Genomic DNA, 55,055 nt, shown 5'->3' on the forward strand with positions numbered 1-55,055 from the left:
ACGATGAGTAGCCACTTCCTCACCCGCAACCCTGATAACGACCCGGTCTGCTCCTGCGGGTTCCGGCCCTCCATCCTTGAGGAGGCCGCCCCGGCCGGTAGGCAGTGGAAGGCCCGGACCGACGTCCTGAACCACGCCGACGCCCTCAACGAGGTGGAGCGGGTCAATGCCCCGTTCCTTGTCAAGGACGCCCGCTACCCGCGGGCCGGTGTCCGGCAGACCGACGACGGCCGCTGGCTCCTCACTTGCTGGGACGCTGACCGGATCGTCCACGTCATCGAAGAACCGATCTTCGACGACCGGGTGACCGCCTTCGACTTCGGCTGGCTGACCATCGGTGCTTGCCGCCAGAACGGGACCAACTTGAACGGGTGGGCCGCCGCGTGAGCACCAAGGCGCAGAACGACCAGCCCGCCCAGCTCGAACGCTGCGGCTCATGCAATGGCGTCATCAATCAGCAGACCGGCGAATGCCGCTGCTCCTGACAGGAAGGCAAGGAACATGGTTGAAATCAAATGGGAAGAACCGCCTCGGCGCGGTATCGGTCCTGGTGCCCGCGGGATCTATCACGACATCATTGACCAGCTCAAAGAGAACCCCGGACGGTGGGCGAAAGTCATTGCTGACTGGCCCAGCAACAAGCCGCCGAACGTCTTCCGGCAGAACAAGTGCGAGATCGTCGTCCGCCGGAACGAGGACAAGACGACCTGGTCGATCTACTCACGGTACGACGACCCTGCCGCCGCAGCGGCTGAGGCGGCCAAGGAAGCGGCGAAGCAGAAGGTCACCGCTGCGGTCTCAACGGGCACGGCGCTGAAGCCCCCGCCCCCGCCGCTCCCGCGCAAGGGAGCGCCAGCTCCGGCCAACGACATGGGGATGAGTAAGTTCCTCGCCGAGCGTCGCGCCCGCGGCGCCGTGGACCGGCCCGAGTGATTCACCCTGGTGCCGGCGTCCCCGGCACCGCACGGGCCCGATAGGCAGCCACCTGCTGAAACCAATCCCCCCATGAGGAATCAGCAACCGGCCCCGGTTCGAATCCGGGCGGGCCCCCGAAGTACCGAACCACCAGAGAGGCAGCCATGGTCACCGACGAACACGGCAGGGAACACAACGACGTCGGAGTCGGCGCCGCATCCTCCTGGAGCCGAAGACCCAACCGCTACCCCGGCTGCAGCTGTCCGGCCTGGCGCTACAACCCCCGCCATATCCGACCTACCAACCCCGACTGCCCCACCCACGGAACAGGAAGCGACAACACATGAACTTCTGGAATTACCTCGCACTCGCCGCCTCGGTCTTCGCCGGCCTGCTTGCACTCGTTGCGGTGATCCGCCTGCTGGCCGTCTACCTCGGCAACAAAGTGTGGACAGGCCGCGGCGGCATGCAGCTCAACTGCTTGCAAGCCGCGGTGTGCGTGCCGCTGGCCATCTGGCTGTTCACCGTATCGGGCGTGATCGCATGACGAAGCTCAGCAGCTCACTACCCAAGGAATACGACGAAGACGGACTCGGGTCCATCAACTCCGACCTGGTAGCGCGGCCCACCGACACGCAGATGGTCATCGCCATGATCGACTGCAAGTCCATCACCCGCGACATCGACACCGGCCTTGACATCGCAACGGCCCGAATCCTACACATCGAGCCGCTACGCGAGCACGAGGCCGAACAGGCCCGCGAGATGCTGAGCAACGCCCAGGAACGTCGGACCGGAAAGCGGCCGATCCCCGGCATCGTTGACGGCGGAACCGGCGAGATCCTCCGGGAAGGCTCCGGAGTCACCTTCATCAACGGCGCAAAGTCATGAGCACCCGGCTAAGCCCCGACTGCCGCGACAGCAATCACCAGAAGTGCGATCGTCTCGCGTGGAACGAAGAGACCGACGAAACCGACTACTGCATGTGCGACTGCGGATGTGACGGGATCGGGCAAGAGGCCTTGGCATGAGGTACACAATCCCAACATCCAGCCGGCCAATCATCATCGACGAACCGGACCCGCCAGCGCTCGCCGATCCCGAAGGCATGGCCCTGGTCCAGGCGATCCATGATCGCAAGAAAAGAGGAAGCACCGATGAAACCGCCGAAGCGAGTTCAGTGGAAGTGGCCGGAGGGCTGGCGTAAGCCGAGCGAAGCTTCCGTGGAGTACTGGGCCACGATCGCCGTAGCCGTGCTGCAGGTCTTACTGTCGTTCGAGGATGAGGGCACGGACCTTGTCTACCGACTCTTCGGAGCAGGCTTCCTGATCCTCCATGCGCACGGCCGGCGCATCCTTGCAGCAGTGCGCGACGCGCGGAACGCGGACCAGGCAGGGCAGAGCTAAGTGTCCTGGCTCAAAGGCAGCGATAAGGCCGCAACGTTCCCGAAGGCGTTGAACGCCCCGCACTTCAGCGACGGCGAGATCAGCGTCAACGAAATGTTCGGCTTCATCCTGCGGTGCGCGTTCGAATCGGCCGCGCACCGAACCGACTACGTAATCGAATTCGGCGTGGCAATGATGATGGGAGGCCCCAACTACTCACAGCTGATCAAGGTCGCCGAGCAGAGCGGCCTGCTGGAGCAGTTGGAGACCGACGGCGCCCCGTCCTGGAAAATCATCGAAGACCCGGACTTCATCCACCTGATCACGAAGGCCGAGCAGGAATGGATGAACCAGCAGAAGCGCGACTCCCGCGACACCAAGCTGACCTCGGCCGTCAGGCTCCGCGACGGCGACTCCTGCCGCTACTGCCTGAAGATCGTCTACTTCGGCGCCGACCGCAAGTCAGCCCGCGCCGGCAGCTACACCAGGGCCGGCAGTTACGACCACGTCATATCCGGCGAGGCCGCCACCATCGAGACGCTCGTCGTCGCCTGCGGTGAATGCAACTCGAAGAAGAAGGACAACGACGACGCCCTGGACCTCCAGCCGGCCCCGTCCGAACCGTTCTACTCCCCCTCAACAGCCGCGTGGCTTGCCAAGCACGGCCACAACGTAACCCCCAGCGCCAAACACCCCGCACTCAAGAAGAAGGCCACCACAGCCGACGGCACGCCGTCAGCGCCGCGCCCCGTCGAGCAGCCCACACCGGCAGCTCCGGGAAGTATCCAGGCAACGGAAGCACCATCCGGCCAGGCCAGCAGCACCGACGACACACCGGGCCAAGGAAGCGCCACCACACCCGCAACCGCCGATCAGCCAGATCCGGCAGGTCACAAGCCCGACGGATCTAGATATGTCGGGTCGGGTCATGGGACGGGTCATGGGTCGGGCAGTGCAGGGAGACCAGCCCAGCCCCCTGCTAAACCAAACCCTCAATCAAAAACCAAACCCCGCCGCAGACGACCACGGACCAGAGGACGCAATGCCTGATCCTAAAACTGCTTTCATTCCGAAACTGACAGAAGCCCAGTTCCAGCAGCAGGTCATCGACCTTGCCAAGCTCCATGGGTACCGCCTGATCTACCACACCCACAACAGCCGGCGCTCAGCCCCTGGCTTCCCCGATCTGGTCATGGTCAGCGAGCATCGTTGCCGGGCGTTGTTCCGTGAGTTGAAGACCGACTCCGGGCGCATGTCCCCCGAGCAATTCGATTGGATCACCAGCATGTCCCTGGCCAAGCTGAACGCCGGGGTCTGGCGCCCGTCAGACCTCCAGTCAGGGCGGATCGTCAAAGAGCTGCGGGGTGACGCCTGATGGATTCATGCGATCTCGGATACGTCTACCGAACCGAGCTGCCTGACGGCCGGGTGCTGAAGCTGCCCTACCGCATCGCGATCAAGCAGGCCGCATATCCCAACGCCTGCATCTTCCACGACGAAGAACCAATCCCCGCCGCCGCAGGCAGTCACCTATGCCCGATGTGCGCCGATGGACTCAACAAGAGCGTGGCCGACATCGCCGAGTGCTGGTCCGACCTCGAAGACGCCATGCTTCCGAGTGGCCGCGCCGCCAGCTCCGAGCCCGTCAGCGGAACCGGGGATCTCTACCCGCCGCTGCCCATCAACCCGGAAGTCGCCGACGTCCGGGCCCGTGCGCTCTCGATCATCAGGACCATCATCGGCCAGCTGATCCTTGACCTGCCAGACCGGCGGCTGCCTGCTGATCAGTCGGCCGGGCTGCTGGCCAGCTGGATAGTCAACTGGCACAGCGGTTACCTGGTCACCCACCCATCGGCCGGCCACGTCCGCGCAGTGTGCACCGAGCTGGCCGCCGTGGCCTGGGACGTGCGAGGTGTGATCTACCGGAGCAGGCCCGTCGAGGTGAAGATCCAGTCGGACCACTGCCATCAGCTGGTGCCAGGGCCGGACAAGACCAAGGTCCCGTGCCGTGGGGAAGTCGTTGCCATCCAGACCTCAGACGGGAAGAAGGTAGTCAGGTGCAGTGTGGATATCACCCACCGTGTGCCAGCTGACCAGTGGTTCTACACGCACGCAAACCGGCGCCCAGGCAGGGCAGCCAGCGCACTCAAGAAGAAGTACATGAAAGCGAGGAACTGAATGAGCCAGAGACGTCCACTCGGAGAACCAGGCGCTGCCCGTCCGTCGATGGAGAACACCTGCGGTTACGACGCCGGGATCACAGACGGCCCCCGCTGCGGGAAGCCTGCGACCTGGCATCTGACTATCGGCTCCCCAATCACCGGCCCCGCCGACTGGGCCGCCATGGCTTGCGACGAGCACGCCGGCCCGGTCATGGACAACTCGTGGGACTGGCATGCAGTGTCCGGTGTGTGCGACGTGCCCGGGACGATGTGGCAGCCGGGCACGCATCAGGGCGAGGGCTTCTGCTTCTGGCCGGAAGCGGAAGCCGCGATGCACGAAGCCGCAGCTGAAACGCCAACAATGTTCGCCACGCCCGGACACGCCGACGTCCCACACATACTTGACTTAAGGATCTAAATTATGGGGTGAGCTGGTGTTTCGCACCCAGCCACAGTCAGAGCCTCGACCGGGTTAGCCGGCGGGGCTCTTCTCATGTGTGCAGGTGGTGGGTCAGATGCCGGCGCTTGATGAGTGGGACCCGAGGCGTGGCAGGTCAGGCAGGCCATGGCAACGCCTAGTAAAGAGGTACTGCATACCCGGCGCGGTCTGCGCCTGGTGCAATGAGGAGATCGTCTTCGGGCTTCGGCCTCGGCATCCCCTCGGCCCATCGCTCGACCACATCATTGCCCTGATCGACGGCGGCCACCCCACCGCGAGCTGGAACCTTCAGCCCATGCATCTCGGGTGCAACGTGAAGAAAGAAAACCATCGCCGGCGGCTGGCAAAGGCAGGTGCCCGGCGCACCGAACGACCGCTTACGAAGCTGCAAGCCGCGATGAAAAACCGCTAGAACACGCGGATTTTTTAGGAATTCGGAGTGTGGGCGACCCGCGCATCTTCCATTTTTTCTCTCCCTTGGAAAACCCCTGATCTTCCCTTTTTGAAAGGGACACCATCACGAAGGAGAACACCCGATGAGCAAGTCACCGGACGAATGCCCCGAAGCACCCTTCCACGGAAAACCGTTCAGGTATTGCCCGAGGTGCGATTGGATCGAGCCCGCGCAGAAGTGCAAGCACTGCGGCGTGAAGGTGGTCCATGGCCCCGGTGCCTGGTATCACGAACTCGGCGAAGGCTCGCTGATGGTTCGCTGCGATCCAAAGAAGTCAGGTCAGCCCTACGGTCTGAATGCAGAGCCGGTGTGAAGCTCCTAACCGCGGACCTATGGTGTTGGCTCGGCCGGCATCGGTTTGAACGTCCCTACTACAGCGACCCCGTTGGCGCTCAAGTAGCTATCTGTCTCCGCTCCAATAGGTGCCGAGGCAAGTTACATCTGGTCAGCGACGCAGGCAGGAGGCCACGATGGCGAAGCAGAGAAGTACGGCCGTCAAGCACGGTGATAAGCCGGGTCTGACCGGTTACCGGAAGGGCTGCCGGTGCGACGTCTGCGGCCAGGCGAAGAGCGATGACAACGCCGCGTACCGGGCGAAGAAGCGGCTGCAGGAAGCCACTGACGTGGACGCCGCGCAGCATTTCTTCCCCACAGCGCCCGAGATTGAGCCGTCGTCGATGGCCATCGCCTGGGCGGCGCCCGCCGGCCAGATCGAAACCACCCTCATCTCAGAGCTTGACGCGCTGATCGGTGAGCCGCCATTCAAGAAAACTCTCCTGGTTCTGGCCAAGTACAACGCCCGGGTGCTGGATCAGATCCCGCAGCTGGAGCGCCCGGACCTGATCAGCGGCATGCAGTCCCGCCTGTTCAACGTCTTCGACCGGCTGCGTAGGACCGAGACAGCCGCCGGAGCGGCCAGCTCTTGGGACATGTCGGCACTACTGACGACGGATGACTGAGCCGAGGAACCCCGCGCCGCGCTTCGCCACCCAACGGAACTACACCAGGAAGACTCTGGGCGGTTCGGTCTGCAAGGTCATGGAGGCTTCAGGCCGCGCACCGATGCCGTGGCAGAGGGACGCACTCGCCGTCACGTGCGAGATCGACCCGGCAACCGGCCTGTTTTGGTACGACACCATCATCCTGGTTGTCCTCCGGCGTGCCGGGAAGACCACAATCAGCCGGGCCAAGCTCACCCACCGGGCACTGACCACCATCGACGGCCGCATGATCTACACCGCGCAGAACCGACTGAAGGCGCTCAAGCGGCTCCGCGATGACTTCTACCTCCCGCTGTACCGGTCACCTCTCCGCGAGACGCTGGAGAAGCCACGCTGGCGCGGCGGTGAGGAAGCAGTCAGATGGAAGACCGGCTCGGAACTGGCCATCGATACCGTGTCCGAGAACGCCGGCCACGGCGACATGAACCACGAAGGGCACATCGACGAGGCCTACGCCCACGCTGACAACACCCTCGAAGGCGGTCTCCAGCCCACGCTGATGACCGTCGATGGCTCCCAACTATGGGTGCTGTCCGCTGCCGGCAAGGCGCATTCGGGCTACCTGCAAGACAAGGTGGAAGTCGGGCGCGCCCTGGTCGAATCCGGACGCGAGACCCGGACCTGCTACATCGAGTATTCGGCACCCGATGATTGGGACCCGGCCGACCCAGAGTCGGTATCCATGACCCATCCGGGCATCGGACACACGATCAGCCTTGACCGTGTGATGTCCCTGCGGGATGCATCCAAGGACATGAGCGAGTGGGAACGCGCATGGCTCGGCTGGTGGCCCAAGCCGAAGACGCCGCCGCGGGTGATCCCCACCTCGGCGTGGGAATCGAACTACCACACTGGCGACGAAGATGCCTGGGTCGGGACACCGTTCTGGACCATCGACACATCACCGGACCGTGAGACAACATCCATCGCCATGGCCGCAGCGTCCACAGTGCCAGGCAAGACCTGCTACGTGGAGCTGTACGACCAGCTGCTCGGCACGGCCGGCGTCGTCTCGGCACTGGTCAAACTGCGGTCACAGTTCGGCGGGAACATCATCGCTCTGGACGGCAACGGCGCGGCGAAGTCCCTGCGCAAGGATCTCGAAGCTGAAGGCTTCGAAGTTATACCGGTGTCCGGCCCAAACAGGGTCGATGCCTGCGGCGGATTCTACGACGACGCCCTGGTCGGTGACCTTCGGTTCGAGAATGACCCGCTGCTGAACACGGCAATGGGTAACGCGGTCAAACAATCGGTCGGTGGCCGCGCGTGGATCTTCGCCCGTAACCGCACCCTCGCTGACATCTCCGGTCTGTACGCCGTGGTGTTTGCCCGCTGGCTCTTCAAGGAGAAGGCCGGCGACAACTACAACGTGCTGGATTCAGTGCTTTAGAAGGAGATGAGAATGCGCCCCTGGGTTACTACGGTCCTCGATTTTGTGGGCGCTGCCCTGATCGTCGCCGGCATTGCCCTGGTCTTTGTTCCTGCCGCGCTCGCCGTGGCAGGGCTGGCTCTGCTTGCTATCTCGTGGAGGGCCAGCCGATGAGTGTTTTCTTCGGGAACGAACAACGGTCCGGATCGCTGGACGGGGTCCTCGGCAGCGGGTTCTCCACAGACGGCGGGCTGAGAAGCAGCAGCATGAAGAGCGCCCTGCGGGTCGTCCCGGTCTATTCGGCAACCAGCCTGATCGCCGACTCACTGGCCGTCACGCCTCTCGCCGGGTATCAGGAGACCCCATCCGGCGGCAAGGCTTCCATGCCGAAGCAGCCGGGCCTGGTCCTCAACCCGAACCCGAATCTGCTGGGAACACGGATCGATTGGATTCACCAGTGCGTCACCTCGGTGAAACTCCGGGGGAACGCCTACGGGACGATCGTTGATTACGACAGTTTCGGTGCGTCGAAGGTCCAGTGGCTCAACCCTGACAGCGTCTACGTGGACGAGTCCGGCCCGCTGCCGGTGTACATACACAACGGCAAGGAACTCGAATACGCCTCAGTGGTCCACATCGCCGAGTACGTGGTCCCGGGTTCTGTCGTGGGGCTCTCCCCCATCGAGCTGTTTCGGCAGCAGTTGGACATGGCACGCAGCGCCCAGGACTTCGGGACGAACGTGTTCCGCCGCTCGGGCGTTCCGTCCGGGCACCTGAAGAACACGACCAAACAGCTCTCTGCAATGGAAGCCGGCGTGGTCAAGAGCCGCTTCAAGTCCTCGGTGACCAACGGCGATGTGTTTGTCTCCGGCAATGACTGGGACTACAGCAAGCTGAGCCTGTCCATGGCCGACGTCCAGTTCCTCGATTCGATCAAGGCCACGGCCAACCAGATCGCAGCAATCTACAAGGTGCCCCCCGAGGAGATCGGCGGGGACTCCGGCAGCAGTCTCAAGTACACGACGGAAGAACTCAACCAGCAGAAGTTCATCCGCCGGGCGCTGCAGCCCACGGCCGTCCGACTGGAGCACCACCTGAACCGGCTCCTGAACCCGGGCCTGTACGTGAAGTTCAACCTCAACGCCAGCGCCCGCGGTGACCTGAAGTCCCGCATGGACGCCTACAAGGTCGGACTCGAAATCGGCGCCTACACCCTGGAGCAGGTCCGCGAGTTCGAGGACTTCGAGATGCTCACCAAAGAAGAGACCGAACAGTGGCAACTCTGGTTCGGCCAAGTGAAGAAACTACAGAACGGAGGTGGTTCCGGTGCGTGATCTGGAGCTGCGCCATATCAGCCTTCCGGTGGAATTCCGGGAGACCCCCTCGGGCCTGGGCACCCTCAGCGGTTACGCCTCCGTCTTCAACAGGCTCTCCCAGAACCTGGGCGGCTTCGTCGAGCGGGTGGACCCGGTGGCCTTCAACAAGTCGCTGGCCGACCAGGTGCCCGTCCTCGCCCGGTACAACCACGACGACAACCACCTGCTGGGCACCAGCGAGGGCGGCACACTGACGCTCGAGGTAGACGGCACCGGCCTGCGGTATGACGTCGCCTTGCCGGATACCTCCAGTGGCAGGGACGTCCGGGAGTTGGCCAAGCGCGGTGACCTGCGCTACTCCAGCTTCGCGTTCCGGACCGTTGCCGACGACTGGGACTTCACCCCCGAAGGCTTCCCGATGCGGACCCTGCTGGCCGTCCAGCTGGTCGACGTCGCACCGGTCAACAATCCGGCGTACCGGGACACCACCACGGGCCTGCGCTCCCTGGCTGACCGACTCCACATGGAGGTATCCGAAGTCAGGGACACCGCACCGGAGGAGCTGCGCAAGCTGCTCCTGGCCCCCATAGATTCCCGCACCGATGAGGAGCGGGCAGAGGAAGAGCGAGGGCAGGGCGAAACCCACCCGAACCTCTCCCTCTACCGGCGCCGGCTGGATCTCTCCGGCGTCTAGTAATGCCCGTGGGCAGGGCGAAACCCACCCGCACCTCACCGCAGTAAACACTTCGACATTTCCGGAAAGGAAAATGCCATGAGCAAAGTGCTCGCAAAGAAGCTGCTCGAAAAGCGCGCAGCCGCCCACGAAAAGGGCAAGGCCATCATCGACGCCGCGGAGTCCGAGGGCCGCGCCCTCAGCGCCGAGGAAGAGAACTCGTTCAACGAGATCACCGCCGAGATGGATTCCCTGCGCTCGCAGGCTGACCGTCTCGTCGCATTCGAGGACGAGCAGCGCGACATCGAGGCTTCCCTCGGTAACATCCCGGGCCGCGGCGAAGACCGCAACCAGGAAGCCGCGGAGGTCCTGCTGCGCAACATGCTCAAGGGCCGCACCGGCGCATGGGAGTACGCACCCACCCACGCGGAGCGCCAGGAAGTCCGGGCACTCGTCAAGGGCACCCCGTCCGCCGGCGGCTACACCGTGCCGACCACGTTCTACGGCCAGCTCATGGAGCACGCCATCGAAACGTCGGCGATCCTCTCCGCTGGCGCGACGATCCTCTACACCTCCAGCGGTGAAGAGATCAGCGTTCCCGTCACGGTCTCCGCTCCCACCGGCGCGCAGGTCGCTGAAGGTGCAGTCATCCCGACGTCCGAGCCCGTGCTCGGCAAGCGGTCCCTGTACGCGTACAAGTTCGGCAACCTCAGCCAGCTCAGCCGCGAACTGGCCGACGATTCCGCGTTCGACCTTGAGGGCTTCATCGCCCGCCAGGCCGGCCGCGCCATCGGCAACGCCTTCGGCGCGAAGCTGGTAGCAGGCACGGGCACCAACGAGCCGTCAGGCCTGATCACGTCCACCACGCTGGGCAAGACCGGCGGAACCGGGGTTGTCGGCGCCCCCACCTGGGATGACCTGATCGACCTGTTCTACTCGGTCATCGGCCCGTACCGGAACAGCCCGGCTGCCGGCTGGCTGATCAAGGACGGCACCGCCGCGACGCTCCGCAAGATCAAGGACCTGGAAGGCCGGTACATCTGGCAGCCGTCCGTCATCGTCGGGCAGCCCGACATGATCGAAGGCAAGCCGGTCTTTACCGACCCGAACATGCCGAGCATCGGCCTGGGCAACAAGTCGGTGGCCTTTGGTGACATGTCAGCCTACTTCGCCCGCATCGTCAACGGCGTCCGCTTCGAGCGCTCCGACGACTTCGCGTTTGACAAGGACCTGATCACCTACCGCGCCATCATCCGCGGCGACGGTGTCCTGGTGGACCAGACCGGTGCTGTCAAGCACTTCGCCGGCGGCGCTTCCTAGCCATCACCCCAAGACGCAGCGGGCGGCCCCTGACCACAGGGGCCGCCCGCTGCTCTCCACCCAGCACGAACCCTTTCAAAGGAGTTAGATCATGGCTGAAAAGAAGAAGACTGTACGGCTCGTTGGCCGCATCTCCGGAACACGTGACGGGGAGGACTGGCCCGCACCCGGCGAGACGATCGCCCTGCCAGAATCCGAGGCCAACCAGCTGCTTCGCAGCGGAATCGCCGTTGACCCGGACGTTGAGACCGCCACGGCCACCACCGCCGGAGTCGAGACCGCCACCACGAGAGGCAACCAGCCTCTGCGCCAGACCGCCGCCAGCGCCAAGGCAGAGGCCGACGCCCAGGCAGCAGCCAAGGCGAAAGCCGAAGCTGACGCCCAGGCAGCCGACGCCAAGCTCCTCGAGGAGCAGGCCAAGAAGACGGCTGCCGACGCTGACGCCGAAGCGAAAGCCGCGGCTAAGAAGTAATGGCATCCCTTGACCTCGGCGCGCTGGCTACGGTGAGGTGGCCCACCGCGCCGGATACCGGACCCTACGCGCTCGCGGTCAAGCGGCCGGACGGCACCACCTTGGACCCGGCACCCACAGTGACCGGGTACAAGGAGACCACCCTGGCGCAGTTCGCCCCGGCCATGGCTGGCAGGTATCTGCTGTCCTGGACGGCGGGCGGCGCCGGTGCCTACACCGATGTGCTGGACGTGTGGCCTGCAGATCCGCAGTTCCTCATCCCTCTGGATGAAGTGCTTGCGGGTCTGCGGCTGCCGGCCAACGCTGACCCTGCCAAGGCGCAGGACCTGCGCCTGTACGTGGCAGCGGCAACGCCGGTGATCGAAGACATCACCGGCCCGATGCTCGCCGCGACGAAGACCTTCACAACCTGGGGCGGCGGTTCGACCGTGGTCCTCCCGCATCTACCGAACCAGATCCTTGGCATCACGGCAGACAGCGTCCCGGTTGTGGACTACGTCCCTGACCTGGTCTCCGGCATCATCTACTGCGGCACCCGCACGGCGGTGACGGCTTTCCCAAGCGGCGAGCTGGTCATCACGTACCGCATCGGCAACGCGGAGATCCCGCCGAACATCAGGCTGGCCGCGCGCGAGCTGGTGCGGTTCTGGTGGCAGGGCGGCATGCAGGGATCGGGCGGAAACATCCGCAGCGCGGCACCCGAGGGCGACGCCTTCACACCGTCCGGGTACGCAGTGCCCCGCCGGGTCATGGAGCTGTGCGCACCGAATGAGCAGGTGGGCGGTTTCGCATGACAGACCTCACTCTGACACAGGCGACGCTCGGGCTGGCCTTCAAGAAGGCCTTCTATCAGGCGATCAAGACGCTGATGGCCGACGACTACGACACCGAACATGTGTACGTGGTGTTCGGCCAGCCGGCCACCTACAACCCGGAAGACATCGTCTCCTTCGGCAGGCTCTCGGTGGGGCAGCAGGCAGCGACGCTCTCAACCAACCGCAGCCGGGAAGAGACCCTGACCGTCGAGGTCACGGTGTCCTGCTTCCTCGGCGGCGACGAGGAGGCAGAGATCGCCACCGCGGAGCGGGCCTACGAGCTGCTTCGCCGCATCGAGCATCACGTTCGGATGACTGACACTACCCTCGGCGGCGTTGTCCGGCAGTGCTTCCTCACGTCCCACGAATCCGAAGGCGCCACGCCCGAGGACCTGATCGAACAGGGCCGCGTGACGGAAGTCGTCGCGACCTTCACCGCCCAAGCCCGCATATCGGCCTAGGAGAATCCCCATGCCAAGACTGAAGAACATATCCCCGCTCGGCGCGCTCGACGTCCCTCTGCTCCGCAGAGTCGTTGAAGCCGACGAGATTGTCGACGTCACCGAGGATCAGGCCCGCGTCCTGCTCCTCCAGCCCGACAACTACCAGCCAACAGATAAAGCGGCCAAGACGCTGGCCGCCGATCTGACGGCCCAGCAGGACGACGACGGGGCAGACAGCCACGACGGCGACAACGAGGACGCAGGCGGCCCAGCCAGCGGCGAAGGAGAGGGTGAAGACCAGTGACGACCCAGCTTGATTGCTCTGTGGGCCTGAAGAAGGAAACCACGTACGGCACGGCGGTGACCGTTGACCGCTTCCCCGAGTTCATCGACGAGTCCCTGGCGTGGAATCCCACGTTCGTCCAGGGCGCTGGCATGCGCGTAGGTTCCCGCGTCGCCCGTTCGGCCCGCCGTGTTCTGGCCAAGCAGTCCGCTGGCGGCGACATCAACGTCGAGCTGGTCAGCAAGGGCCTCGGTATCCTGCTCGAGGCGCTGTTCGGCACGGGCGTTTCCACCGCGGTACCCGGGCAGGCCGGTGTCTTCCAGCAGCTGTACACCCCGACGACCACGGACCCGCTGAACTCGTACACCATTCAGAAGGGCATTCCCACCCTGGGCGGCGGCGCGGCCACGGCCATGACGTTCCTTGGCGCGGTCTGCACCTCCGGCGAGTTCTCCGCGTCCAACGCTGACCTGGTGAAGCTGAAGACCACGTGGGACGCGAAGGAAGTAAAGACCGACGTCGCCTACGCGGCACCGTCCTACGTCGTGGGCGGCGAGTTGTTCCACTTCGCCCAGGGCGCGATCGTCGTCGGCGGATCACAGACCCCACCCACGGCGACGGCGCTTGCCACTGGCGGCACCGTCGCAGCAACGATCGAAGACTTCTCGGTCACGTTCGATAACAAGATCGACGACGGCGGGTTCACCTTCGGCGGTTCGGGCAAGCGCAACCGCAAGCCCGTCGTTGGCCTGGCCGATGTCAAGGGCAAGGTCACTGCCGAGTACAGCGACACCGTACTGCGGGACGCCTACCTCAACCAGTCAGCCCTCGGCCTGACTCTGACGTTCCTGTCCGCAACCACGATCGGCACGTCGGCGAAGTACGCGCTGCAGTTCCACTTCCCGGACATCCGCCTCGAAGGGGAACTGCCGAAGTCTGCCGGCGGATCGGTCGTCAAGCAGTCCATTGACTTCACCGTCCTGGACGGCCTGGCTGCGGGCTCGCCGATCTACGTCGCACTGGTCACCACCGACGCCACGATCTAATGGCCCGCGCTGCACACCAGCGCGGCGGTGGGCCTGATCTTCCGGAAATCACCATCACCTCCCCGAACATCCGGGAGGCGCTGGCGAGAGCCAAGGAGATCGGGCCCGCCGTCCAGCGGAACCTGCGCCGCAACCTCCGCGGCGTGGGCGACGACATCATCAAGGACCAGCGAGACATCCTGTCCGGCGCGAAGCCTGGCAACGCCCGCAAAGCCGGGATGCGGGTCAAACGCATCCAGCGCAAGGGCAGCGGCAAGGCCTACCTCCGGGCGGTCAACGTCTACAAAGCCGAGGCCGCCAGCCGGTCCCGCAGTACCGGGATGCGGGAACGGGTCAAGGCCGCGCTGAAGACCCGCGTCGTAGCCGGCGCCACCAGATCCGGGATCAGCGTCCGCGCTGACAAGTCAGTCGGCGGCCCGATGGTCAAGGTCTGGAACAAGAAAGTCATCCGGCACCCAGTGTTCGGAAACAAAGAATCATTCGTCAAGCAGTTCGGCCAGCCCTACTGGTGGGAACCGATCAAGCGCGGACGCGTCGACGCGAAAGAGAAAGCGCTCGCCGCGATCGAAGACGCACTCAACGGAAAAGGGTAAAAGCGTGAAGCTCATTGTTGGAGATAAGAAGTACCCGCTGCAGGAAGCGATCCAGGGCGCGACCCTCCGCAACCTGTACACCCTCAAGATCCAGACCAAAGGCGACGGCCACCCCGGCATCGGCATCAAGTCCCTGCGGGATGCCTTCCAGCGGATGCAGGACAACGCCCCGAAAGACGGCACACCGGCTGACCCGCTGGACTTCCTCGAAGACGCCGAGAACCTGCTCGCGCTCCAGGCCATGGTGTGGCTGTGCAAGCGCCACGCCGGCGAGTCCGTGACCGTGTCCGAAGCCAACGACTTCCCCCTCTCCAAGATCGGTTTCGAAGCCGACGAGACGGAGGCCGCGGCCGAGGACCCTACGGTGGCCCGGACGGATACCGTTCCGGGCGCAGAGCCAGCCGCAGCAGCAGCCAGCTAGACGAGGCTGACGACATCGAGGCGTCCATCTACCGATGGATCACCACGATCTCCCATGTCTGGCCCGGTATCACCCCGCTGAACGTCTGGGACCTGCCCTACCTGATGTGGCTGAAGTTCGTAGCGAACGCAGCCGCCTGGGAAGAACAGCAGGACAAAGCCCGGAAACGATAAGGAAGGCGGTCCCTGGTGGCAACCCAGCAACTGCTGTTCGACATTCTGGCCACGTCCAAGGGCGTCGATAAGACATTCCAGGAAGTCGCCAACTCGGCAGACTCCATGGTCGGGAAGCTCGGCGCGGCAGGGTCCAAAGCCACCGCAGCACTGTTCTCCCCGATGGCGGCGGGCGCGGCCGGCGGCATCGCTGGCGCGGCCCTGATGAAGGGCTTGACCACGGCCATCAACATGGACTCGGTCACCTCCACCATGACGGCAGGCCTGAACCTCGCCGCTCCGGAAGCCGCCAAGGCGGGAGAGACCGCCGGCCAGATGTACGCCGACGGCTACGGGGATTCCTTCGAAGCTGTCTCGGCCGGAGTCGGCGCCACCCTCTCCTCCATCAAGGGACTAGCGAGCCAGTCGCAGGCAGACATCGAATCCGTGACGACCAAGGTCATGGACCTCTCGGCCGCCTTCGAACTGGACGTTGGACGCACCGCGCAGGTAGCCGGGCAGATGATCACCACCGGCCTGGCGAAGGACGGCGTGGAAGCCGCCGACCTGCTGGCCGCGGCACTGTCCAAAGTCCCGGTCAACGTCCGCGAAGACGTCCTCGATGCCGTGGACGAGTACGGCCCCATGTTCGCCAACCTCGGGATGTCCGGCGGCGAGGCCATGACACTGCTCGCGGACGCCTCCGCCAAGGGCGCCTACGGCATCGACAAGACCGGCGACGCGCTGAAGGAATTCACCATCCGCGCCACCGACATGTCCAAGGCAACGTCCGGCGCCTACGAGGCGCTGGGCATGGACCAGACCGACATGACCAACCAGCTGCTGGCCGGCGGCGACACTGCCCGTGCAGCGTTCGACAAGATCATCATGGGACTCGGCGACATCAAGGACCCGGCCCAGCAGTCACAGGCAGCGCTTGCACTGTTCGGTACCCCGATCGAAGATCTGGGCACCGCCGAGATCCCCAAGTTCATCGACTCCCTGCTGAACTCCCAGGAAGCCCTCGGCACCGTCGAAGGCTCAGCAGCAACCCTCGGAGAAAAGCTCCACTCAGGCCCGGGCGCCGCGTTCACCGAGCTGCAGCGCAAAGCCGAGACAAGCCTGGGTGCGCTCGGTGCGCAGATGCTTCCCATCCTGACGCCAATCCTCGAAGGGTTGCAGCAGTTCGCCCCCGTCATCGTCCCTGCAGTGATAGCTCTCGGCGCGCTCGCGGCCGTGATCGCCATCGTGAACTTCGTCATGGCCACGAACCCCGTTGTCTGGATCACCGTCGGGATCGTGGCGCTGATCGCCGCTATTGTCGCCCTGGTCATGAACTGGGACACCGTCGTAGCCTTCCTCACCCAAGCGTGGGGCGGCTTCGTCGGCTGGTTCCAGGGAATCATGGGCGGCTTCGCGAACTGGTGGAACGAGATCTGGGGCGGCCTGGGCAACTGGGTCACCGAGGTGTGGAACGGCCTGCTGGGTTTCCTGTCCGGGATCTGGGCTGCTATCTCCGCCGTGGTGATGGTCGGCGTGCACGCCGTGATGGACCCGATTATCTCCGGGGTAACTAATGTGTGGAACTTCATCACGTCGGTCTTCACTGCTATCGGCTCCTTTATCGGCGGCGTCTGGAACTGGATCGTTTCTCTGGTCGGCAACATCATTGCCGCGTTCGTGCAAACCCACGGCGATCAGATCGCTGCCATCTGGAACAACATTGTGGCGGTCTTCACGGCCATCGGCGGGTTCTTCGTTGGGGTCTGGAACTGGTACGTGGGCATCATCACGGGCGCGCTGCAGGCGGTGTGGGGTGTGGTCTCCGCGATCTTCACCGCCGTATGGGGATTCATCTCCGGAGTGTTCACGGCCGTCGGCGGATTTATCGGTGGGGTCTGGAACAACATCGTCGCAGTCATCTCCGGCGCAGTGGGCGCCGTGTGGGGAGTAATCTCCTCCGGATTCTCCGCAGCATGGAACTTCATCTCCAGCGTCTTCGGGCAGGTCGCGGGATTCCTCGGCGGCATCTGGGGCAACATCGTGTCCGGCGTGTCCGGAATGATCGGGCAGGTCGGCGGGTTCTTCTCCGGGCTGTGGAGCACCATCACCGGGGCGCTGTCCGGCGCGGGGACCTGGCTCTTTAACGCTGGAAAGAACATCGTTGATGGCCTCTTCAACGGCATCAAGTCACTCGCCGGAACCATCGGAAACTTCTTCCTCAGCCTGCTGCCCGGGTGGATCGTGGAGCCGTTCAAAGTTGCGCTCGGCATTGCCTCCCCGTCGAAGGTCTTCGCCGGGTTCGGCGAGAACATCGGCGAAGGCATCCTGGTCGGCGTCGGCCGGACACAGGGCCGGATCGACGACCGCATGTCCACCCTGGTCACCGTCCCCGAGTTCGCCACGGCCGGCGGCTTCGGCAGCTCCGGAACCACCGGAGGCTACCGCGCCGGCGGGGGCTCCACGATCGATGACCTGATTCAGGCCATCCGGGAACAACGGCCGATACAAGTCAACGGGGCACCCGGCATGGACGAAGAGACACTGGCTCGGGCAGCCGCCGAACAACTGTTGTGGAAGGGGTGACATGGGCACCACTTCATTGACGGTGGACGGGCTGACGTTCAGCACTGACGGCTGGGTCAGCCCGTCCGGCTACACCCTGTGGCTCGATGACATCAAAGGCTGGGACGACGGTCCTTCGGTGCGTCGTGAACGGACTGAGCGGATGAACGCGCACGGCGAGTTCAGCGAACGGGCCTACCGCGGGGCCCGCCTGGTCACGATCGAAGGCGACGCTACTTGCCCGAATGAGGACGTGGCCGCTCTTGCCAAGCAGGAGCTGGCCGCCGTCCTAGCTGACGGGCTGAACGGCGTGCTGGAGGTGACGGACACGGCGACGGCGGACATGTCCATCGGCGCCGGACTGTTCAGTGATCCCAAGATCGGGATGAAGAACGACACCACCATCACCTACCAGTTCCAATTCCATTGCCCGAGGCCCCGCAAGTACGGGCTGCCAGTCACCGCCGTGACGGGCGTGGCCACCCCGGGCGGCGGCCTAGATTACCCTCTGGGCGATCCGCTGGACTACGGCACGGCTGGCGCCCCCGGCACGGTCACTCTGGCGAATCTGGGCACGGCAGACACTGCGCCGGCGTTCACTGTCGCCGCGGTCACCACGGACATGCCTTTCGGGTTCAGCATCACCCATGTCCAGTCCGGCCGGAAGCTCGTCTACTCTGACCCGATCCTGATCGGCCAGACAATCAGGCTCGACACCGCCGACGGCTCCGTCCTCCTCGAGGGATACGCCGACAGGTCCGGCAAGCTCACCGTCCGCGAGTGGACACGGCTGGCGCGTAAGACCGCCGGCACGTGGCTCTTCGAAGCGTCCGGTTCCATCGGTGCGCAGATGACAGTGGAAGTGAGGCCGGCATGGTGGTAGCCCCGGAGTTCAGGGTGTTCATCGGCAACATGGTCACTGGATCGATCACCGCTGACCTGCCGGTAGCCAGCCTGTCGTGGGGAATCAGGCTCAACGGCGCCGGCGCCATCGACATCACGACGAAGGCCCTGTCCGAGGAACTGCGGTCTAAAGACCTCCGGAACATCACCGCGACGAAAAAGAACTACCTCGCCGTAGCCTACGGGGACACCATCCTCGAAGCCGGGCCGATCTGGAAGAAGCACTACGACGTCAACACCGGCGTGCTGAAGCTCGGCGCGGAGGGCCTCTGGTCCATCCTGGACAAGATCAAGGCCCTGAACTGGGCGCAGATCGTCGGCGGCATGGCCGTGACCCGAACCAGTCTGGACTTCACCGGCCTATCCCTCGGCGGTGTCGCCCGCGAATACGTCAGGGTCTCCATCTTCGCCAACCCCCACAACCCCGGACTCCCGATCGTCCTCCCGGCCGTGGCGGAAACCGGAAGCAACGAACGGCACCACAAAGGCTACGAACTGCCGTACCTCGGTGACCTGCTGCGAAAGCTCACCCAGGTGGAGGACGGCCCGGACATCGCCTTCCGGCCACGGTACAACGCCGCGGACCTGACCCGCATCGAATGGGTCATGACCCACGGCAGCACGGCATCGCCCCTGCTGTACCAGGTCGGCGCTGACTGGGTATGGGACGGCACGACCGAAGAGTCGGGCGTATCCGGGATCGGCGTGGCCGAAGACGCCACTGGGATGGCCGATCGGGTCTGGCAGCCAGGCGCGGGCTCCGAACTGGAAATGAAGCTAGCCAGTGCCCAAGATCTGGATCTCATCCTCAACGCCGAATATCCATGGACCGAAGCTGACGCCGCGTCCAAGGACGTCGAAGACCAAGGCATCCTTCAGGCCCACGCCAACGCCGGCATGGCAGCAGCCCGCCGGCCGATCGAAACGTGGGACACCACCGTGCAAGCCAGCACGAACCCGATCCTGGGCGAGTACGAGCCCGGCGACTTCGCAATGATCATCGTCCCCGACGACCACCCCATGATCGCGCCCGGCCCCCGCCGCGTCCGCATCATGGCGATCGACGGAGACAACAGCCAAAAGGTGAAGCTCACCCCCGCACCGATGCCGGCAGGAGTGTAATGACCATCGACGCACCCCGCTCCATCCCTGACCCGGACCCCCGGAAACGAATAGGCGACAACAACAAGGACCACCAGCGCCGAACCAAGGAACTCGAACGCGGCGCCCCGCAACGGTCCATGGCCATCTCAGACGACACCGGAGCCGGCATCCGCGCCGACGAAACAGGTTTCTACACAGTGGATGCCGCCGGCAATGTCATCGGAATCTTCCAAACCGCCGACGGCGCGTTTGTCATCCAGGACTCCGCAGCCACCCCAATGGCACGATTCGGCCCACTGCTCTCCGACCCGGGCAACTTCGGCGGCGAGATCTGGGACGACGTCAACAGCGTATGGGTCAAGCTCGTCACCGGCGCCTCAACCTCCTGGGCAGCCATCACCGGCAAGCCGGCCACCTTCACACCCACGGCCCACACCCACGCCGGCAGCGACGTCACGTCAGCCGTGGCGCTCGCCGATGGCTCGGCCTACGCCTTCAACAACAATGTTGCCGGCACGACGTTCTACGCCGTATGGGTGGGCAACGACGGCGGCAACCACCTCGGGAAGAACACCTCATCCATGAGGTACAAGCAGAATGTCCGGCCCTACGCGGTGGACCCCGAGAAGGTCCTCCAGCTGGAACCGAAGATCTTCGACCGCAAACCGGTCCGAATCCCCACACCAGAGGGGCAGGAAGGCCCGGACCAGATGGTCACGGGTGCCACCGACGAATACGGGCTGATCGCCGAAGAAGTCCACGAGCTCGTGCCCGAAATCGTGGTCTGGTACGAGGGCGAGATCGACGGCATCCGCTACGACCTGCTGGCGCTGGCCCTGCTGGATGTGGCCAAGGACCAGGACCGCCAACTCAATGAACAAGACGACAGGCTTGCTGCCCTTGAGGCTGCGGTCATTGCACTGGGAGGAACACTATGACGGTCAACAGAGGACCCGGCGTTGCGCCCATCGCGGGCGTAGGTACTACCACGGTCGAGCACCGGCTCCAGCTGGCTGGCCTGTATGCGGAGAACGCCCCGGGCGTCCCCCGTTCCGGCGTGCTGGGGCAGGCAACCGACCAGCTGGTCATAGCCAAGGCCGATTGGTCCTATGACATCGGGCCCGCTCCATTGGTCATCAACCGGACCGCAGGAGAAGGCGTCTACACGCCGACCCTTACGGGGACCACCAACGTTGCCACCGATGCTGCCCCGGGGTCGAACTCACGCTGGGACCTGATCTACGTCAAGCAGAACGACCAGGCCAAGGGCGACGCCGACAACGAAGCAGTGATCGACGTGGTGAAGGGAACCGCCGCGGCTTCCCCGACGAAGCCCACGGGCTCCCTTCCCGCAGGTGCCTACGTGATTGCCGAGGCCCGGATCTTCGCCGGCACGACTGGGACCTCCGACGGGTCAAATACGGTCACCCAAGTGTGGCGGCACACGGCGGCCCGTGGCGCGCGGATCACCATCCGCAACGCCACCGAGCGTGCCGAGATCACCGCGCCGACCAAGGGCCAGGAGATCCTGCGCACGGACATGAACCAGGTCAGCGCCTTCGGCACGGTCGAGCGGTGGAACGGTACAGGTTGGGACCACCTCGGTCACTCCGAGTGGACCTTCAGCGTGGCCGGCGTCCCATCGGCCACGGTCTGGGGCTCCTCGACCATGACCAACGATGCGGCGAACACCACAGACACCGCCTTCGTCACGACTCCTGGTACTGACCGGCTGACCCTCCGCGATGCGGGCACGTACGCCATCGACGTCGCTGCCTCATTCGGAGTGACCGGAAACGGACGGTCCTTCATGCAGCTGATGAACGGCGCCACCAACGTCAAACGGCAACCGAACACAGGCGAAGACACCGGCGGTGTCAGCGTGGCGAACTACAAGTGCGCAGCGAACACCACCCTGTTCTTCACCTCCTACATCTCGCTGGCGTCTGGGACAACAACCTGGGCCGGCCGCGTCCGCGTAACGAGGATCGCGTGATGTGTCCCGATTCAAAGGAGGGCTAAACGTGTGGACGCTGGGATTCTCGATCTCGTCAAGACCGTCGGCGGAGTCCTGCTCTCGACCGGCGGCGCCCTCGGGCTGTACCTCATCTTCCGAAGGATCGATGGGGAAATCAAAGAGTCACTACGCAAGGACAACGCCGAACTCCGGAAGGAGAACCGGGATCTGCGTGCGGATCTCCGAAAGGCAGAAGGCCGCGACGACGAAGAAGGCGAGGAAAAATGAGCGCATCTGCACCTAGGGAATTCCCCCCACGCTGGGCGCTGTTCGCCTGCGTCCTGGCCATCGCTCTCGGCGTGGGGTTCCTTGGCTTCAACCAATGGGTCGCCACGCAGGACCGCAACACCGCGCAGTCCAACGCGGCCACGCTCGCCCAGGAGATCAAGAGGATCTGCACCGACGAGGGCAGCTTCACGATCGACAACCGGGACGTCTGCGTCAAGGGTGAATCCGTCCTCGAGAACCCCACCGAATCCATCGCGGGGCCAAAGGGCGACACCGGCCCGGCAGGCCCGCCCGGAGAGGACGGCGCGGACGGGGCAACGGGACCGCCCGGGACCGCAGGAGCAGCCGGCGCAGGAGGCCCGCCAGGACCTGAAGGCGTCCCAGGACCCACAGGCGCAGCAGGGTTACCAGGTGCGACCGGAGCCAGCGGCGCAGACGGCCAGCCCGGACCACCCGGACCGCAGGGCGAACCCGGCCCGGCAGGCCCGGCGGGCCCCGCAGGCGCAGACGGAGCACCAGGCGCGGACGGCGCCACAGGTCCGGCGCCGGAGTCCTTCACCTTCACCGACGCCACAGGCACCAGCTACACCTGCACACCGAACCCGCCCGGTTCGGCCACCTACACCTGCGCCGCGGAAGGGATCACCCCATGACGACGATCACCGAACAGCAGATGATGCAACTCGTACTGACCCTCAACGGCACCTACACCAACGTGGACGGCGCCTTCGGTAATCAGTGCTGGGACTCCACAGCACGAATCGCCCAACTCCTGAACCTGCCGGTCATCAATACCGGCGGTGACGGACGCTGGCCCGGCTGGGCCGGGAACATGGTTGACGCATTCCCGCAGTCTCCGGAGATAGCCGCCGCCTACGAGCTGCTGCCGCCCGAAGCAACCGTCATGCCCGGGGACACCCTGGTGTGGGGCGACTCCAACCAGGTCTGGTACCCCAAGACCCACGTGGCGAACGCCGTCAAGCAGGAGACCGGCAACGGCTGGCTCCTGTGCCTCTCGCAGAACAGCTCAGCAGCGCGGCCCGACCTGCCGGGATACGACCTCGACTCGACCGGCCCAATCATCCTCCAGCACCTTCCCAAGAAGGGACTGATCGGGATCATCCGCCCACGCGGCGGGACCATCACCCTGGCTTCGGCCATCATCACCGCACTAGAGGAGGCCGGAATGGCACTTGAACATGACGACAAAGTCTTTGTCCAGCTGGTTGTAAACGGGATGGGCGACCGCGTCATCCTCGACAACCGGGCCCAGATCAAAGCCGCCACGGACATCCAGCTCAACGCGCTGGCCGCGGCAACGTACGAACTCAAGAAGTGGGACCACGAGACGGACAACTCCACCGGCGACCGGGTGATCAACGACTTCCGCGCACGCCTCGACGCCGGCTTCGAAACCATCCGCGGTGAGCTGGTGGACCTCGAAGGCGCAGCCCTTCCCGAAGCCGCAGACTTCATCGGGAAGGAACTGCCCCAGTGAACGAGTTCCTGAACCTCGGCACGCCCGCGCTCTGGGCGCTCGCCGTGGGCTTCTTCAGCCCGCCGGTCATTAGCACGATCCAGCAGTCCCGGTGGTCCGAACGGACCCAGGCGCTGGTGGCCTTCGGTTTCTATCTGCTGGTGGCCGCGGTGACCGCCTACGTGCTGGGTCTCTTCACCACCCTGGACGTGCTGCGGCTTGCGCTGCTGATCTTCCTCGCCGCCGGCAGTAGCTACAAGACGCTCTGGAAACCGACCGGCATCAGCCCCGCGATTGAACGTGTGACCTCCCCGAAGGACAACGCCCCGGAACACCGGGCAGGATAGGAGCTTTCCCCATGGGCTTTCCCCCAGGCATGGTGCTGAACACCATCGCGTTTGGCATCCCGCTCACCGCCACCGGCAAGGACGTCGTCACGAAGGTGACCGTCAAGCCGACCTCGCGCGTGATCTGGGCAGCCACCGGCCAGCCGCTGCCGGAGTTCTCCGACTCCTTCACAGCCGAAGCCGGCCAGCTCGGCCAGTTCCAGGTTCCCGCGGTGGACCAGCCCGGCTTCATCGACTCGGCCGGCAACGCCGTGACCGATTTCGCCTATCAGATCAGCGCATCCTGGGAGTACGCCAACGAACGCCCGATCAACTGGAACAAGAACCTCAAGCCGCTGCAGGGGCAGTCAGGCGTGATCGATCTGGACCTGGTTCCGGACGGCCCGGTGTCCATTCCGGTCACCGCTCCGACTGCGGCCATGCTCGGCTTCAACGGCCGGACCGGCTTTGTCACGCTGCAGGAATCGGACCTGCCGGAGCGGCTCTCGGAAGGCGAACTTTCTGCCACGATTCTTTCTGAGGTTGAGGCTCCTATTGCAGGCAGCCTGCTCGACGGTTCCCGTTACATCGGGCAGGGTGATTCCAACACCCAGCAGTTCGACAACCAGACCGATCCCAAGTACCGCAGCTCGTGGTGCTCGCTCGCCAGCGTCCTGTCCAACGGTGCTCTGCGGCTGGTCAAAAACTCCGGCGTCGGCGGGTATAACTCCACCCAGCTCAAGAACCTCTTCGACGCTGATGTCCTCGCCCACAACCCGACTCTGGTGTCTCTTATGCCCGGACGAAATGACGGGCAGGGCGCGGGCTACCCGTCCGAGATGATCGACTACGTCACCGAGGCCCACGCCAAGTGCAAAGCGGCGGGCGTCGGCCTGTTCCTGGTCAACACCGTCCCGCAGGGGCAGGCTGCCCTTGCTGCGCCCACGGGTGTCACGGCGCAGCTCGCGTCCTCCATCGCCGGGGTACTCGTGCCTCGCACTTACCGGTTCAAGGTCACCGCCGGCAACGGCCCGGTACAGTCCACTCCGACCGGCGAGACCCTGCCGTCCGCCGCCGTGTCCGTCGTCGTGGCCAACACAACTAGCGCTGTCCGGGTCTACTGGGACCACGTCAAGGGCGCCAACTTCTACGGAATCTACTGCGAAACCTCTGACGGGTCCGGGGTCTACGGGCTGCTGGGCTATGTCCCCGCGTCCGCCTCGCCCGGGTACTCCGTGGGGCACCGCTGGATCCAGTCCTCCGCGGTGGGCGCGTTGGGTGCCGAACCGCCGTCGTCCAACACCACTGCGCTGGCCAGCAGCCAGCAGGCCAACCGGGCACGGATCAACGCGTGGCTGTCCCAGTACGCCGCCAAGCACAACATCCCGCTGGTTGACATCTACTCCAAACTGGTGGACCCGGCAACGGGCATGTTCCAGACCGGGCTTACGTGGGACGGAACGCACCTAAACGGGGAAGCGTCCAAGATCGTGGCTGACGCCGTGTGGGCGACCGTCGGGCCGCTGCTCCGCCCGCACACGCCGCCGCTCATGACCAGCGCAGCAGACCCGCTGAACCTGGACACCAACGGCACGTTCGCCACCGGCACAGCCAACCTGCCCACTGGCTGGGTAGCGACCAATACCCCCACCTACGAGGCTGGACAGACCACCCACACCCGGGCCGCCCGGACGGGGTTCGTCGGGAACGCCCTGGCGGTGAGCGGCGCCGTACCTATCGTGGTCACCGACGTAGGCCCAAACCTGACAGGGGTCACTGCCGGGGACAAGCTCCGCGTGGCCGGCATGATCGAAACCACCCTCGCCACGGGCGGCGGCACCTTCTCGCTAGCCCTCAAGGATCAGGCAGGGAATGTCCTGACAGAATGGAAGGTAGTGGCCGCAGACATGCCGCCCAGGGCCTTCACCACCGAGGCAACCGTCCCAGCCGGCGCGACATCGCTGCACTGGGAAGCCGTCCTCGCTGGCAGGGGCCCGATCTACTTCGGCCAGCTCTCCATCCTGAACCTGACCACAAACGCCTGGCTTGACCTCTAAACCGTGTGACTTGAGTTCTGCAATCAAATATGTTTAATGCCGGAATTAAAGGTACCCTCAGCTCGATTCATTCGAGCATATGGGGGAAACTTTGGCGCACTATCGGCGCGCCGCCAAACACCGGGCGGCAAAATCGCAGGACACACAGCCGGTAGGCGGACCAAACCGCCGCAACCTTTTGAGAGTAGGGACGGCAGCCGCGGCAAGCGCCGGGGCTGCCGCCCTTTTCATCTCTCCGGAGAAGGCGGAAGCAACTGAACAGAGCCCGCCGGACCCGATGGCACGGATGCCTTGGGACATCGTCCTGTGTCTGGGCCAGTCCAACCAGACCCGCACGGACTACACCGCCACGTACTACACCGAATCAGATGACCGCGTCCTCGAATGGGACGCCGTCGCTGGGGTCGCAGGCGTCACGGCCAGCGGCCAGCCCGACTACCTGCCGTGGTCGTTCTCCCGGGCCTACGCACGAGAACACCTCGCTTATGGCAGAAGGGTCGTATACCTCCCGCTGGGGAAGGGCGAGACCGGCTTTAGCTCCACGTCCCTCACCGGCCAAGCAGGCTACACCACGGTAGCGAACGGCACATGGGACCGGAACCTGACCGCCGACCCCAAGAACCTCGCGCTCAACGCACTCGCCCAGGCACAGGCCGCCCTAGCTGCGGCGCCCGCAGAGTCCCGGTTCGTCGCTATCCTCTGGTCCCAAGGCGAGCAGGACCGAGGCAAAGCCCGCGACAACGGGGCTTCCTGGTACGCGACTCGCGTCGATGACCTGTTCACGTGGCTCCGGACATCACTCGCCGTCCCCAACCTCCCCATCCTGGTCAGCTCCATGACACCCGAAACCATTGCCGACACGATCCTTGCCGGGAACGTCAACGCCGCGCTCCTCGATACGCCCCGGAGGATCAAGTTCTCCGCGTACATCTACGGGCCCGAGAACATGAGCAAGTACAACGAGCCCATCCACTGGGCCACACACGGGCACACCCGGCGAGGGCAGATGTTCTCTGCTGCCCTGAACCGGGCAAGGCTAAACAACACCGGCGTCGGGCCAACGCCGCCCCTCAACCTCCAGGTTGAGCGGACCATGAAGAGCGTCTCGATTTCGTGGGAGCCACCCATCGGGCGGGCAACCAACTACGTGATCGCAATGTCCACGGACAGCGGCACCACGTGGCAGACCGTCGCGCGCGCCAACCCGATCGATACCAAGGCCTTCGCCGAGGCAGCATCCGACGCCCCCGTCTGGGTCAGGGCGGCCACGGTGAACGAGATCGGCACCTCCAGCTGGTCCACGACAAAGCAGGTGGGCGGCTTCGTCGTCACTGCACCTGCCCCCGATCCGGGCCCGTCTGACGGCATCCACTCTGTGGGCGTCAGCGAGTACACCAATCGCTGGCTTTCCAAGCAGCAGACCGGCGGCGCCGGAACGGCCCTGGCGGCCATCACGCCGCACACCGGGACCGTCTCTCTGGTCCAAGCCAACGCCGCCAAGCGACCCACCATCGCCATGGACGGAACGACGCCGGTTATCCGGTTCGACGGCGTGGACGATGACGTGAGCGCGAGCGGACTCGCCACCACCAAGACGATCACTCTGGTGTGCAAGGTGACGGCGCCTGTCGGGAAGAACACCGGCATATTGAGCACCGGCGCGAACTTCGTCCGGCGGACCAACGAGGCAACGCCTCGGCTCGGTACGCAGGTCAGCACCAACCCGGGCCAGTACTGGCCCTACCCGCAGCCCGAGCTCTACCACGTCATCACGATCATTGCCGACGGCACGACCGGCGCACTGTCCATCGACGGCGGCTACAAGCCACTCAACGGCGCCACAGCCAACACGCAGATCCTGCTCGGCAGGTACGGCACAACCAACTTCGGACAGATCGACGTACTCGAAGTGGTGTCCTGGGACCGCGCCCTGACCGAATCCGAATGCGGCATCGTCAGCGCTTCGCTGAAGGCGGGTTACCCAGGCCTCACATAGGGGCCTGACTGATTGTCCTAGCAATCCGCCGCACACGGAACTATTGTCTCTGCATGGACGATAGCCAGCTTGACATCTACTACAGGGAAATCAAGCGACAAGCAAACATCGCTGAATACTTGGTAGGGCTGCACCAAGAGGCAGCTCGGTCTGGCAGGATCACTGAGGTCTTCGCGACTGCACAGGGAATCCTTGCCGCGGCGGTGGCAGTGTCCAGAACGTTGTGGCCTGACCCGCCAATTCGGCGCAAGGGAATGAATCCCGTCGCGTACGCGGAACTGGAGAAGTTCACCAACGATCGCGGCGAACAACTGAGGCACGCGCTCGTTGCAGATGATTTCGCCTTCTTGAAGGAACGTAAAGTGCGCAATTCATTGGAACACTTCGATGCTCGACTTGATGAGCACCTGCTCGCCAGGCAACCCATCATTGATAGCAACATTGGAATGCCGGAGTTCATTCAGACGCCGTATAACGTGCTGCGCTTGTTTGACGATGTCCGGCTGGAGCTTTCCGTCCTGGGAGAGAAAGTTTCGATTCCTCAGCTCTGCAGGGCTATGAACGAACTGGCCAATCGCATCTTCACCCTGGAGACGGTTCATGCCGAGAGCTACGACGCAGCGGCAGCCCAGGCAGAAGTGGCAGACCCATCGCCCGTCGCGACAGGTGACTGATTAGCTGGCTTTTTCGCAAGCTGCGGTCAAGATTCGGGCATGGTCGTGCTTAGGTCTAAACTGGACAATGCCCAGCCCCAGTAGCTCAGGGGATAGAGCAGAAGCCTTCTAATCTTCGGGTCGGGGGTTCGATTCCCTCCTGGGGCACAAGCGAAAAGGGCCGGTCATCATCATGATGACCGGCCCTTTTGTCGTTCCCTGGTTAGGCAGCGAGGGGCAGTGCGCGGCGCCGGCCGGATCGCTCGGGCATGTTGAGGACGGGCAGCAGGTCGAAGCCGTGGCGGATGCCTTCGGGCCGGAGAAGCAAGTACTTCGTGGTGGTGTCCATGTTCGAGTGACGCATGGACCGCTGGACAATGAAGTCACTGACGCCGGCCTCGTGCATTTCGGTGGCCAGGGAGGCGCGGAGGTCGTGCGGCCGGTGCTTCAACCCGATCCGCTTGATCGCTTCGCCGATCAGGCCCGACACCGAGTTGCCCATGATGTGTCCTTCGCCGGCGGCGTGGAGCTTGTTCGCTGTCCGGTTCGGGAACCAGTATCCGGTCCTGGGCATCTGGTGGAACAGCGGCCAGACAGCGGCCGGGACGGGCAGCGTGGCCTCTTTGCGGCCCTTGCCGATGGTCTTGATAGTCCGGGCCTCCCAGTTGATGTCATCGCCGTTCACGGCGGCGATCTCCGACACCCGTAACCCGAGGTAATAATGAAGTGCGACCATGACCCTGGTCTTCCGGTAGATCCCGGATTGAAGCAGCTGGTTGATCTCGTCCACGGTGAACGGGTTCGGCTCGCGCTTCCTGGTGGCCACCCTCGGCAAACGGTATGCCGGATTGTCCAGGCGAAGGCCTTCGTCTTGCATCCAGGCGAAGAACGTATGGAGCCCGGATCTTCTATGAACACGGGTGCTGTTGGACCAGTTCTGTATGGCGGTCCAGTGGATCAGGTCACGGCGGGTGACGGTCTCCAGGCTATCGACATCGCGGGCCAGCTGGCGGATGAAGATCAGGCGCTCGCGGATGGTTTTATCCGTGAGGTCTGCTGCTTTCATGCAAGCCGTCCAGTATTTCAGCGTGTCGTCCGTGTTCATTTGTTGCCCCCTGGTTTATGGTGTTTTTCGCTATTCGTTTTACCTTGATTTAGGCCTGATTTCTCAGGCATATTCTGGAAGGTTCCTTACCTTTTGGCCCTGCTTTGCAGGGCCTTTTTCTTTGCCGATACCGCAGAGGGAAGGAGGGGCGAGGAGGGCAGGGGCCTGCCTTGTCGGAACCAAGATAAAAAATCTGGGTTCGTTCAAGGCAAGCTGTGGTGACACCGCGTCGGTCAGTCGGTCGTCGTCGGTTGGCTGCTGGGAAGCAGCTAGCAAGGCCCAGGGCATTACTCCTGGGCAGTGGCGGCATGTGCGCACGGATCTGGTGATACACCCTTAGTGGTGGTCTCACGGTCGGTCTTGGCACTCCTTCGCATGTGCGGCCTTCGGCTCGCTTTATGGACCCTGCCCGTGCGCTCGAAAAGGAACTGGCTCTGACCCAGTAAGCAGCCCGTGAATGAAGGCTTAGCGTGTTTTGAGGCGCGACAAAAGCACCAGGCGGGGTAGCCGTACCGCCTCGGTATGAGGGCGTCACGGGCTATGGACTGGTGCTGGGGGCAGTGGTTAGACTGGTGCAGCGATCAGGGTCCGTAGCCGGGGACTGATTGCATGGCCGGCGGATGTTAGAGCATCCAGCCGGCCTCTACTTTTAACTTCTGGTATGGGCCTGATGTCGCAGTTGTACGTACAGGCGGAGCAGCTCGGCGAGGCGTTCCTCGCGGGTCACGCCGGGGCCTTGAGGCTCGTGTCTGCTGCAGTCGGACGCAGCTCGTGATGATCGCGCCAGGCTTGCTCGCCGTCCTCGTACTCCACGGTCCACTCGTCCACGCCGACACGTTCAACGATGACGGCTTGGTCCCAGCCTGCCCCGTCTCGGCGTAGGACTTCTACAGCACTCTCCTCGGGGAATGGGTTGTGACCACCCAAGTACTCGGAGATGGTCTCTTCCAGCGGGGTTTGTCCGCCCTCGGGGGCGGCGTTGACCCACTGTTCCAATGCGTCGGTTGCAGCCCAGCCGAGTGCAAGGCCGGCTACATGGTTAGCCTGGCCGGCGCTCATGATTCGCTGCTCCAGGGCTGATCCCAAGCGGGCGAGCCATACAGGCCCAGGTATTCGCTCAGGCCGATCTGGCGTTCCCGGCGGGCCCTCTCGTTGCGTACGGCGACGAGCCGAGCAACCCACTTGTCAAAGCCGTCAGCGCGGCGTTCCTCGGGGGTCCGTGCTCGCCACGACGGGGCATCCAGTACCCCGTAGAGGACGGTCAGGTTGGCGATGTGGGCTGTGAGGCCGTTGTCGTGCATTTCCAGTCCGGCCGGGCTCAGCGTGGTTAGGGAGCCGTCCCAGGCGGGCGCTCCTGGGTGCCGGCCTGCGCTGTCGCGCTCTTGATTGTCGGCGGCGGGCCGCGTCATTGCGGCGCTCACGCGGCGATCTCCAGGGGTGCGTCTTCAACGTGCTGGGGGCGGCGGAACGGGAACGTCAAAACCTCTGCCGAAACGCCAACCTTATAATCCGCCGGTCGGGGGTTCGATTCCCTCCTGGGGCACTAAGAAAAGCGGTCCTGATCTGCGGTACTTCCCGCTGGTCAGGGCCGCTTGCTTTGTGCAGAGGGCCATCATGAACGCCGGAATCCCAAGGCCTGCAGCAGAACGGACAAATCCGAGCCAGGAGTCGGTCTGGTATCAATCGGAAGCGGAATTAAGCCGCGTCAGCCTCCCGGAGTACGGCGGAAGAAAATGGCGGGCACTTAGTGGAGTTGATACTGCTCGTAACCCAGCCAACGCTCTTCGGGCTGTTCATGGTCGCCGTGATTTCCCTGTTCTGGTTCTTCATGCCGTCGAAACCATGGTTTCGACTAAGGAAGAAGCCCGACGAAAACTAAGCGGTCCCAGAATGACGGCCAGACCGGACAAACACTCGCCTAAGGAGCCTGATCCTGGAGCCGGTGTGGGGCCTCCACCAAGGAACGGACCACGCTGCCGGCAGCACCAAGCAGCGCTCCGGCCTGGCCCACGGCGGACAGGCTGATGTTCCCGGCCGGGACTTTTCCAGGGGCGTATCGAGCCAGGCTTTCCGCTAGTGCGGGCCTGATCCACTCGCCCAAGATAGCGAAGTGGCCGCCCAGGACCACCGACGGGATATCAAGCAGCCGGACCGTAGACGCGACTGCCACGCCCAGGTAATGACCTGCGCGCGAAACAGCTCCAAGTGCGTCCACGTCGCGGGCGGCGAGCGCCGTGAGCAACTGCGCCAGGCTCTCGGATCGGGCAGGACCATATCCGGCTGGACCAGCCGCCAGACCCGAAGCGGCCGGTCCGGGCGCCGTCTGCGTGGGAATTCCCGCGGCACCAAAGATCGCGTCCTGGCCCGCCACCGTTTCCAGGCAGCCCGTGCCACCGCACGAACACAGCGTTCCCTCTGGCTGGACGACAACGTGCCCCAACTCCCCAGCATGCCCGTGGGGTCCAGTGAACAGTTCGGAGCCGATCACCAGCCCGCCGCCCACGCCCACTTCGCCGGAGACAAACAGGAAGTCCGCGTCGCCGGCTGGCCGGTAGCGCAGCTCGGCAAGGGCTGCGGCGTTGGCCTCGTTGAAGAGCGTGGTGCCCAGCGGCACGTCCGGCAACACCACAGCCAAATCCAGGGTCGCGGCATTCCACCCAAGGTTTGGAGCCGTGATGACCGTTCCGGCTTTGGCATCAACGAGCCCCGGGACGGCCAGGCCGCCGCCGAGGACGCGGACCCCTTGGGCTTCCGCCGTGTCCCGCAGCCCGGCCGCCAGGTCCGCCAAGGCCGCGGACACCGAATCGGGCGTGACACGGCGATTGTCCTGCTCGCGCGTTTCCTGGAGCAACAGGTTTCCCGCCAGGTCCGTCACTCCCGCGGAAATGTAGTCGACATTGATTTCCATGCCCATCACGCCTCTGGCGGGGTTAAGCTCCAGACCGACGCCCGGGCGTCCGCGCTCCCCTTGCGGATTCAGCCCGATTTCCCTAACGATGCCGGCGTCCAGGAGGTCCAGCACCAAGCTCGAGACGGAGGCCTTGGTGAGGCCCGTGGCGGCGGCAATCTGGGCCCGGGTCAGGTGCGTGCCCGCCCCCGACAGGGCTATGCGCCCCAGCACCAGGGCCAGGTTGCCGCGGCGGACGTCACCCATGCTTCCCGGTGTTCCGGCCTCCGGGGTGCCGGCAGCCGGCGCTGAACTGGCCATGCGGCCTCCTTCTCGAAGTTCATGCCCTTGGGCAGCCTCATCCTATTGACCTTAGCTCATCCCCGCCTATATAGTTCAAGCGATAAACTAACTCTCGGGTTCCACGGTTCCCCCCAAATGCAAGGACGCATCATGACTCTCACGCCCACACCCGGCGACAAGTTCACCTTCGGCCTCTGGACCGTCGGCTGGACCGGAGCAGACCCTTTCGGCGTCGCCACCAGGAAGCCCCTGGACCCCGTGGAAGCGGTCCGCAAACTCAGCGAACTCGGTGCCTATGGCATCACGTTCCACGACAACGACCTCGTCCCGTTCGATGCCACGGCCTCCGAGCGCGAACTGATCCTCAAGAACTTCAGGGCTGCCCTGGCCGAGACCGGCCTCAAGACCCCCATGGTGACCACCAACCTGTTCAGCCACCCGGTGTTCAAGGACGGCGGCTTCACCTCCAATGACCGCTCCGTCCGCCGATTCGCCCTCAGCAAGGTCCTGCAGAACATCGACCTCGCAGCCGAGCTGGGCGCCGAAACGTTCGTTATGTGGGGCGGGCGCGAAGGCAGCGAATACGACGGTTCAAAGGACCTGTCCGCCGCGTTGGACCGCATGAAGGAAGGCGTAGACACCGCCGCCGCCTACATCAAGGACAAGGGCTATGGCCTGCGGATCGCCCTGGAGCCCAAGCCCAACGAGCCCCGCGGCGACATCTTCCTGCCCACCGTGGGCCACGGGCTGGCCTTCATCGCCCAGCTCGAGCACGGCGACATCGTGGGCCTCAACCCCGAGACCGGACACGAGCAGATGGCAGGCCTAAACTTCACCCACGGCATCGCCCAGGCCCTCTGGGCCGGCAAGCTCTTCCACATCGACCTCAACGGCCAGCGCGGCATCAAGTACGACCAGGACCTCGTCTTCGGTCATGGCGACCTCACCAGCGCGTTCTTCACCGTGGATCTGCTCGAGAACGGCTTCCCCAACGGCGGCCCCAAGTACGACGGACCGCGCCACTTTGACTACAAGCCGTCCCGGACCGATGGTTACGACGGCGTTTGGGAGTCCGCGAAGTCCAACATGTCCATGTACCTCCTGCTCAAGGAACGCGCGCTCGCCTTCCGTGCAGACCCTGAAGTCCAGGAGGCCCTCAAAGCCTCCGGTGTATTCGAGCTCGGCGAACCGACCCTCGCCGCCGGTGAGACCACCGCGGACCTGCTCGCTGATGCGTCCGCTTTCGCGGAATTCGACGCCGACGCCGCCGCCGAGCGCTCCTTCGCCTTCGTGCGGCTCAACCAGCTGGCCATCGAGCACCTGCTCAACGCTCGCTAAGCCGCAGGCACCCCACCACCACGGCGCCGCCGGATCAGGACATGATCCGGCGGTGCCGGCGCATCAGAAGGAACCCCATGGCCCTCGTTGCCGGAATCGACAGCTCCACCCAGTCCTGCAAAGTAGTGATCCGCGACGCGGACACCGGCGAGCTGGTGCGCCAGGGCCGCGCCAGCCACCCCGACGGAACCGAAGTCCACCCCGACCATTGGTGGAACGCCCTGCAGGCTGCAATCACCCAGGCAGGCGGGCTCGCCGACGTCAGCGCCATCTCTGTCGGCGGACAGCAGCACGGCATGGTTTGCCTCGACAGTGCCGGTTCGGTCATCAGGCCGGCACTGCTGTGGAACGACACCAGGAGTGCTCCCGCCGCCCTCGAAATGATCCGGGAGGCCGGCGACGGCGACTCCGCAGCGGGTGCCCGCTACTGGTCCCGCGCCACGGGAACTGTACCGGTTGCCTCCCTTACCGTCACCAAGCTGCGGTGGCTTGCAGAGAACGAGCCGGCGAACGCCGAACGGGTTGCCGCCGTATGCCTGCCGCACGACTGGCTCTCCTGGCGCCTGGCTGGCTTTGGTCCCGGCAGCGGCGAAGCGGGCCTGGCCGCACTCCGCACCGACCGCTCAGACGCTTCGGGCACGGGCTACTACTCCGCCTCCTCCGGCGAGTACCTTCCCGACGCCCTCGAAAAGTCCCTTGGCCGCGTCCCGCACCTTCCCGCCGTCGTTGGTCCGTTGGACATCGCAGGGAAAACTCCGGAAGGGGCGCTCATCGGACCGGGTGCCGGGGACAACGCCGCCGCCGCGCTGGGCGTCGGAGCGGGCGTGGGCGACGTCGTGCTTTCACTTGGCACGTCCGGGACCGTGTTCGCCGTGTCAACGACGCCGGCTGCCGATGCATCGGGGCTTGTTGCAGGATTTGCGGACGCCACGGGCAACTATCTGCCGCTTGCCTGCACGCTCAACGCAACCCGGGTCTTCGACGCCACTGCCGCGCTGCTCGATGTCAGCCTCGAGGAGTTCAACGAGCTTGCCCTGTCGGCTCCCGCAGGGGCCGGCGGCCTGACCCTGGTCCCCTATTTCGACGGCGAGCGGACACCCAACCTGCCGGAGGCGGCAGGATCACTGCACGGCATCACCCGGACGAATTACACCCCCGCGAACCTGGCGCGCGCCGCCGTCGAAGGCGTGGTCTGTTCCCTCGCCGACGGCCTGGCGGCCCTCCGGTCGCAAGGGGTGGACGCTCAGCGTGTCATCCTGGTGGGCGGCGGTGCGCAGTCGCCTGCTGTGCAACTGGCGGCCAGCCAGCTGCTTGGCCTTCCTGGCTTTGTTCCGACCCCCGGCGAGTACGTGGCCGACGGCGCCGCGCGCCAGGCAGCCGCCGTGCTGGCCGGGGCCTTCCCTGAGTGGACGCTCAGCGGTGTGGAACTGCCGGCAGAACCGTCCGACGGCGGCGTGCTGGCCAGGTACCGCAGGCACGCCGCCGCCTACTTGGGCTGAACCCGCGGCAGATCCCGGGATTCGAAGCGGGGCAAAAGCGAAGGACCTGCACCGTGACGGCGGTGCAGGTCCTTCGCAGTGGGGCGCAGGCGCCTGCCGTGACGTAGCAGGCGCCCGCGGTCTGGATCAGGTCAGGCGTACGGCAACACGAGTTCCGCGTAGCGTGCCTTGATGGTCTCCAGGACGGCGTCGCCGTCAGCGTCCCAGATGTCCTGATTAAAGATTTCAACCTCGATGTCGCCCGTGTATCCGGCGTCCCGGACCCAGGTGCCAATGGTGGCGAAGTCGATCACGCCGTCGCCCATGAAGCCCCGGGACAGCAATGGATCCGCCGCAATGGGCATGTTGAAGTCGCACACCTGGTAGGAAGCGATGCGGTCCTCCCGGCCTGCGCGTGCAATCTGTGCCTTAAGTTCCGGGTCCCACCAGACGTGGAACGTGTCGACGGCGACGCCCACATCCTTGGTGTCAAACGGCGCCGCGAGGTCAAGGGCCTGCCCCAGTGTGGAGATCAGCGCACGGTCCGCGGCGTACATCGGATGCAGGGGTTCGAGCACCAGCCGGATGCCGTTCTCGGAGGCGAACGGGACAAGATCGGCAAGGCGGTCTGCCACGCGCTGGCGGGCAGCCACCACGTCTTTCTCCCCCGGCGCCAGTCCGCCGACCACCAGGAAGAGTTCCCGGGTGTCCAGCGCTACTGCCTCGAGGATCGCCGCGCGGTTGTCCGCCAGCGCGGCAGCCTGGCCGTCGGCGTCGGCAGCGGTCAGGAAGCCGCCTCGGCAGAGCGAGGAGACCCGGAGGCCGGCGTCCTTGATCAGCTTTGCGGCCTTGTCCAGCCCTGCTTCTTCCACGCGGTCACGCCAGGGCCCGATCGCGGGGATTCCGGCGCGGACGCAGCCCTCCACAGCCTCGGCCAGCGTCCATTTCTTGGTGGTGGCGCTGTTCAATGACAGGCGTGAGAAGTCGCTCATACTCCCACCCCGTTGATGCGCAGGTAGTCGGACATCCGGAAGGCGGCGAGGGCCGGGTCCTTCAGCAGCCCGGCTTGATCCGCCAGCTCGAAGGTTTTGGCAAGGTGCACCACGGAACGGCCGGAGTGCAGGCCGCCCACCATCTGGAAGCCTGGCTGCTTGCCGTTGAGCCAGGACATGAACGCGATCCCGGTCTTGTAGTAGAACGTGGGGGCGCTGAAGATGTGCTTGCCAAGTTCGCGGGTGGAGTCGAGGATGGCCCGCGCTTCCGCAGCGTTGCCGGCGTCGTAGTGCTGCAGCGCAACGGAAGCCGCCGGGTAGATTGCCGCGAATATGCCCAGCAGGGCGTCCGAGTGGTGTGTGCCGTCGCCGTCGATCAGTTCCGGGTAGTTGAAGTCGTCGCCGGTGTACAGGCGGACGCCTTCGGGCAGGACCGCGCGGAGGGCAACTTCGTGGCTTGCGTCCAGCAGGGACACCTTGACGCCGTCCACCTTGTCGGCGTTGTCGCGTATCAGCGACAGGAACGTCTCGGTAGCCTGGGCGACGTCGTCCGAGCCCCAGTAGCCGGCCAAGGCGGGATCGAACATGGTTCCGAGCCAGTGCAGGATGACAGGCTGGTCCACTTCCTGGAGCAGGGTGGAGTACACCTTCAGGTAGTCTTCCGGACCGGCGGCAACGCGGGCCAATGCCCGGGAGGCCATCAGGATGACCTTGGGTCCGGCTTCACTGACGACGGCGATCTGCTCGCGGTAAGCCTCGAGGACGGCTGCGAGTCCAGCCTCGCCCGTGGGCAGGGTGGCGATGTCCAGCTGGTCAGTGCCAGCGCCGCAGGAGACGAGGTCCCGCACGGTTTTGCCAGCGGTCGCGGCGTTGCCGGCAGAGACCACCGAGGCGGCCTCCACACCCGTGCGCTTGATGAGCTGCTGGGTGGCGGCCCAGTCAAGGCCCATGCCGCGCTGCGCGGTGTCCATGGCATCGGCAACGCCCAGGCCATAGGACCAGAGTTCGTGCCGGTACGCCATGGTGGCGTCCCAGTCCAGGCGTGCCGGGGCGCCCGGTGTGTTGTCTGCCAGGACCTCTGGAATCACGTGCGCCGCTGCGTAGGCGCGGCGGGCTGTGAGCGGGGCGGCGGGGCGGGCCCAGGATGCACCGCCCTGGAGGCGGTACTCCCGGGTTCCGCCGTCGTTTGAGGGAAGGATCAGGGAGGTCATCAGAGCGTGATCTCCGGGATGTCGATGGTGCGGCGTTCGTCGTTGGACTGCAGGCCCAGCTCGGCGAGCTGCACGCCGCGGGCGGCGGAGAGCAGGCCGAAGCGGTGATCGCGGCCGGCGACGACGTCGCGGAGGAATTCTTCCCACTGCAGTTTGAAGCCGTTATCCAAGTCGGCGTTGGCGGGAACTTCCTGCCACTGGTCGCGGAAGGATTCCGTGACGGGCAGGTCCGGGTTCCAGACCGGCTTGGGGGTGTGGGCGCGTTGCTGGGCAACACACTTGTTCAAACCGGCAACCGCGGAGCCGTGTGTGCCGTCAACCTGGAATTCGACCAGTTCGTCACGGTAGACACGAACGGCCCACGAGGAGTTGATCTGGCCGATGACTTCGTCGCCGCCCGGGGTTTCGAGTTCGAAGATGCCGTAGGAGGCGTCGTCCGCGGTGGCCTTGTATTCCTTCCCTGCCTCGTCCCAGCGGGCCGGGATGTGCGTGGCGGTCTTGGCGTTGACACTCTTGACCTTGCCAATGATGCCTTCGAGGACGTAGTTCCAGTGGCAGAACATGTCCGTGGTCATTCCACCGCCGTCTTCCTTGCGGTAGTTCCACGACGGGCGCTGGGCAGCCTGCACGTCACCCTCGAAGACCCAGTAACCGAATTCGCCACGGATGGACAGGATGCGGCCGAAGAAGCCTTCGTCCACCAGGCGGCGCAGCTTGACGAGGCCGGGCAGGTACAGCTTGTCATGCACGACGCCGGCGGTGACCCCGGCTTCCTTGCCGATGCGCGCCAGTTCGATGGCCTCCTCGAGGGTCTCTGCCGTGGGCTTCTCGGTGAAGATGTGCTTGCCGGCCAGCATGGCTTTCTTCAGGGTGGCCGCGCGGAGGCTGGTCATGGAAGCGTCGAAGATGATGTCCACGGTGGGGTCGTTGATCACGGAATCGAGGTCCGTGGTCCACTCCGCCACTTTGTGCAGTTCCGCGAGTTCGCGGATCTTGGCTTCGTTGCGGCCTACCAGGATCGGTTCGATCTGGACTTTAGTGCCGTCCTCCAGCGTGAAGCCTCCCGCGTCACGGATGGGGAGGATGGAACGCAGCAGATGCTGGCGGTAACCCATCCGGCCGGTGATGCCGTTCATGGCGATACGGATCGTCTTTGTTTCGAAGCCCATGTGTCCTCCACGGTGAGTGAGCAGTGTTACTCAAGCTGTTTGGGAAAGCGCATTCCCACTGCCACTATTCTGCACCCCCCGACACGGAATTGGCAAGCGCTTTCCGGCAAGTGCCTAAAACTGCCATAATGTGCTCAACGCCATTGGCGACTGAGTCCCGCGCGAAATACCGTCTGAAAAGGAGATCCCGTGGCTGCAAGTACCCTCACCGAGGTGGCCCGGCTGGCCGGGGTCTCGCCTGCTACGGCCTCCCGAGTGCTCAACGGTTCGGCCCGGAAACCGGGGCAGGACATCGCCGACCGCGTGCGGCAGGCGGCGGACTCCCTTGGCTACATTCCCAACGCCCAAGCCCAGGGCCTGGCCAAGTCAAGCTCCGGCCTCATCGGACTGATCGTGCACGACATCGCGGACCCCTATTTTGCCGCGATCGCCCGGGGCGTCCAGGAAGCCGCCCGGGAGCAGGGCCGCATGGTCCTGCTCGCCACTACTGCCGGCGCACCCGCGGACGAAAAAGAGGCAGTCGCCGCCTTCGCCGCGCGCCGGGCCGATTCAATCGTGATCGCCGGTTCCCGCTCCTCCCGCGCCGAGGACACCAAAGGCAACGCCGATCTGGCCGCGGAGCTGGACAGGTATTGCCGCAACGGCGGCCAAGTGGCAGTGGTGGGCCACCCGGTAGTAGGGGCCGAGGTGACGGAGGGCTACCACGTGGTGGAAGTGCCCAACGAGGAGCTCGCCGCCAGCCTTGCCTCCGAGCTGGCCGCCGCCCGGCAGGACGACCACTTCGTGATCATCGGCGGCCCGGAAGGACTCTTCACCTCCGATGACCGGATCCGCGGCTTCCAGAAGGGCCTTGCCGACGCAGGCAGGCCTCCGGCGGAGATTCTGCGCAGTTCCTTTAACAGGGCCGGCGGGTACGAAGCCGGGATCACCTTGGCCGAACGGATCAAGGCTGCTGGCCGGGACAGCCAAGGGGGCGAAGGGAACGCGAACCAGGGTCCGGCCAGGGGGCTGTGCATCTTCGCCGTCAACGACGTCATGGCAATTGGGGCTGCCGCCGCCCTCCGCAGCAAGGGCCTGCGCGTCCCCCGCGACGCCACCATCGCCGGCTTCGACGACATCGAGACGCTGCGCGACTTCCGTCCGGCCTTGTCCACCGTGCACCTTCCGCTTGAGGACATCGGCAGGATCGCCACACGCAGCGCCGCCGGCTCCGCCGCAGCCGAAGACGCCGCAGAACCGTCTCCGGTGACCGGACGCGTGACGCTTCGCCGCAGCACCGAGATGGCCTCCTGAGGTGGCGACCGCCTCCCTCACTGCTGTCCCCGCTCGCACCGACGGGCCGCGCCCTGCCGTCCTTGTCCTTCCAGGCGGAGGTTACGGCCATCAGGCTGACCATGAGGCTGAGCCGGTTGCCGAGTGGCTTGCCTCGCTGGGGATCCACGCCTATGTGCTCCGTTACCGGGTTGCACCGCACCGCCACCCGGCACCCCTCGAGGATGCCAAAGCTGCGCTGCTGCAGATCCGCGCCGGAGGCATGGGCCAGGCCGCGGACGGCACCCGGGTGGGCGTCCTCGGCTTCTCCGCTGGCGGCCACCTGGCGGCCACGCTGTCAACAGCGGTGGCTACCGGCGATGCAGCGCTCGACCTCCAGGCCGCCGTCCCGGACCTGACAGTGCTGTGCTATCCCGTGGTGTCCTACATGGACGAAGTGCATCAGGGGTGCGTGGACAATTTGCTCGGGTCGTCGCCGTCGGAAGCGCTGCTCCGGGAGGTTTCCGCCGATCTCCACGTCACTGCCACCACTCCCCCGGCATTTGTGTGGCACACGGCCGACGACGCGGCGGTGCCGGTCCATCACAGCCTCGCCTACACCGGGTCATTGGTCCGCGCCGGCGTGCCGGCCGAACTGCACGTGTTTCCGCATGGGCGGCACGGCCTCGGACTCGCTCCCGAGGATCCGGGACCGGCTCAGTGGACCTCGCTGTGCGCGGCGTGGCTGACGCGGATGGGATGGACTCAGTCCTCGCCCAGAGCGATGTGATTCAGGAAGTCCGCATCATGGCTGACGTTCTCCGCGAGGTCCTCCGCCACGAACTCAAGCATCATGTCCACTGGCCGGCCCGACTCACGCACGGCATCGGCCACTGACTGCCACAGCTGCTTGCGTCCGCTCAGGGGTAGCCGCTCCTGCAGCGGCCACCAGGAAAAGCAGTGCACGCCGGAAACAAACGGAAGCACCTTGCGCAGGCTCGCCAGGGCGGCCTGGTCGGAAAGTCCGACGGCGGGCTGCCAGTAGGTCCCCACGTTGTCCCGGCCAACGTCCCGGAGCAACTGGATGGTGGACTCGGGCGTGTCCGTGAGCGTGCCGCCGTGGTACTCGAAGGCAAGGTCCAGACCCTGGCTGCCGGCAATGTCCGCGATCCGCAGGGTGTCCCGGACAACTTCCGCCCGCAGACCGCCGTCGGATTCGGCCGAGCCGAGTTCGCCCGCCCAGATCCGGACTCTTGGCGCTCCCAGGCGAACGGCCAGTTCCACTGCGGCTTCAAAATCGGTGAAGCTGCCGGCACGGTAATAGGAGCCCAGGGACAGGATCTCCAAGCCTGCGGCCAGGGTAGCTTCCCGGGCCTCGTCTGCGGAGGCGCCATCGCGGATATGCACGTCCGTTCCCCACTCGATTCCGGCCAGGCCTGCCTCGGCCGCTATCCGGGCAACGTCTGCAATGCTCCTGTTCCGCAGCGTCACCGAACATAGGCCAGGGGTGAGCGCTGAACGGTTCCAGTCCGGCAGTTCCGTCTGCTGTCCAAGGGTCATTGGCATTCTTTCCGTTGCGGCGGCCCGATCAACTGCTGGGCCGGGGTGGGATTGCCTCCCAGCGTAGCGGGAATGCGTTTGCCACGTTAATCATTTCGTGGCAGGCCGCGTCGGGCGGACTACCCTGTAGGCATGGAAGACGAGCCGGTTCATGGCCTGACCACAGCACCTGCAGAATGGGCCGACGTCGAGAGCCTCTTCAGCCTGCCCGGTGAACCGTCGCGCTGCTGGTGCCGGTACTTCGCGCTCACCGGTCCCGAGTACTCCGCGCTGGAACCGGCCGCGCGCAAGGCGCAACTGCGGGAAAAGTTCGACGCCGGGTCCCCCGCCCCCGGTGTGCTCGCCTTCCGGGCAGGGCGGCCGGTGGGCTGGTGCGCGGTTGAACCGCGAACGTGTTACCCGCGGGTGCTCCGTTCCCGGGTCCTGCGGCTCGCAGATGCATCAGCACCGGCCGATGCCGGGGCCGACGCTGTGGCCACTGATCCCGCGCAACGCGACGTGTGGTCCGTGACCTGCTTTGTGGTCGTTCCCGGCCACCGCCGCAGCGGCGTGGCGGATGCCCTGCTGGGCGCCGCCGTCGACCACGCCCGGGTCCATGGTGCGGACGTGGTGGAAGGCTATCCGGTTGACCGCGGACTCAGGCCCAAGGCGTCGGCTGCCGACCTGTATCACGGCACATTGAACCTGTTCCTGCGCGCAGGGTTCCAGGCGGTCAGCTCCGCCGTTCCGGGGCGGGCCGTGGTGCGCCTGGACCTTCGCGGAGGCCCGGCTAACTGAGCGCCCTGATGGTCCAGCCGGCCTCGTGGGACTCCCCGGGCGCCAGGTGCACCAGGTCCGTCCCTGAATTGAACGCGTCCGGCGGGCAGGTCATGGGCTCCACGGCAAGGCCCAGTCTGTCCTTGCCGCTGGGCTTGTCCGCAGTGTGGACCTGAACCCAGGGCCAGGTTCCGTCCCACTCCAGCTCAACACCGGTTCCCGCCGGATCAAGGACGCGGACAGCTGCGAGGCCATGTTCCCCGCGGATGATCCCTGTGAAGGCGTGGTCGATCTTGATGGTGCCCAGAGGGCGGGGGGTGCGGAAATCGAACTCATGGCCCTCAACCGGATGGATGCCTTCGGGCAGCAGCCGGTCAGCAGACACAGCCAGGAACTCCCGGGCGGGAAGCTCCATGGTCCAGTGGTCCAGCGGCGAGGGGCCGGCCACGAGGTAGGGGTGGGGACACACTCCGTAGGGCGCGGTTTGGGTGCCGGTGTTCCGCGTCCGGACCATGGAATTGAGGCCGTCATCAGAGAGCCGGTAGGTGACGCAGACTTCAAGGCCGGACGGATACGCGGCACTGGCCTGGACGTTGCCGGCGAGCGTGATGGCATCCGTCGAGTGCTCCAGCACGTCCCAGTCCACTCCGGTCAGCAGGCCGTGGAGTGCCGTACCGCGCTCCGGTTCATTGATGTCTGCCCGGAAGGAGCGGTCACCGTAGCTGTAGGTGCCATCGGCGAGGCGGTTGGGCCAGGGGGCGCAAATAACGCCGCGGTAGTCGGGAATCCCGCCGTCGGGCCCAAAGGTAACCACCAGGTGCCGTCCCTGGTACTGAAGTTCACGCAGCGCGCCGCCGCGGGCCGTGACGATGGCCGAGTAGGACCCGAAGGCGATGCTGTGTTCCGTACCCGACATGATGGATCCTCTGCGTTCCAGCTGGTTGTTAGCGCTAACTAGCCTATTGTATCCAGGTTCGTTCTCGCCTCCTGTTACGTCACAGTGAGGATCCGGCTCGCTAAAGTTGCAGGATGGTGAACCGAGAGGTGCTGGCCACTATCCGTGCGACCCTGGAAGAACAGGCCGACGCCGAACGCGGGGCGGGCGCGCAGGCCTACATGAAATCGTCCATCCCATCGCTGGGCGTCAGGGTGCCGGAGGTCAGGCGCCTGACAAAGGCCGCAGCCGCTGCCCACCCGTTCGAATCCCCCGAGCAACTGCGGGCGACGGTGCTTGAGCTCTGGCGCGACGCCAAGGTGCGGGAGGAACGCTACGCGGCCATAGACCTCACCGGTGTGAAGATGGCAGCCAAGGACCTGGCGATGCTCCCGGTGTATGAGGAAATCATCCGGACCGGCGCCTGGTGGGACTTTGTGGACGGCGTGTCGGACCGGATCTGCGCCCTGCTCCAAGCACACCGGCCGGCCATGACTGAGGTTTTGCTTGGCTGGAGCCGGGACGAAGACCTCTGGATCAGGCGGGCCTCCATCACCGTCCAGCTCAAAGCCAAGGCCCACACTGACCGCAGGCTACTCAGGAACGTCATTGAAGCCAATCTCGCGGATCGCGAGTTCTTCATCCGCAAGGCCATTGGCTGGGCACTGCGCGAGTTTGGCAAAAGCGATCCGGAATGGGTCCGGACTTTCGTCGCCGAGCACGGCGAACACCTTAGCCCGCTGTCCCGCCGGGAAGCGCTCAGGAACCTCCCGTCAGATGACGGGGCGTGAGGTGACCGGCTGGTCCGACTTGCTGAAGAGCTGTTTGGTGCGAGGGTCCAGGAAAATCAGGTAGAGCGCGAACATCAGGGCGATAACGGCGGCAGCATTGCGCGCCAGGGCGAGCGCCAGGCCAAGGTCCTCCGTCTGCAGGTACGGAAAGACTTCCAGCTGGTCCGAGATCGCATAGACCATAAAGAAGGACACGATGAAGTAGAGGGCCTTGACCTGCCAGTCGTCCCGGATGCCTGTAACTGCGAACAACGGGATCAGCCAGACCACATACCAGGACTGGATCATGGGGGCCAGCAGGACGATGGCGGCAAATGCCAACGTGAGCCGGCGCATGAGGCGGTCGTGGTCTCCCTTGAAGATCTGCCAGGCGACGATGCCCACGGCCAGCAGCTTCCCGGCGTCGTACACCCATTTGGCGAGCCCCCAGCCGTCGAGGCTGAACGCGTTGGCGATGGAAGCGACCACCAGGCCCATCAGCCCGATCGGCGCGTACCAGATCCAAATGCTGCCGGGAGCCGAGAGGCCATTAATCCAGCCAAAACCGAAGCCGTTGACCCTGCTCATGGCAAAAAGAATCCCCACGCTCAGGCCGGCCGTGAGTGCCCAGTACAGGAATTTCCGCGGCCAGCTGGCGTCCTTGCCGGCCCAGAGCAGGCCGATGAAGGGCAGGAAGACGATGGTGATCGGCTTGACCGAGATGGACAGCGTGACCAGCACGATGCCCAGCACCACGCGCCGGGTGGCGCAGTAGTACAGGCCAGCTAGGGCCAGCCCGATCATCAGGGCGTCGTTGTGCACGCTGGCAATGAAGTTGGTGAGGAACAGTGGATTGGCTGCGGTGAGCCAGAGGGCCCGGTGCGGGTTGACACCATGGAGGTCCGCCAGCTTGGGCACGTAGATGATGCACAGCACGATGCCCACCAGAGCAGCCAGCCGGAACAGCATCACGCTGGCCTCCGGGTGCACGTTGGTGGACCAGACCACAAACTGCTCAATCCACAGGAACAGCTGGCCATATGGAACCGGGGCCTCGGTCCACATCTTGTCGGCGCCGAGCTGGAAATAGTTGGACAGAGCGGAAATGCCGTTTTCGTAGGGATTGAAGCCTTCCACCATCAGCCTGCCCTGGCCGATGTAGGCGTACACATCCCGGCTGAACAACGGCACTGTGAACATCATCGGCAAGCCCCAAAGCACCACCGCCTGAAGGGTGGCTTTGCGCGCCGCCAGGCCCCAGATCCGGACGCGTTGGCCCAGCCTGAGCCAGGCGCGGACCAGGAGCATGCCGCCGACGGCCAGGAGGATGATGGACAGCGCAACACCGATGGCCTCGGTCCGCATCCAGATGAAGAGCGGCATCCGCCGCAACTCCGAGACGGGCGCAAGCCAACCGACTCCCAGGGAACCGACCATCATCAACACCGAACCGATAAAGCCGGCGATCAGCGGAGACCGTGCGTTGTCGACCTCGGCCTCTGGCAGCTTGAGGATCGTGGCGGCCTTCTCCCCCGCTGCAGGCACAGGCCCCGTCATCTCAGGATTGTCCAATCTGTTGCATTCCACGCTTCCGCCCTGCGGGCCTCACCGGGCCGGCCGGGGCATAGTACAACGACGGAAAATTCACCGCCGCGTTTCCGAAATCCTAGCATCGGACGGCCCGGACAGAGCTAAACGGTAGGCTTGTCAAGTGCCTATATCTAATGAACGCATCGTCTGGATCGACTGCGAAATGACCGGCCTGGACATCAAGAACGACGCCCTGATCGAGGTGGCGGCCTTGGTGACGGACTCGGAACTGAACATCCTGGGCGACGGAGTGGACGTGGTGATCAAGCCGGAGGATTCCGCGCTGGCCCAGATGAATGATTTCGTCCGCGACATGCATACGCGCTCGGGGCTGCTGACGGAACTGCCGCACGGCAAGACCATGGCCGAGGCCGAGGCCGCCGTCATGGAATACATCGAAAAGTGGGTCCCGGACCCCCGTAAGGCGCCGTTGGGCGGCAACTCGGTGGGCACGGACCGTGTGTTCCTGTCCCGGGACATGCCCTCAGTGGTGGAACACCTGCACTACCGCGTGATCGATGTCAGCACCATCAAGGAGCTCTCACGCCGGTGGTTTGCGCGAGCCTATTTCCAATCCCCCGCCAAAAAGGGCGGCCACCGCGCCCTCGGTGACATCAAGGACTCCATCGACGAACTCCGTTACTACCGGGAAGCCGTGTTCGTCCCGGCGCCAGGCCCGGACAGCGCAACGGCCCAAGCCATCTCCAAACGCATCGCCGCCGGCGCGGAACCCACTGCCCCAGACGCAGACCCCGCGGTCCCAGGGACGTAATCTGCACCACGTTTGCTTCGAATTTTGGCCAAAAACGGGAAAAGTGGCAAAAGCACACGCGAACAGCAGGTAAGCTATTTGAGTTGCCTTTCCAGAGAGCCGGTCGCCCGGTAGACCTGCAAGGCACATGGTGGGCTTAGCTCAGTTGGCAGAGCGCCTGGTTGTGGTCCAGGAGGTCGCGGGTTCAACCCCCGTAGCTCACCCGCACAGGATGGTTCTAGCAGCCGTTCGAGAAGGAGGCCGCACCGGATATCCGGTGCGGCCTCCTTTGTTTTGCATCCTTGTTTCACGCACAACGGCCGGCATCGCGCCGCATCCCGAAGGACCCGTCTGACATGACAGTTATGCCAATCACCATTTGGGGGGAACCGGTGCTGCACCGCCGGGCTTCCGAGGTGGAAGTGTTCGACGACGAACTCAGGACCCTGATTGCGGACATGTTCGAAACCAACGACGCCGCAAACGGCGTCGGACTCGCGGCGCCGCAGGTCGGGGTCGGCAAGCGGATATTTGTCTACAAATACGCCAACGATGACGGCGCACCTCCCGCAGGCGTATTGGTCAATCCTGTCCTGACCCTGTCCAAAATCTCTGGCGCCCTTCCCGATCCCGATGAGGAAGAGGAAGGCTGCCTGTCTTTTCCGGGCGGACAGTACCCGTTGAAGCGTGCCGAGTGGGCCAGGGTGCGCGGCTTCGACGGCTATGGGCAGCCGGTTGAATTTGAGGCCACAGGGTGGTTCGCGCGGGTAATCCAGCACGAGTATGACCACCTGGACGGAAAACTCTACGTCAACCGGCTGATCGACCGCTATGCACGCAAGGCGATGAAGCAGGCCAAGAAGAGCGGTTGGGGCGTTCCGGGCCTAACCTGGATGCCCGGCGTCGACCCGGATCCTTTCGGACACTAGTCACGAGTCGGACGTCAGCCCGCAGTAACAGTCAGCTGCTGGGGGCAGCTGTCCAGGACCCTCTTCATGGCGTCCTTCTCCGGCTGCGTCACCCACAGCCCGTAGGCGGCCTTCACCGAGATCTGCCTTGCGACATAATGGCAGCGGAAGGCCTTGTTCTTGGGCAACCAGGTGGCGGCGTCACCTGCACTCTTCTGCTGGTTGGCTGGCCCGTCCGCGGCGATAAGGTTCAGGGGGTCGTTGGCCAGGCTCTGGCGCTGCTGCGGTGTCAGGCGCTGCGCGCCCTTTTGCCAGGCGTCGCCCAGGGCCACCACGTGATCGATCTGGACCGCCTTGCTGCTCTCCGAGCCTCGCCGGAAGTCCACGGGAAGTCCTGTGTAAGGTTCGTGGAAATGGCCGGCCGCCACTCGGCATGTGGAGCCTTCGGTGAACACCACGCCCGTGAGGTCACGGCGAAGGACGTCGTTGCGGGTGTCGCAGCCATTCCGGTCCAGGTCCTGCCACGCCTGCCCGAAGGCTTCGCGGTCATAGTTGTCGTTAGGTGCACGCCCCTTGACCGGCAGCCCGTCGAGGGCTTCACGGGCACTCCCCTGGGGCACAGCATGCACCGGGGCCACCGGTTTCATAAAGCCCGGATCGAAAACCGGCGCCTCCGTAGGTCCTGCAATGGCCGGTTCCGCCGCCGCGAACTGGCCGGCAGTGAAGAACCACACCACCGACGCTACGGCGGAAACGGCCAGGAGAATGACCAGGGCCCATGCCTGCCGTGAGCGGCGGCGTGCCCGTCGGTACGCAGACCAGCTGACGGTCACGGGCAGACTGCCCTTCCGGAAACGTAGTGCACCAGAAGAGCCTAGGACACTCCTCGGACAACGTGGCCGATATCCACAGTGTTGGGGAGGAGTGGGAAGCCGGAAGAGACTTTCTTATTGTTCCCGGGTCACCCTCCGGAGATCTTCGGCGGCAACCTGGAGCAGCTCTTCGAGTTGGCGCACGCGCTCTTCGCTGATATCTCCGGCCTTGTAGCCCGCCTGGGCCTCCTCCAGGAGGCGGATGGCCCGTTTGTGGTTGGCCTTGGCTACATCCAGGGCGTGTTCGAGCGTGGTCTCGTGGAGAGTTTCGTTATTCATGCCACCAGTGTGGTCCCGTTTCCCGGCTGATTCCAGAGAACCAGCCGGGAAATTGCCTCAGAGGAGGGAATCAGACGGCGATGGCCGCCAGTGCCGCGGCAGGTTCCTTGGCGGGAAACGACGGCGGGTTGACCCCTGCCATCTCTTCCATGACCCGGACCACCTGGCAGGAGTAGCCGAATTCGTTGTCGTACCAGACGTAGAGGATGACGTTCTTGTCGTTGGAGATCGTGGCCAGGCCGTCCACGATGCCCGCACGGCGGGAACCGACGAAGTCGGTGGACACAACCTCGGGGGAATCGATGTAGTCGATCTGCTTGCGCAGGTCCGAATGCAGGGACATCTGGCGCAGGTAGTTGTTCACCTCGTCCTTGGTGGTGCCGTTTTCAAGGCTCAGGTTCAGGATGGCGAGGGAGACATCGGGGGTGGGGACGCGGATGGAGCTGCCGGAAAGCTTGCCCTGAAGTTCGGGCAGCGCCTTCGCCACAGCAGTGGCCGCACCGGTTTCGGTGATGACCATGTTCAGCGCGGCGGAGCGGCCGCGGCGGTCGCCCTTGTGGAAGTTGTCGATCAGGTTCTGGTCGTTAGTGAAGGAGTGGACGGTTTCCACGTGGCCGTGGATCACGCCGAACTTGTCGTTGATGGCCTTCAGGACCGGGGTGATGGCGTTAGTGGTGCAGGACGCCGCGGAGACGATCTGGTCAGTATCCTCGATGCTGCCGTGATTAATGCCGTGCACGATGTTCTTGAGCGCGCCCTTGCCCGGCGCGGTGAGGAGAACACGCGAAGCACCCTTGCTCTGAAGGTGCTGTGACAGGCCTTCGGCGTCGCGCCAGCGCCCCGTGTTGTCCACCACCAAGGCGTCGTGGATGCCGTAGGACGTGTAATCGATCGTCGCGGGGTTGTCCGAGTAGATGACCTGGACCTGGACACCGTTCGCGGTGATGGTGTTGGCTTCCTCGTCCACGCGGATGGTGCCTTCAAAGGAACCATGGACCGAATCGCGGCGCAGCAGGCTGGCGCGCTTGGAGAGATCCTTGTCCGATCCACGGCGCACCACGATGGCGCGCAGGCGAAGGCCATGGCCGCCACCAGCCTTTTCGATCAGGAGGCGGGCCAGGAGCCGGCCAATCCGGCCGAAGCCATAGAGCACAACGTCAGTGCTGGTGCGGTCGTCGGCGCCGCGTTTGCCCACTACCTCGGCCAGTTCGGCGCGGAGGAACTCTTCCAGCGTGGCGCCGTCGCCCTCGGCCTTGAACTTCTGGTTCAGGCGGGCAATGTCGATCGCGGCCGCGCCCAGTTCCAGGCCGGCGAGGGTGTTCAGCAGCGGGGCTGTTTCTTCCAGAAGCAGCTCATCCTTGCTCATACGGCGGGCGAACCGGTGCGCCTTAAGGATGTTCATGGTGGACTTGTTAATCAGGCTGCGGCCGTGGATGGAAGTCACCACGTTGTTTTCACGGTACAGCCGGCCGATCACCGGAATCATGGCCTCGGCGAGGGCCTCCCGGCCCATCCACGTATCAAGACAAGAATCTGACGTCTGGCTCACAGAACTACCTTCCTTGGGTCAACCACATACGTCCTCGTACGCGGAGGGCGGCCGCCGGAGGTGTTCCGGGGCGCAAGCGTCGGCGGGGATTCGGTCCACCCCGGACACCTTGGAGAAGCGCAAAGAAAAACCACCGGCTGCGAACGCAGACCCGGTGGCAGAACTTCTACGTTCGCTCTCTATTCTAGGCGGGAGAGGCGCCCTGGACTGCCCCGTCCGGCGTGAAGTCACTCACATGACTTGAGCTGACGATGTGTGGATGGGTTGACCGATACGCCGGGTTCTGTGCTCCCGTGCCGTTACCAGCGCGGGAGTAGCGGCCATCCATCTACGGACGCCGTTGCCGACGCCCTCCAGCGGCCTACCCGGACACTCGGGCGGGCAGCCCTCAAACGTGTCCTGTCTGGCCTTGCTCCGGGTGGGGTTTACCTAGCCTTCCCGGTCACCCGGGAAGCTGGTGGTCTCTTACACCACCGTTTCACCCTTACCTGTTTCGTGCCGCTTTCAAACCGGCGCGACACAGGCGGTCTGTTCTCTGTGGCACTGGCCTGCGGGTTACCCCGAGTGGGCGTTACCCACCACCCTGCCCTGTGGAGCCCGGACGTTCCTCGAGCCACTTGCGTGACGCGCGGCCGCCTGGTCAACCCATCCGGCACCCAGTCTACCGGGCAAGGGGGCGCCGAAGTCGCCGGTAAGATCGTACGGTGCTGATTCTGCTTCCCCCCTCCGAAGGCAAGACTCCCGCAGCCCGGGGAACCGCCGTCGACTGGCCTTCCCTCAGCTTCCCGGCACTGAACACCTACCGGGCCAAAGTCCTGGATGCCCTGGGAACGGTGAGTGCACACGAGGACGCCCTCGCGCTGCTGGGCGTCGGGGCATCGCTGCGGGACGACGTCGAACGGAACACCCGGCTGCACGCCGAACCGGCGGCGCCTGCCCACCAGATCTACTCGGGGGTTTTGTACGACGCCCTGGGCTACAAAACGCTGACGCCCGCGCAGCGCCGGAAGGCCGACGAGGCGGTGCTGGTGGTATCCGCGCTGTGGGGTGCCATCCGCTTTGCCGACCGGGTGCCCGCCTACCGGCTGTCGATGGGGACTGCACTGCCCGACGTCGGCCGCCTCGCCTCGTTCTGGAAGCCGCAACTGTCGGAGGCCCTCACGGAGGCTGCGGCAGGTCAGCTGCTGGTGGACTGCCGTTCAAGCACGTACGCCGCGGCGTGGGCACCCCCGCCGGCGCAGACCGTCGCCGTCAACGTTTTCACTGAAGTGGATGGCGTGCGCAAGGTGGTGAGCCACTTTGCGAAGCACACGCGCGGGGAACTGGCCCGGCACTTGCTGGTCCGCCGCGGCAACGCCCCGCAGACCCCGGCACAGCTCCTGAAGGCGGCGCGCGAAAAGTGGGACGCGGAGCTGGTTGACGGTGCAGCCCGTAAGCCGCACGCGTTGAACATCATCCTGGGTTAGTTGGTCGGGCTGGCCGTGTTCCACTCGGCGGAGCGCACCAGGATGGCACCGGAGTCCGGGCAAAAGACGATGTCGTCCTCGGCGGCGGCTTTGATTTCGGCGAGGTCGCCGGGGCTGAGCTTCATTCCGGAAGCCTCGGACGTTCCATGGAACAACCGTGCGGCCCCCACTCCTCGCTTGGCCAGCGTTTTTTCGTAAACGGCCAACATCCCGGCGTCCAGTCCGGCGGCGAACTCAGCGCGTTGGCGTTTGACCTCCGCTGCCTCGGCATCCACTTCAGCCAGGGCTTTGTCCAGCTCCGCGCGGATGTCGCCGAATGAGCCCTGGATGTTGTCCACGATCAGCTGCTGGGCCGCCTGCCTGGCGCGGAGCGAATCCAGTCGCTCCATGACTTCGAGCTCCATGTCCTCGAGGTCTGAGCGGCGCCTGTTCAGCGACGCGATGTCCTTCTGCAGGGCCACGAGGTCCTTGGAAAGCCCCGTTCCGCTGTTGAGCCGGGCCTCGTCGCGTTCAATGCGGGTGGTGACCTGTTCGACGTCGGACTCTGCCCGCTTCAGCTCAGCCTCGGCGTCGTGCACGGCCATCTTGGCGGCACCCAGCTCACCGTTGGCAACCGACAGCGCCGACTGGAGATCCGTGATCCGGGGGTCGGTGTCCAGGGCACGGCGCCGGTTGGCGAGCGACTTCAGCTTGGCGTCCAGTCCCTGCAATTCGAGCAACTTCAACTGTTCCGCCGGTGCTGCCTTGGCCACTGTTACCTCCGCTTGATCCCACCGGCCAGAGCCGGGCACCGAACCGGCGCTCTATAGACTCTAGCGCGTGGCCTGCTCCCCTGGCTCGCTTCGCTCGCCCGGGCCCCTTCGCACCCCAGGCTTAGCCCGGAGTCAGTATGAAGTCCCATGGATCACTGTTGGTGGTGCTCACCTGGATCTCCACATCGTGGCCCTGGTCGGCGAGCACGTTACCCAGCGCAGACGCTGCGGCCGGCAACCACAGCCACTCACTGGCGAAGTGCGAGACGTCAATAAGGTAGGGCCGGCCATTCACGGCGTCTTCGCGGGCCTCAGATGCCGGATGGTGCCTAAGGTCAGCGGTGACGAAGACGTCCGCATTGCTGGCGCGCACCTCGTTGAACAGCGAATCGCCGGCCCCGCCGCACACCGCGATGCGGCGCACCAGACCATCCTTGTCACCTGAGACCCGCACTCCCCCGGCCACCGACGGCAGGATGCCAAAAACCCGTGCGGCGAAGTCTCCGAGGCTCATTACCTCCGCCAGGTGACCCACGCGCCCGATGCCCTCCTCGGGAAGGCCGTTGCTGGCGAGGGTCAGGGGCGATACGTCCTCCAGTCCCAGTGCGTCTGCCAGGACATCAGAAACGCCGCCGACGGCGGAATCACCGTTGGTATGGACGGTCAGCAGTGCGGTTCCAGACTCGATCAGCCGGTGGATTGCCTTGCCTTTGGCCGTGGTGGCGGCCACCGAGGTGACGCCTTTCAAAAGCAGCGGATGGTGGGTGATGAGCAGCTCGGCTCCCCATTCCACGGCTTCCTCAATGACTTCCAGCGTGGGATCGACGGCGAACATCACCCGCGTGACCGGCGAGGACGGCCGTCCGGCCACCAGGCCCACTTCGTCCCAGCTCTCTGCCAGGGATTCGGGCCACAGCTCCTCTACCGCCAGCAACACCTGCCCCAACGTGGGCGGGACTGTCTGCTCTGCCGCGGGGGCTTCCTCCCGGGAGGTCCCGTCGTCGTGCGGTTCCGCATCTGCAACGCCGGTGTCTACAGGTTCCATAGTCTCAGTTTTACCCCATTCGGCGCCCTCCCCTGCATGTGGCAGAGTCCTTATAGGGTTGTCAGGGAATCATCCGGGGCTCCCAACCATTGAAGAGGTCATGAAAACTTTTGTTCTTGGCGGGGGCTGCTTCTGGTGCCTCGACGCTGTCTATCAAAAAACCAAGGGCGTCAGTTCAGTGGTTTCCGGCTACACAGGCGGCCACGATCCGAATCCCGACTACTACTCCGTCTGCAACGGGACTACAGGGCATGCCGAGGTGGTGGCGGTGACGTTTGACGAGGACGTGATCCCTGCCGAGGTCATCCTGGACATGTTCTTCGCACTGCACGATCCCACCACGCTCAACCGGCAGGGATATGACGTGGGCACGCAGTACCGCTCGTCCATGTTCTATGAGACCACCGAGGAAAAAATACTGTTCGAGGAAGCGATCGAACGGAACCAGGCGCTGTGGTCCCACCCCATCGTCACCGAGGTCAGCCGCCTGCCCCGGTTCCACGTGGCAGAGGACTTCCACCAGGACTACTACGCCAAGCACCCGGAACAGGGGTACTGCCAGGTGATCATCAATCCCAAGCTGGCCAAGGCCAGGAAATATTACTCTGCATGGCTTAATGCTTAGCAACGGTTGCGCCGCCATCGTTAGGCTGACCTCAGTATTCACTCTTGAGAGATAGGCATACCTACATGGCACGGATCTATGACGACGTAACGCAGCTGGTCGGCGGCACTCCGCTGGTCCGCCTGAACCGGCTGAGCGAAGGCCTCGGTGCCACTGTCGCCGTCAAGCTTGAGTTCTACAACCCGGCCAACAGCGTCAAGGACCGTATCGGCGTGGCCATCGTAGACGCCGCCGAGAAGTCCGGCGCCCTCAAGCCTGGCGGAACCATCGTGGAAGGCACCTCCGGAAACACCGGCATTGCCCTGGCCATGGTGGGCGCTGCCCGCGGTTACAAGGTCATCCTGACCATGCCGGAAACCATGTCAACGGAACGCCGCGTTATGCTCCGGGCGTTCGGTGCCGAGATCGTCCTGACACCCGGCTCCGAGGGCATGCGCGGCGCAGTGGAGAAGGCCCAGGAAATCGTGGCCAACACGGAGAACTCCATCTGGGCACAGCAGTTCGCCAACGAGGCCAACCCCGAGATCCACCGCACCACCACGGCTGAGGAAATCTGGTCCGACACTGACGGCAAGGTTGACATCTTCGTCGCCGGCATCGGCACCGGTGGCACCATTACGGGCGTCGGCCAGGTCCTGAAGGAACGCAATCCCGATGTGCAGATCGTGGCCATCGAGCCGAAGGACTCCGCCATCCTGAACGGCGGCGCCCCCGGCCCGCACAAGATCCAGGGCATCGGCGCCAACTTCGTGCCGGAAATCCTCGACACCAACGTCTATGACGAAGTCCTGGACGCAACCTTGGAGGACTCCGTGCGGGTGGCCCGTGACCTCGGCATCAAGGAGGGCATCCTGGGCGGCATCTCCTCCGGCGCCATCG

63 protein-coding genes, 2 tRNA genes and 1 other RNA gene (2 of these 66 only partly in view) are annotated in these 55,055 nt (G+C 64.8%); 50 read left to right on the plus strand and 16 right to left on the minus strand.

The features are described 5' to 3' along the window. The 38 genes from V9L17_RS17940 to V9L17_RS18125 form a co-directional block, all read left to right on the plus strand. Positions 1-11 carry the end of a ParB/RepB/Spo0J family partition protein gene (locus V9L17_RS17940; protein WP_337352347.1) on the plus strand. It extends 1,375 nt beyond the left edge of the window, so only the last 11 of its 1,386 coding nucleotides appear in the window; its start codon lies off the left edge, out of view; it ends in the stop codon at positions 9-11. Then, complete coding sequence (locus V9L17_RS17945; protein ID WP_337352348.1) at positions 4-387, plus strand: hypothetical protein; 384 nt, start codon at positions 4-6, stop codon at positions 385-387. The genes V9L17_RS17940 and V9L17_RS17945 overlap by 8 nt, the downstream gene beginning before the upstream one ends. A 114-nt stretch (positions 388-501) precedes the next feature. Then, entirely contained in the window at positions 502-933 is a 432-nt protein-coding gene (locus V9L17_RS17950; RefSeq protein ID WP_337352349.1) for a hypothetical protein, read from the plus strand. Between the two features lie 325 nt (positions 934-1,258). Further along, positions 1,259-1,462, plus strand: coding sequence for a hypothetical protein (locus V9L17_RS17955; protein WP_337352350.1), 204 nt, complete (start codon positions 1,259-1,261; stop codon positions 1,460-1,462). Further along, positions 1,459-1,806: a hypothetical protein gene (locus tag V9L17_RS17960; protein ID WP_337352351.1), complete on the plus strand. Its 348-nt coding sequence runs from the start codon at positions 1,459-1,461 to the stop codon at positions 1,804-1,806. The genes V9L17_RS17955 and V9L17_RS17960 overlap by 4 nt, the downstream gene beginning before the upstream one ends. 136 nt (positions 1,807-1,942) lie before the next feature. Next, positions 1,943-2,122: a hypothetical protein gene (locus V9L17_RS17965; RefSeq protein WP_337352352.1), complete on the plus strand. Its 180-nt coding sequence runs from the start codon at positions 1,943-1,945 to the stop codon at positions 2,120-2,122. Between the two features lie 16 nt (positions 2,123-2,138). Further along, on the plus strand, positions 2,139-2,321 hold the full coding sequence (locus V9L17_RS17970) for a hypothetical protein (protein WP_337352353.1): 183 nt from the start codon (positions 2,139-2,141) through the stop codon (positions 2,319-2,321). Further along, positions 2,322-3,350 (plus strand): HNH endonuclease, encoded by a 1,029-nt coding sequence (locus V9L17_RS17975; RefSeq protein ID WP_337352354.1) that lies wholly within the window; start codon positions 2,322-2,324, stop codon positions 3,348-3,350. Continuing rightward, a complete protein-coding gene (locus V9L17_RS17980) occupies positions 3,343-3,675 on the plus strand; it encodes a VRR-NUC domain-containing protein (protein WP_337352355.1) in 333 nt (110 codons plus the stop codon). The genes V9L17_RS17975 and V9L17_RS17980 overlap by 8 nt, the downstream gene beginning before the upstream one ends. Further along, positions 3,675-4,478: a hypothetical protein gene (locus V9L17_RS17985; protein WP_337352356.1), complete on the plus strand. Its 804-nt coding sequence runs from the start codon at positions 3,675-3,677 to the stop codon at positions 4,476-4,478. The genes V9L17_RS17980 and V9L17_RS17985 overlap by 1 nt, the downstream gene beginning before the upstream one ends. Further along, a complete protein-coding gene (locus tag V9L17_RS17990) occupies positions 4,479-4,880 on the plus strand; it encodes a hypothetical protein (RefSeq protein WP_337352357.1) in 402 nt (133 codons plus the stop codon). A gap of 557 nt (positions 4,881-5,437) precedes the next feature. Continuing rightward, on the plus strand, positions 5,438-5,668 hold the full coding sequence (locus tag V9L17_RS17995) for a hypothetical protein (protein WP_337352358.1): 231 nt from the start codon (positions 5,438-5,440) through the stop codon (positions 5,666-5,668). Positions 5,669-5,825: 157 nt separating this feature from the next. Continuing rightward, entirely contained in the window at positions 5,826-6,314 is a 489-nt protein-coding gene (locus tag V9L17_RS18000) for a hypothetical protein (protein ID WP_337352359.1), read from the plus strand. Continuing rightward, complete coding sequence (locus V9L17_RS18005; RefSeq protein WP_337352360.1) at positions 6,307-7,746, plus strand: hypothetical protein; 1,440 nt, start codon at positions 6,307-6,309, stop codon at positions 7,744-7,746. The genes V9L17_RS18000 and V9L17_RS18005 overlap by 8 nt, the downstream gene beginning before the upstream one ends. A 12-nt stretch (positions 7,747-7,758) precedes the next feature. Then, positions 7,759-7,899: a hypothetical protein gene (locus V9L17_RS18010; protein ID WP_337352361.1), complete on the plus strand. Its 141-nt coding sequence runs from the start codon at positions 7,759-7,761 to the stop codon at positions 7,897-7,899. Beyond that, a complete protein-coding gene (locus tag V9L17_RS18015; RefSeq protein ID WP_337352362.1) occupies positions 7,896-9,059 on the plus strand; it encodes a phage portal protein in 1,164 nt (387 codons plus the stop codon). The genes V9L17_RS18010 and V9L17_RS18015 overlap by 4 nt, the downstream gene beginning before the upstream one ends. Beyond that, positions 9,052-9,735 (plus strand): HK97 family phage prohead protease, encoded by a 684-nt coding sequence (locus V9L17_RS18020; RefSeq protein WP_337352363.1) that lies wholly within the window; start codon positions 9,052-9,054, stop codon positions 9,733-9,735. Before V9L17_RS18015 ends, V9L17_RS18020 begins: the two co-directional genes overlap by 8 nt. 78 nt (positions 9,736-9,813) lie before the next feature. Further along, positions 9,814-11,034 carry a phage major capsid protein gene (locus V9L17_RS18025; protein WP_337352364.1) on the plus strand — a complete coding sequence of 407 codons (1,221 nt, stop codon included), beginning with the start codon at positions 9,814-9,816 and terminating at the stop codon, positions 11,032-11,034. Positions 11,035-11,125: 91 nt separating this feature from the next. Next, positions 11,126-11,506: a hypothetical protein gene (locus tag V9L17_RS18030; RefSeq protein ID WP_337352365.1), complete on the plus strand. Its 381-nt coding sequence runs from the start codon at positions 11,126-11,128 to the stop codon at positions 11,504-11,506. After that, positions 11,506-12,300, plus strand: a complete 795-nt coding sequence (locus tag V9L17_RS18035; RefSeq protein WP_337352366.1) for a hypothetical protein — start codon at positions 11,506-11,508, stop codon at positions 12,298-12,300. The genes V9L17_RS18030 and V9L17_RS18035 overlap by 1 nt, the downstream gene beginning before the upstream one ends. Then, entirely contained in the window at positions 12,297-12,782 is a 486-nt protein-coding gene (locus V9L17_RS18040) for a hypothetical protein (protein WP_337352367.1), read from the plus strand. Before V9L17_RS18035 ends, V9L17_RS18040 begins: the two co-directional genes overlap by 4 nt. A gap of 10 nt (positions 12,783-12,792) precedes the next feature. Next, entirely contained in the window at positions 12,793-13,068 is a 276-nt protein-coding gene (locus V9L17_RS18045; RefSeq protein WP_337352368.1) for a hypothetical protein, read from the plus strand. Beyond that, positions 13,065-14,093 carry a phage tail tube protein gene (locus tag V9L17_RS18050; RefSeq protein ID WP_337352369.1) on the plus strand — a complete coding sequence of 343 codons (1,029 nt, stop codon included), beginning with the start codon at positions 13,065-13,067 and terminating at the stop codon, positions 14,091-14,093. The genes V9L17_RS18045 and V9L17_RS18050 overlap by 4 nt, the downstream gene beginning before the upstream one ends. Next, entirely contained in the window at positions 14,093-14,686 is a 594-nt protein-coding gene (locus V9L17_RS18055; RefSeq protein ID WP_337352370.1) for a hypothetical protein, read from the plus strand. The genes V9L17_RS18050 and V9L17_RS18055 overlap by 1 nt, the downstream gene beginning before the upstream one ends. Positions 14,687-14,690: 4 nt before the next feature. Next, complete coding sequence (locus V9L17_RS18060) at positions 14,691-15,107, plus strand: hypothetical protein (protein WP_337352371.1); 417 nt, start codon at positions 14,691-14,693, stop codon at positions 15,105-15,107. A gap of 188 nt (positions 15,108-15,295) precedes the next feature. Beyond that, positions 15,296-17,845 carry a phage tail tape measure protein gene (locus tag V9L17_RS18065; protein ID WP_337352372.1) on the plus strand — a complete coding sequence of 850 codons (2,550 nt, stop codon included), beginning with the start codon at positions 15,296-15,298 and terminating at the stop codon, positions 17,843-17,845. Position 17,846: 1 nt separating this feature from the next. After that, complete coding sequence (locus tag V9L17_RS18070; protein WP_337352373.1) at positions 17,847-18,707, plus strand: hypothetical protein; 861 nt, start codon at positions 17,847-17,849, stop codon at positions 18,705-18,707. Then, positions 18,698-19,849, plus strand: coding sequence for a hypothetical protein (locus V9L17_RS18075; protein ID WP_337352374.1), 1,152 nt, complete (start codon positions 18,698-18,700; stop codon positions 19,847-19,849). Before V9L17_RS18070 ends, V9L17_RS18075 begins: the two co-directional genes overlap by 10 nt. Further along, entirely contained in the window at positions 19,849-20,769 is a 921-nt protein-coding gene (locus V9L17_RS18080) for a tail fiber domain-containing protein (protein WP_337352375.1), read from the plus strand. Before V9L17_RS18075 ends, V9L17_RS18080 begins: the two co-directional genes overlap by 1 nt. Next, entirely contained in the window at positions 20,766-21,827 is a 1,062-nt protein-coding gene (locus V9L17_RS18085; RefSeq protein ID WP_337352376.1) for a hypothetical protein, read from the plus strand. Before V9L17_RS18080 ends, V9L17_RS18085 begins: the two co-directional genes overlap by 4 nt. Before the next feature lie 30 nt (positions 21,828-21,857). Beyond that, positions 21,858-22,076 carry a hypothetical protein gene (locus V9L17_RS18090; RefSeq protein ID WP_337352377.1) on the plus strand — a complete coding sequence of 73 codons (219 nt, stop codon included), beginning with the start codon at positions 21,858-21,860 and terminating at the stop codon, positions 22,074-22,076. After that, the gene (locus V9L17_RS18095) at positions 22,073-22,729 is read left to right on the plus strand and encodes a hypothetical protein (RefSeq protein WP_337352378.1); all 657 of its coding nucleotides are present in this window, start codon (positions 22,073-22,075) and stop codon (positions 22,727-22,729) included. The genes V9L17_RS18090 and V9L17_RS18095 overlap by 4 nt, the downstream gene beginning before the upstream one ends. Further along, entirely contained in the window at positions 22,726-23,574 is an 849-nt protein-coding gene (locus tag V9L17_RS18100; protein WP_337352379.1) for a hypothetical protein, read from the plus strand. The genes V9L17_RS18095 and V9L17_RS18100 overlap by 4 nt, the downstream gene beginning before the upstream one ends. After that, entirely contained in the window at positions 23,571-23,900 is a 330-nt protein-coding gene (locus tag V9L17_RS18105) for a hypothetical protein (RefSeq protein WP_337352380.1), read from the plus strand. The genes V9L17_RS18100 and V9L17_RS18105 overlap by 4 nt, the downstream gene beginning before the upstream one ends. Positions 23,901-23,911: 11 nt before the next feature. Further along, entirely contained in the window at positions 23,912-25,936 is a 2,025-nt protein-coding gene (locus V9L17_RS18110; RefSeq protein ID WP_337352381.1) for an SGNH/GDSL hydrolase family protein, read from the plus strand. Between the two features lie 79 nt (positions 25,937-26,015). Further along, positions 26,016-27,932: a fibronectin type III domain-containing protein gene (locus V9L17_RS18115; protein WP_337352382.1), complete on the plus strand. Its 1,917-nt coding sequence runs from the start codon at positions 26,016-26,018 to the stop codon at positions 27,930-27,932. A 53-nt stretch (positions 27,933-27,985) separates the two neighbouring features. Beyond that, positions 27,986-28,606, plus strand: coding sequence for a hypothetical protein (locus tag V9L17_RS18120; RefSeq protein ID WP_337352383.1), 621 nt, complete (start codon positions 27,986-27,988; stop codon positions 28,604-28,606). A gap of 74 nt (positions 28,607-28,680) precedes the next feature. After that, positions 28,681-28,753 (plus strand) — tRNA-Arg (locus tag V9L17_RS18125). Between the two features lie 55 nt (positions 28,754-28,808). Here the strand turns inward: V9L17_RS18125 and V9L17_RS18130 are convergent. The 4 genes from V9L17_RS18130 to V9L17_RS18145 form a co-directional block, all read right to left on the minus strand. Beyond that, positions 28,809-29,651, minus strand: coding sequence for a tyrosine-type recombinase/integrase (locus V9L17_RS18130; RefSeq protein WP_337352384.1), 843 nt, complete (start codon positions 29,649-29,651; stop codon positions 28,809-28,811). 762 nt (positions 29,652-30,413) lie between these two features. Then, positions 30,414-30,749 (minus strand): tudor domain-containing protein, encoded by a 336-nt coding sequence (locus V9L17_RS18135; RefSeq protein ID WP_337352385.1) that lies wholly within the window; start codon positions 30,747-30,749, stop codon positions 30,414-30,416. Continuing rightward, positions 30,746-31,111 carry a hypothetical protein gene (locus V9L17_RS18140; RefSeq protein ID WP_337352386.1) on the minus strand — a complete coding sequence of 122 codons (366 nt, stop codon included), beginning with the start codon at positions 31,109-31,111 and terminating at the stop codon, positions 30,746-30,748. Before V9L17_RS18140 ends, V9L17_RS18135 begins: the two co-directional genes overlap by 4 nt. Positions 31,112-31,608: 497 nt before the next feature. Next, positions 31,609-32,898, minus strand: coding sequence for an ROK family protein (locus V9L17_RS18145; RefSeq protein ID WP_337352387.1), 1,290 nt, complete (start codon positions 32,896-32,898; stop codon positions 31,609-31,611). Positions 32,899-33,030: 132 nt separating this feature from the next. Between V9L17_RS18145 and xylA the strand changes: the two genes are divergently transcribed. Together xylA and V9L17_RS18155 are read left to right on the plus strand one after the other, a co-directional pair. Next, on the plus strand, positions 33,031-34,218 hold the full coding sequence (gene xylA / locus V9L17_RS18150) for a xylose isomerase (protein ID WP_337352388.1): 1,188 nt from the start codon (positions 33,031-33,033) through the stop codon (positions 34,216-34,218). Between the two features lie 77 nt (positions 34,219-34,295). Continuing rightward, positions 34,296-35,717, plus strand: coding sequence for a xylulokinase (locus V9L17_RS18155; RefSeq protein WP_337352389.1), 1,422 nt, complete (start codon positions 34,296-34,298; stop codon positions 35,715-35,717). A gap of 131 nt (positions 35,718-35,848) precedes the next feature. On the opposite strand, the gene V9L17_RS18160 is transcribed toward V9L17_RS18155, so the two are convergent. From V9L17_RS18160 to V9L17_RS18170, 3 genes are read right to left on the minus strand one after another with little or no spacing between them, the layout of a single operon-like run. Next, positions 35,849-36,688: a sugar phosphate isomerase/epimerase family protein gene (locus V9L17_RS18160; protein WP_337352390.1), complete on the minus strand. Its 840-nt coding sequence runs from the start codon at positions 36,686-36,688 to the stop codon at positions 35,849-35,851. Continuing rightward, the gene (locus V9L17_RS18165; protein ID WP_337352391.1) at positions 36,685-37,899 is read right to left on the minus strand and encodes a dihydrodipicolinate synthase family protein; all 1,215 of its coding nucleotides are present in this window, start codon (positions 37,897-37,899) and stop codon (positions 36,685-36,687) included. The genes V9L17_RS18160 and V9L17_RS18165 overlap by 4 nt, the downstream gene beginning before the upstream one ends. Continuing rightward, positions 37,899-39,068 (minus strand): Gfo/Idh/MocA family protein, encoded by a 1,170-nt coding sequence (locus V9L17_RS18170; protein ID WP_337352392.1) that lies wholly within the window; start codon positions 39,066-39,068, stop codon positions 37,899-37,901. Before V9L17_RS18170 ends, V9L17_RS18165 begins: the two co-directional genes overlap by 1 nt. 189 nt (positions 39,069-39,257) lie before the next feature. On the opposite strand from V9L17_RS18170, the gene V9L17_RS18175 reads away from it, so the two are divergent. After that, positions 39,258-40,361, plus strand: coding sequence for a LacI family DNA-binding transcriptional regulator (locus V9L17_RS18175; protein ID WP_337352393.1), 1,104 nt, complete (start codon positions 39,258-39,260; stop codon positions 40,359-40,361). A gap of 1 nt (position 40,362) precedes the next feature. Continuing rightward, positions 40,363-41,109 carry an alpha/beta hydrolase gene (locus V9L17_RS18180; protein ID WP_337352394.1) on the plus strand — a complete coding sequence of 249 codons (747 nt, stop codon included), beginning with the start codon at positions 40,363-40,365 and terminating at the stop codon, positions 41,107-41,109. Here V9L17_RS18180 and V9L17_RS18185 read toward each other — a convergent pair. Next, positions 41,085-41,879: a sugar phosphate isomerase/epimerase family protein gene (locus tag V9L17_RS18185; RefSeq protein WP_337352395.1), complete on the minus strand. Its 795-nt coding sequence runs from the start codon at positions 41,877-41,879 to the stop codon at positions 41,085-41,087. The two genes, V9L17_RS18180 and V9L17_RS18185, sit on opposite strands and share 25 nt — an antisense overlap. A gap of 132 nt (positions 41,880-42,011) precedes the next feature. Between V9L17_RS18185 and V9L17_RS18190 the strand changes: the two genes are divergently transcribed. Further along, positions 42,012-42,656 (plus strand): GNAT family N-acetyltransferase, encoded by a 645-nt coding sequence (locus tag V9L17_RS18190; protein ID WP_337352396.1) that lies wholly within the window; start codon positions 42,012-42,014, stop codon positions 42,654-42,656. Here the strand turns inward: V9L17_RS18190 and V9L17_RS18195 are convergent. Then, positions 42,649-43,551, minus strand: coding sequence for an aldose 1-epimerase family protein (locus V9L17_RS18195; RefSeq protein WP_337352397.1), 903 nt, complete (start codon positions 43,549-43,551; stop codon positions 42,649-42,651). The genes V9L17_RS18190 and V9L17_RS18195 overlap by 8 nt on opposite strands. 113 nt (positions 43,552-43,664) lie before the next feature. On the opposite strand from V9L17_RS18195, the gene V9L17_RS18200 reads away from it, so the two are divergent. Beyond that, positions 43,665-44,360: a DNA alkylation repair protein gene (locus tag V9L17_RS18200; RefSeq protein WP_337352398.1), complete on the plus strand. Its 696-nt coding sequence runs from the start codon at positions 43,665-43,667 to the stop codon at positions 44,358-44,360. Here the strand turns inward: V9L17_RS18200 and mptB are convergent. Continuing rightward, entirely contained in the window at positions 44,343-45,896 is a 1,554-nt protein-coding gene (gene mptB, locus V9L17_RS18205; protein WP_337352399.1) for a polyprenol phosphomannose-dependent alpha 1,6 mannosyltransferase MptB, read from the minus strand. The two genes, V9L17_RS18200 and mptB, sit on opposite strands and share 18 nt — an antisense overlap. 154 nt (positions 45,897-46,050) lie before the next feature. Here mptB and orn point away from each other — a divergent pair, with 154 nt between their 5' ends. The 3 genes from orn to def all read left to right on the plus strand — a co-directional run bounded on the left by orn (position 46,051) and on the right by def (position 47,609). Then, the gene (orn, locus tag V9L17_RS18210; protein ID WP_337352400.1) at positions 46,051-46,701 is read left to right on the plus strand and encodes an oligoribonuclease; all 651 of its coding nucleotides are present in this window, start codon (positions 46,051-46,053) and stop codon (positions 46,699-46,701) included. Between the two features lie 130 nt (positions 46,702-46,831). Further along, a tRNA-His gene (locus V9L17_RS18215) sits at positions 46,832-46,904 on the plus strand. Positions 46,905-47,036: 132 nt separating this feature from the next. Then, the gene (gene def, locus V9L17_RS18220) at positions 47,037-47,609 is read left to right on the plus strand and encodes a peptide deformylase (protein ID WP_337349016.1); all 573 of its coding nucleotides are present in this window, start codon (positions 47,037-47,039) and stop codon (positions 47,607-47,609) included. 14 nt (positions 47,610-47,623) lie between these two features. On the opposite strand, the gene V9L17_RS18225 is transcribed toward def, so the two are convergent. The 4 genes from V9L17_RS18225 to rnpB form a co-directional block, all read right to left on the minus strand. After that, positions 47,624-48,421: an HNH endonuclease family protein gene (locus tag V9L17_RS18225; RefSeq protein WP_337352401.1), complete on the minus strand. Its 798-nt coding sequence runs from the start codon at positions 48,419-48,421 to the stop codon at positions 47,624-47,626. Positions 48,422-48,535: 114 nt separating this feature from the next. Then, complete coding sequence (locus V9L17_RS18230; protein ID WP_337352402.1) at positions 48,536-48,739, minus strand: hypothetical protein; 204 nt, start codon at positions 48,737-48,739, stop codon at positions 48,536-48,538. 70 nt (positions 48,740-48,809) lie between these two features. Then, positions 48,810-50,288: a glyceraldehyde-3-phosphate dehydrogenase gene (locus V9L17_RS18235; RefSeq protein ID WP_337349013.1), complete on the minus strand. Its 1,479-nt coding sequence runs from the start codon at positions 50,286-50,288 to the stop codon at positions 48,810-48,812. A gap of 256 nt (positions 50,289-50,544) precedes the next feature. Beyond that, an RNA gene (rnpB, locus tag V9L17_RS18240) (RNase P RNA component class A) lies at positions 50,545-50,936 on the minus strand. A 56-nt stretch (positions 50,937-50,992) separates the two neighbouring features. On the opposite strand from rnpB, the gene V9L17_RS18245 reads away from it, so the two are divergent. Beyond that, positions 50,993-51,754: a YaaA family protein gene (locus V9L17_RS18245; RefSeq protein ID WP_337349012.1), complete on the plus strand. Its 762-nt coding sequence runs from the start codon at positions 50,993-50,995 to the stop codon at positions 51,752-51,754. On the opposite strand, the gene V9L17_RS18250 is transcribed toward V9L17_RS18245, so the two are convergent. Together V9L17_RS18250 and V9L17_RS18255 are read right to left on the minus strand one after the other, a co-directional pair. Beyond that, positions 51,751-52,506, minus strand: coding sequence for a zinc ribbon domain-containing protein (locus V9L17_RS18250; RefSeq protein WP_337352403.1), 756 nt, complete (start codon positions 52,504-52,506; stop codon positions 51,751-51,753). The two genes, V9L17_RS18245 and V9L17_RS18250, sit on opposite strands and share 4 nt — an antisense overlap. Before the next feature lie 121 nt (positions 52,507-52,627). Then, entirely contained in the window at positions 52,628-53,551 is a 924-nt protein-coding gene (locus V9L17_RS18255) for a Nif3-like dinuclear metal center hexameric protein (protein WP_337349010.1), read from the minus strand. A 100-nt stretch (positions 53,552-53,651) separates the two neighbouring features. Between V9L17_RS18255 and msrA the strand changes: the two genes are divergently transcribed. Next, entirely contained in the window at positions 53,652-54,176 is a 525-nt protein-coding gene (gene msrA, locus V9L17_RS18260; RefSeq protein ID WP_337352404.1) for a peptide-methionine (S)-S-oxide reductase MsrA, read from the plus strand. Positions 54,177-54,241: 65 nt separating this feature from the next. Beyond that, a protein-coding gene (gene cysK, locus V9L17_RS18265) for a cysteine synthase A (RefSeq protein ID WP_337349008.1) crosses the window boundary here: on the plus strand, positions 54,242-55,055 show its 5' portion. The gene runs 122 nt beyond the window's last position; the window shows 814 of its 936 coding nt (coding positions 1-814); it begins with the start codon at positions 54,242-54,244; the stop codon falls past the right edge of the window.

The organism is Pseudarthrobacter sp. CCNWLW207, assembly GCF_037203945.1.
In the GTDB taxonomy this organism is placed as follows: Bacteria; Actinomycetota; Actinomycetes; order Actinomycetales; family Micrococcaceae; genus Arthrobacter.

Coding starts and splice junctions, on each gene's coding strand:
- V9L17_RS17945 (WP_337352348.1), top strand. CDS start 4: ATGAGTAGCCACTTCCTCACCCGCAACCCTGATAACGACCCGGTCTGC.
- V9L17_RS17950 (WP_337352349.1), top strand. CDS start 502: ATGGTTGAAATCAAATGGGAAGAACCGCCTCGGCGCGGTATCGGTCCT.
- V9L17_RS17955 (WP_337352350.1), top strand. CDS start 1,259: ATGAACTTCTGGAATTACCTCGCACTCGCCGCCTCGGTCTTCGCCGGC.
- V9L17_RS17960 (WP_337352351.1), top strand. CDS start 1,459: ATGACGAAGCTCAGCAGCTCACTACCCAAGGAATACGACGAAGACGGA.
- V9L17_RS17965 (WP_337352352.1), top strand. CDS start 1,943: ATGAGGTACACAATCCCAACATCCAGCCGGCCAATCATCATCGACGAA.
- V9L17_RS17980 (WP_337352355.1), top strand. CDS start 3,343: ATGCCTGATCCTAAAACTGCTTTCATTCCGAAACTGACAGAAGCCCAG.
- V9L17_RS17985 (WP_337352356.1), top strand. CDS start 3,675: ATGGATTCATGCGATCTCGGATACGTCTACCGAACCGAGCTGCCTGAC.
- V9L17_RS17990 (WP_337352357.1), top strand. CDS start 4,479: ATGAGCCAGAGACGTCCACTCGGAGAACCAGGCGCTGCCCGTCCGTCG.
- V9L17_RS17995 (WP_337352358.1), top strand. CDS start 5,438: ATGAGCAAGTCACCGGACGAATGCCCCGAAGCACCCTTCCACGGAAAA.
- V9L17_RS18000 (WP_337352359.1), top strand. CDS start 5,826: ATGGCGAAGCAGAGAAGTACGGCCGTCAAGCACGGTGATAAGCCGGGT.
- V9L17_RS18005 (WP_337352360.1), top strand. CDS start 6,307: ATGACTGAGCCGAGGAACCCCGCGCCGCGCTTCGCCACCCAACGGAAC.
- V9L17_RS18010 (WP_337352361.1), top strand. CDS start 7,759: ATGCGCCCCTGGGTTACTACGGTCCTCGATTTTGTGGGCGCTGCCCTG.
- V9L17_RS18015 (WP_337352362.1), top strand. CDS start 7,896: ATGAGTGTTTTCTTCGGGAACGAACAACGGTCCGGATCGCTGGACGGG.
- V9L17_RS18025 (WP_337352364.1), top strand. CDS start 9,814: ATGAGCAAAGTGCTCGCAAAGAAGCTGCTCGAAAAGCGCGCAGCCGCC.
- V9L17_RS18030 (WP_337352365.1), top strand. CDS start 11,126: ATGGCTGAAAAGAAGAAGACTGTACGGCTCGTTGGCCGCATCTCCGGA.
- V9L17_RS18035 (WP_337352366.1), top strand. CDS start 11,506: ATGGCATCCCTTGACCTCGGCGCGCTGGCTACGGTGAGGTGGCCCACC.
- V9L17_RS18040 (WP_337352367.1), top strand. CDS start 12,297: ATGACAGACCTCACTCTGACACAGGCGACGCTCGGGCTGGCCTTCAAG.
- V9L17_RS18045 (WP_337352368.1), top strand. CDS start 12,793: ATGCCAAGACTGAAGAACATATCCCCGCTCGGCGCGCTCGACGTCCCT.
- V9L17_RS18055 (WP_337352370.1), top strand. CDS start 14,093: ATGGCCCGCGCTGCACACCAGCGCGGCGGTGGGCCTGATCTTCCGGAA.
- V9L17_RS18070 (WP_337352373.1), top strand. CDS start 17,847: ATGGGCACCACTTCATTGACGGTGGACGGGCTGACGTTCAGCACTGAC.
- V9L17_RS18075 (WP_337352374.1), top strand. CDS start 18,698: ATGGTGGTAGCCCCGGAGTTCAGGGTGTTCATCGGCAACATGGTCACT.
- V9L17_RS18080 (WP_337352375.1), top strand. CDS start 19,849: ATGACCATCGACGCACCCCGCTCCATCCCTGACCCGGACCCCCGGAAA.
- V9L17_RS18085 (WP_337352376.1), top strand. CDS start 20,766: ATGACGGTCAACAGAGGACCCGGCGTTGCGCCCATCGCGGGCGTAGGT.
- V9L17_RS18095 (WP_337352378.1), top strand. CDS start 22,073: ATGAGCGCATCTGCACCTAGGGAATTCCCCCCACGCTGGGCGCTGTTC.
- V9L17_RS18100 (WP_337352379.1), top strand. CDS start 22,726: ATGACGACGATCACCGAACAGCAGATGATGCAACTCGTACTGACCCTC.
- V9L17_RS18110 (WP_337352381.1), top strand. CDS start 23,912: ATGGGCTTTCCCCCAGGCATGGTGCTGAACACCATCGCGTTTGGCATC.
- V9L17_RS18115 (WP_337352382.1), top strand. CDS start 26,016: ATGGGGGAAACTTTGGCGCACTATCGGCGCGCCGCCAAACACCGGGCG.
- V9L17_RS18120 (WP_337352383.1), top strand. CDS start 27,986: ATGGACGATAGCCAGCTTGACATCTACTACAGGGAAATCAAGCGACAA.
- V9L17_RS18130 (WP_337352384.1), bottom strand. CDS start 29,651: ATGAAAGCAGCAGACCTCACGGATAAAACCATCCGCGAGCGCCTGATC.
- V9L17_RS18135 (WP_337352385.1), bottom strand. CDS start 30,749: ATGAGCGCCGGCCAGGCTAACCATGTAGCCGGCCTTGCACTCGGCTGG.
- V9L17_RS18145 (WP_337352387.1), bottom strand. CDS start 32,898: ATGGCCAGTTCAGCGCCGGCTGCCGGCACCCCGGAGGCCGGAACACCG.
- xylA (WP_337352388.1), top strand. CDS start 33,031: ATGACTCTCACGCCCACACCCGGCGACAAGTTCACCTTCGGCCTCTGG.
- V9L17_RS18155 (WP_337352389.1), top strand. CDS start 34,296: ATGGCCCTCGTTGCCGGAATCGACAGCTCCACCCAGTCCTGCAAAGTA.
- V9L17_RS18160 (WP_337352390.1), bottom strand. CDS start 36,688: ATGAGCGACTTCTCACGCCTGTCATTGAACAGCGCCACCACCAAGAAA.
- V9L17_RS18165 (WP_337352391.1), bottom strand. CDS start 37,899: ATGACCTCCCTGATCCTTCCCTCAAACGACGGCGGAACCCGGGAGTAC.
- V9L17_RS18170 (WP_337352392.1), bottom strand. CDS start 39,068: ATGGGCTTCGAAACAAAGACGATCCGTATCGCCATGAACGGCATCACC.
- V9L17_RS18185 (WP_337352395.1), bottom strand. CDS start 41,879: ATGACCCTTGGACAGCAGACGGAACTGCCGGACTGGAACCGTTCAGCG.
- V9L17_RS18190 (WP_337352396.1), top strand. CDS start 42,012: ATGGAAGACGAGCCGGTTCATGGCCTGACCACAGCACCTGCAGAATGG.
- V9L17_RS18195 (WP_337352397.1), bottom strand. CDS start 43,551: ATGTCGGGTACGGAACACAGCATCGCCTTCGGGTCCTACTCGGCCATC.
- V9L17_RS18200 (WP_337352398.1), top strand. CDS start 43,665: ATGGTGAACCGAGAGGTGCTGGCCACTATCCGTGCGACCCTGGAAGAA.
- mptB (WP_337352399.1), bottom strand. CDS start 45,896: ATGACGGGGCCTGTGCCTGCAGCGGGGGAGAAGGCCGCCACGATCCTC.
- def (WP_337349016.1), top strand. CDS start 47,037: ATGACAGTTATGCCAATCACCATTTGGGGGGAACCGGTGCTGCACCGC.
- V9L17_RS18230 (WP_337352402.1), bottom strand. CDS start 48,739: ATGAATAACGAAACTCTCCACGAGACCACGCTCGAACACGCCCTGGAT.
- V9L17_RS18255 (WP_337349010.1), bottom strand. CDS start 53,551: ATGGAACCTGTAGACACCGGCGTTGCAGATGCGGAACCGCACGACGAC.
- msrA (WP_337352404.1), top strand. CDS start 53,652: ATGAAAACTTTTGTTCTTGGCGGGGGCTGCTTCTGGTGCCTCGACGCT.